The organism is Psychrobacillus sp. PGGUH221 (assembly GCF_042055255.1).
Lineage (GTDB): Bacteria > Bacillota > Bacilli > Bacillales_A > Planococcaceae > Psychrobacillus.
This window is the reverse complement of sequence record NZ_JAQMHQ010000011.1, coordinates 173,015-226,139: the sequence shown is the minus strand read 5'-3', so window position 1 is coordinate 226,139 and position 53,125 is coordinate 173,015. Positions and strand designations below refer to the sequence as shown.

54 protein-coding genes and 1 rRNA gene (1 of these 55 only partly in view) are annotated in these 53,125 nt (G+C 36.6%); 38 read left to right on the top strand and 17 right to left on the bottom strand.

What is annotated here, in order from left to right:
- Window positions 1-10: 10 nt before the first annotated feature.
- A 5S ribosomal RNA gene (rrf, locus tag PGC35_RS19055) occupies window positions 11-126 on the top strand.
- Between the two features lie 521 nt (window positions 127-647).
- Complete coding sequence (locus tag PGC35_RS19050; RefSeq protein ID WP_375220252.1) at window positions 648-1,652, top strand: nuclease-related domain-containing protein; 1,005 nt, start codon at window positions 648-650, stop codon at window positions 1,650-1,652.
- Window positions 1,653-1,747: 95 nt separating this feature from the next.
- Here the strand turns inward: PGC35_RS19050 and PGC35_RS19045 are convergent, their stop codons facing one another.
- Window positions 1,748-2,101 (bottom strand): VOC family protein, encoded by a 354-nt coding sequence (locus tag PGC35_RS19045; RefSeq protein WP_375220251.1) that lies wholly within the window; start codon window positions 2,099-2,101, stop codon window positions 1,748-1,750.
- A gap of 141 nt (window positions 2,102-2,242) precedes the next feature.
- Between PGC35_RS19045 and PGC35_RS19040 the strand changes: the two genes are divergently transcribed.
- The 6 genes from PGC35_RS19040 to PGC35_RS19015 all read left to right on the top strand — a co-directional run bounded on the left by PGC35_RS19040 (window position 2,243) and on the right by PGC35_RS19015 (window position 6,363).
- A complete protein-coding gene (locus PGC35_RS19040; protein WP_375220265.1) occupies window positions 2,243-3,109 on the top strand; it encodes a helix-turn-helix transcriptional regulator in 867 nt (288 codons plus the stop codon).
- A 112-nt stretch (window positions 3,110-3,221) separates the two neighbouring features.
- Complete coding sequence (locus PGC35_RS19035; RefSeq protein WP_275783792.1) at window positions 3,222-3,596, top strand: GntR family transcriptional regulator; 375 nt, start codon at window positions 3,222-3,224, stop codon at window positions 3,594-3,596.
- A complete protein-coding gene (locus tag PGC35_RS19030) occupies window positions 3,593-4,471 on the top strand; it encodes an ABC transporter ATP-binding protein (protein WP_375220250.1) in 879 nt (292 codons plus the stop codon). Before PGC35_RS19035 ends, PGC35_RS19030 begins: the two co-directional genes overlap by 4 nt.
- On the top strand, window positions 4,458-5,186 hold the full coding sequence (locus PGC35_RS19025) for a hypothetical protein (RefSeq protein WP_375220249.1): 729 nt from the start codon (window positions 4,458-4,460) through the stop codon (window positions 5,184-5,186). The genes PGC35_RS19030 and PGC35_RS19025 overlap by 14 nt, the downstream gene beginning before the upstream one ends.
- The gene (locus PGC35_RS19020) at window positions 5,183-5,878 is read left to right on the top strand and encodes a hypothetical protein (protein ID WP_375220248.1); all 696 of its coding nucleotides are present in this window, start codon (window positions 5,183-5,185) and stop codon (window positions 5,876-5,878) included. The genes PGC35_RS19025 and PGC35_RS19020 overlap by 4 nt, the downstream gene beginning before the upstream one ends.
- An 11-nt stretch (window positions 5,879-5,889) precedes the next feature.
- Complete coding sequence (locus PGC35_RS19015) at window positions 5,890-6,363, top strand: GNAT family N-acetyltransferase (protein WP_375220247.1); 474 nt, start codon at window positions 5,890-5,892, stop codon at window positions 6,361-6,363.
- Window position 6,364: 1 nt separating this feature from the next.
- Here the strand turns inward: PGC35_RS19015 and PGC35_RS19010 are convergent, their stop codons facing one another.
- Window positions 6,365-7,363, bottom strand: coding sequence for a PQQ-dependent sugar dehydrogenase (locus PGC35_RS19010; protein WP_375220246.1), 999 nt, complete (start codon window positions 7,361-7,363; stop codon window positions 6,365-6,367).
- Window positions 7,364-7,526: 163 nt separating this feature from the next.
- Here PGC35_RS19010 and PGC35_RS19005 point away from each other — a divergent pair, with 163 nt between their 5' ends.
- The gene (locus PGC35_RS19005) at window positions 7,527-8,261 is read left to right on the top strand and encodes a sulfite exporter TauE/SafE family protein (RefSeq protein WP_056830345.1); all 735 of its coding nucleotides are present in this window, start codon (window positions 7,527-7,529) and stop codon (window positions 8,259-8,261) included.
- Between the two features lie 13 nt (window positions 8,262-8,274).
- On the top strand, window positions 8,275-9,234 hold the full coding sequence (locus PGC35_RS19000) for a D-2-hydroxyacid dehydrogenase family protein (protein WP_056830346.1): 960 nt from the start codon (window positions 8,275-8,277) through the stop codon (window positions 9,232-9,234).
- 54 nt (window positions 9,235-9,288) lie between these two features.
- Here PGC35_RS19000 and PGC35_RS18995 read toward each other — a convergent pair whose 3' ends face one another.
- Entirely contained in the window at window positions 9,289-11,451 is a 2,163-nt protein-coding gene (locus tag PGC35_RS18995) for a M28 family peptidase (RefSeq protein ID WP_375220245.1), read from the bottom strand.
- A 117-nt stretch (window positions 11,452-11,568) separates the two neighbouring features.
- Here PGC35_RS18995 and PGC35_RS18990 point away from each other — a divergent pair, with 117 nt between their 5' ends.
- A complete protein-coding gene (locus PGC35_RS18990; protein ID WP_053591698.1) occupies window positions 11,569-12,183 on the top strand; it encodes a PH domain-containing protein in 615 nt (204 codons plus the stop codon).
- Window positions 12,184-12,275: 92 nt separating this feature from the next.
- Here the strand turns inward: PGC35_RS18990 and PGC35_RS18985 are convergent, their stop codons facing one another.
- Window positions 12,276-12,440 carry a hypothetical protein gene (locus tag PGC35_RS18985; RefSeq protein WP_375220244.1) on the bottom strand — a complete coding sequence of 55 codons (165 nt, stop codon included), beginning with the start codon at window positions 12,438-12,440 and terminating at the stop codon, window positions 12,276-12,278.
- 105 nt (window positions 12,441-12,545) lie between these two features.
- Between PGC35_RS18985 and PGC35_RS18980 the strand changes: the two genes are divergently transcribed.
- Together PGC35_RS18980 and PGC35_RS18975 are read left to right on the top strand one after the other, a co-directional pair.
- Window positions 12,546-13,388, top strand: a complete 843-nt coding sequence (locus PGC35_RS18980) for a MurR/RpiR family transcriptional regulator (protein WP_275783821.1) — start codon at window positions 12,546-12,548, stop codon at window positions 13,386-13,388.
- 20 nt (window positions 13,389-13,408) lie between these two features.
- Entirely contained in the window at window positions 13,409-14,521 is a 1,113-nt protein-coding gene (locus PGC35_RS18975; protein WP_275784222.1) for a M20 peptidase aminoacylase family protein, read from the top strand.
- A gap of 90 nt (window positions 14,522-14,611) precedes the next feature.
- Here the strand turns inward: PGC35_RS18975 and menC are convergent, their stop codons facing one another.
- From menC to PGC35_RS18945, 6 genes are all read right to left on the bottom strand, one after another.
- Window positions 14,612-15,742 carry an o-succinylbenzoate synthase gene (menC, locus tag PGC35_RS18970; protein WP_375220243.1) on the bottom strand — a complete coding sequence of 377 codons (1,131 nt, stop codon included), beginning with the start codon at window positions 15,740-15,742 and terminating at the stop codon, window positions 14,612-14,614.
- 19 nt (window positions 15,743-15,761) lie between these two features.
- The gene (locus PGC35_RS18965; RefSeq protein ID WP_375220242.1) at window positions 15,762-16,778 is read right to left on the bottom strand and encodes an ABC transporter ATP-binding protein; all 1,017 of its coding nucleotides are present in this window, start codon (window positions 16,776-16,778) and stop codon (window positions 15,762-15,764) included.
- Window positions 16,735-17,772 (bottom strand): ABC transporter ATP-binding protein, encoded by a 1,038-nt coding sequence (locus PGC35_RS18960; protein ID WP_275783830.1) that lies wholly within the window; start codon window positions 17,770-17,772, stop codon window positions 16,735-16,737. The genes PGC35_RS18965 and PGC35_RS18960 overlap by 44 nt, the downstream gene beginning before the upstream one ends.
- A 19-nt stretch (window positions 17,773-17,791) precedes the next feature.
- Window positions 17,792-18,643 (bottom strand): ABC transporter permease, encoded by an 852-nt coding sequence (locus PGC35_RS18955; RefSeq protein WP_053592295.1) that lies wholly within the window; start codon window positions 18,641-18,643, stop codon window positions 17,792-17,794.
- Between the two features lie 65 nt (window positions 18,644-18,708).
- Entirely contained in the window at window positions 18,709-19,659 is a 951-nt protein-coding gene (locus PGC35_RS18950) for an ABC transporter permease (protein ID WP_375220241.1), read from the bottom strand.
- Between the two features lie 45 nt (window positions 19,660-19,704).
- Window positions 19,705-21,267: an ABC transporter substrate-binding protein gene (locus PGC35_RS18945; protein ID WP_375220240.1), complete on the bottom strand. Its 1,563-nt coding sequence runs from the start codon at window positions 21,265-21,267 to the stop codon at window positions 19,705-19,707.
- 230 nt (window positions 21,268-21,497) lie between these two features.
- On the opposite strand from PGC35_RS18945, the gene PGC35_RS18940 reads away from it, so the two are divergent.
- A complete protein-coding gene (locus PGC35_RS18940) occupies window positions 21,498-22,652 on the top strand; it encodes a PstS family phosphate ABC transporter substrate-binding protein (RefSeq protein ID WP_375220264.1) in 1,155 nt (384 codons plus the stop codon).
- A 363-nt stretch (window positions 22,653-23,015) separates the two neighbouring features.
- On the opposite strand, the gene PGC35_RS18935 is transcribed toward PGC35_RS18940, so the two are convergent.
- The 4 genes from PGC35_RS18935 to PGC35_RS18920 are packed head-to-tail and all read right to left on the bottom strand — an operon-like array spanning window position 23,016 to window position 25,409.
- Window positions 23,016-23,426, bottom strand: coding sequence for a DUF3021 domain-containing protein (locus PGC35_RS18935; protein WP_375220239.1), 411 nt, complete (start codon window positions 23,424-23,426; stop codon window positions 23,016-23,018).
- Window positions 23,423-23,881 carry a LytTR family DNA-binding domain-containing protein gene (locus PGC35_RS18930; protein ID WP_375220263.1) on the bottom strand — a complete coding sequence of 153 codons (459 nt, stop codon included), beginning with the start codon at window positions 23,879-23,881 and terminating at the stop codon, window positions 23,423-23,425. The genes PGC35_RS18935 and PGC35_RS18930 overlap by 4 nt, the downstream gene beginning before the upstream one ends.
- Before the next feature lie 49 nt (window positions 23,882-23,930).
- Entirely contained in the window at window positions 23,931-24,677 is a 747-nt protein-coding gene (locus tag PGC35_RS18925) for an ABC transporter permease (RefSeq protein WP_375220238.1), read from the bottom strand.
- Between the two features lie 12 nt (window positions 24,678-24,689).
- On the bottom strand, window positions 24,690-25,409 hold the full coding sequence (locus tag PGC35_RS18920; RefSeq protein WP_375220237.1) for an ABC transporter ATP-binding protein: 720 nt from the start codon (window positions 25,407-25,409) through the stop codon (window positions 24,690-24,692).
- A gap of 219 nt (window positions 25,410-25,628) precedes the next feature.
- On the opposite strand from PGC35_RS18920, the gene PGC35_RS18915 reads away from it, so the two are divergent.
- Window positions 25,629-27,632: an ABC1 kinase family protein gene (locus tag PGC35_RS18915; RefSeq protein ID WP_375220236.1), complete on the top strand. Its 2,004-nt coding sequence runs from the start codon at window positions 25,629-25,631 to the stop codon at window positions 27,630-27,632.
- A 131-nt stretch (window positions 27,633-27,763) separates the two neighbouring features.
- Here PGC35_RS18915 and PGC35_RS18910 read toward each other — a convergent pair whose 3' ends face one another.
- Window positions 27,764-28,711, bottom strand: coding sequence for a nucleoside hydrolase (locus tag PGC35_RS18910; protein WP_375220235.1), 948 nt, complete (start codon window positions 28,709-28,711; stop codon window positions 27,764-27,766).
- Between the two features lie 107 nt (window positions 28,712-28,818).
- Here PGC35_RS18910 and PGC35_RS18905 point away from each other — a divergent pair, with 107 nt between their 5' ends.
- Window positions 28,819-28,995 (top strand): hypothetical protein, encoded by a 177-nt coding sequence (locus tag PGC35_RS18905; protein WP_156316834.1) that lies wholly within the window; start codon window positions 28,819-28,821, stop codon window positions 28,993-28,995.
- A 65-nt stretch (window positions 28,996-29,060) separates the two neighbouring features.
- On the opposite strand, the gene bioB is transcribed toward PGC35_RS18905, so the two are convergent.
- Together bioB and PGC35_RS18895 are read right to left on the bottom strand one after the other, a co-directional pair.
- Window positions 29,061-30,074 (bottom strand): biotin synthase BioB, encoded by a 1,014-nt coding sequence (gene bioB / locus PGC35_RS18900; RefSeq protein ID WP_375220234.1) that lies wholly within the window; start codon window positions 30,072-30,074, stop codon window positions 29,061-29,063.
- A complete protein-coding gene (locus PGC35_RS18895) occupies window positions 30,071-30,667 on the bottom strand; it encodes a biotin transporter BioY (protein ID WP_375220233.1) in 597 nt (198 codons plus the stop codon). The genes bioB and PGC35_RS18895 overlap by 4 nt, the downstream gene beginning before the upstream one ends.
- A 169-nt stretch (window positions 30,668-30,836) precedes the next feature.
- Here PGC35_RS18895 and PGC35_RS18890 point away from each other — a divergent pair, with 169 nt between their 5' ends.
- The 22 genes from PGC35_RS18890 to PGC35_RS18785 all read left to right on the top strand — a co-directional run.
- Window positions 30,837-31,766 (top strand): AEC family transporter, encoded by a 930-nt coding sequence (locus tag PGC35_RS18890; RefSeq protein WP_375220232.1) that lies wholly within the window; start codon window positions 30,837-30,839, stop codon window positions 31,764-31,766.
- 1 nt (window position 31,767) lies between these two features.
- Window positions 31,768-33,378 (top strand): ATP-binding protein, encoded by a 1,611-nt coding sequence (locus tag PGC35_RS18885; RefSeq protein ID WP_375220231.1) that lies wholly within the window; start codon window positions 31,768-31,770, stop codon window positions 33,376-33,378.
- Entirely contained in the window at window positions 33,362-34,048 is a 687-nt protein-coding gene (locus tag PGC35_RS18880; RefSeq protein WP_375220230.1) for a response regulator, read from the top strand. The genes PGC35_RS18885 and PGC35_RS18880 overlap by 17 nt, the downstream gene beginning before the upstream one ends.
- Window positions 34,049-34,195: 147 nt before the next feature.
- Window positions 34,196-35,212 (top strand): Bug family tripartite tricarboxylate transporter substrate binding protein, encoded by a 1,017-nt coding sequence (locus PGC35_RS18875; RefSeq protein ID WP_375220262.1) that lies wholly within the window; start codon window positions 34,196-34,198, stop codon window positions 35,210-35,212.
- Window positions 35,213-35,266: 54 nt separating this feature from the next.
- The gene (locus tag PGC35_RS18870; protein ID WP_053591716.1) at window positions 35,267-35,716 is read left to right on the top strand and encodes a tripartite tricarboxylate transporter TctB family protein; all 450 of its coding nucleotides are present in this window, start codon (window positions 35,267-35,269) and stop codon (window positions 35,714-35,716) included.
- An 18-nt stretch (window positions 35,717-35,734) separates the two neighbouring features.
- Entirely contained in the window at window positions 35,735-37,261 is a 1,527-nt protein-coding gene (locus tag PGC35_RS18865; RefSeq protein WP_053591717.1) for a tripartite tricarboxylate transporter permease, read from the top strand.
- A gap of 397 nt (window positions 37,262-37,658) precedes the next feature.
- A complete protein-coding gene (locus PGC35_RS18860) occupies window positions 37,659-38,744 on the top strand; it encodes a LacI family DNA-binding transcriptional regulator (protein ID WP_375220229.1) in 1,086 nt (361 codons plus the stop codon).
- A 103-nt stretch (window positions 38,745-38,847) separates the two neighbouring features.
- Window positions 38,848-39,999: a Gfo/Idh/MocA family protein gene (locus tag PGC35_RS18855; protein WP_053591719.1), complete on the top strand. Its 1,152-nt coding sequence runs from the start codon at window positions 38,848-38,850 to the stop codon at window positions 39,997-39,999.
- Between the two features lie 28 nt (window positions 40,000-40,027).
- A complete protein-coding gene (locus PGC35_RS18850; protein WP_375220228.1) occupies window positions 40,028-41,029 on the top strand; it encodes an ABC transporter permease in 1,002 nt (333 codons plus the stop codon).
- A gap of 12 nt (window positions 41,030-41,041) precedes the next feature.
- A complete protein-coding gene (locus PGC35_RS18845; protein WP_375220227.1) occupies window positions 41,042-41,920 on the top strand; it encodes a carbohydrate ABC transporter permease in 879 nt (292 codons plus the stop codon).
- Window positions 41,921-41,954: 34 nt separating this feature from the next.
- Window positions 41,955-43,571: an extracellular solute-binding protein gene (locus PGC35_RS18840; RefSeq protein WP_056830390.1), complete on the top strand. Its 1,617-nt coding sequence runs from the start codon at window positions 41,955-41,957 to the stop codon at window positions 43,569-43,571.
- A 66-nt stretch (window positions 43,572-43,637) separates the two neighbouring features.
- Complete coding sequence (locus PGC35_RS18835) at window positions 43,638-44,321, top strand: YesL family protein (protein ID WP_082460928.1); 684 nt, start codon at window positions 43,638-43,640, stop codon at window positions 44,319-44,321.
- On the top strand, window positions 44,318-45,508 hold the full coding sequence (nagA, locus tag PGC35_RS18830) for an N-acetylglucosamine-6-phosphate deacetylase (RefSeq protein ID WP_375220226.1): 1,191 nt from the start codon (window positions 44,318-44,320) through the stop codon (window positions 45,506-45,508). The genes PGC35_RS18835 and nagA overlap by 4 nt, the downstream gene beginning before the upstream one ends.
- Before the next feature lie 66 nt (window positions 45,509-45,574).
- On the top strand, window positions 45,575-46,306 hold the full coding sequence (locus tag PGC35_RS18825) for a GntR family transcriptional regulator (protein ID WP_056830394.1): 732 nt from the start codon (window positions 45,575-45,577) through the stop codon (window positions 46,304-46,306).
- Between the two features lie 74 nt (window positions 46,307-46,380).
- Entirely contained in the window at window positions 46,381-47,223 is an 843-nt protein-coding gene (locus tag PGC35_RS18820; RefSeq protein ID WP_375220225.1) for a class II fructose-bisphosphate aldolase, read from the top strand.
- Window positions 47,220-48,158, top strand: coding sequence for a 1-phosphofructokinase (gene pfkB / locus PGC35_RS18815; protein ID WP_056830399.1), 939 nt, complete (start codon window positions 47,220-47,222; stop codon window positions 48,156-48,158). Before PGC35_RS18820 ends, pfkB begins: the two co-directional genes overlap by 4 nt.
- Window positions 48,159-48,171: 13 nt before the next feature.
- Window positions 48,172-49,188: an SIS domain-containing protein gene (locus PGC35_RS18810; RefSeq protein ID WP_375220224.1), complete on the top strand. Its 1,017-nt coding sequence runs from the start codon at window positions 48,172-48,174 to the stop codon at window positions 49,186-49,188.
- A 17-nt stretch (window positions 49,189-49,205) separates the two neighbouring features.
- A complete protein-coding gene (locus PGC35_RS18805) occupies window positions 49,206-50,090 on the top strand; it encodes an ROK family protein (RefSeq protein WP_375220223.1) in 885 nt (294 codons plus the stop codon).
- 361 nt (window positions 50,091-50,451) lie between these two features.
- Window positions 50,452-51,198: an SDR family NAD(P)-dependent oxidoreductase gene (locus tag PGC35_RS18800; protein ID WP_375220222.1), complete on the top strand. Its 747-nt coding sequence runs from the start codon at window positions 50,452-50,454 to the stop codon at window positions 51,196-51,198.
- A 147-nt stretch (window positions 51,199-51,345) separates the two neighbouring features.
- A complete protein-coding gene (locus PGC35_RS18795; protein ID WP_375220221.1) occupies window positions 51,346-51,942 on the top strand; it encodes a TetR/AcrR family transcriptional regulator in 597 nt (198 codons plus the stop codon).
- Between the two features lie 86 nt (window positions 51,943-52,028).
- Complete coding sequence (locus tag PGC35_RS18790) at window positions 52,029-52,637, top strand: pyroglutamyl-peptidase I (protein WP_375220220.1); 609 nt, start codon at window positions 52,029-52,031, stop codon at window positions 52,635-52,637.
- Between the two features lie 68 nt (window positions 52,638-52,705).
- A protein-coding gene (locus PGC35_RS18785) for a hypothetical protein (RefSeq protein ID WP_375220219.1) crosses the window boundary here: on the top strand, window positions 52,706-53,125 show its 5' portion. 24 nt of this gene lie beyond the right edge of the window; 420 of the gene's 444 nt are visible here — the first part of the coding sequence; it begins with the start codon at window positions 52,706-52,708; the stop codon falls past the right edge of the window.

Here is a 53,125-nt window from a genome sequence, read left to right as displayed (position 1 = left end):
AGCCGAAGAGTCTAGTGATGATGGCGAAGAGGTCACACCCGTTCCCATACCGAACACGGAAGTTAAGCTCTTCAGCGCCGATGGTAGTTGGGGGTCTCCCCCTGTGAGAGTAGGACGTCGCTGGGCAATTGAAAAGTCGTCACCGAGTAATCGGTGGCGACTTTTTTCTTTTGTACTAAAAAAAGTCGTAGGCAACAATTGTAGATAAACCAGCGAGAAAGTAGAGGAACAAATCAAGGAAGCAAGGGAGAGAGGCTCGCAGCGTATGATATGGAACGACCGCTGCTGACGAAGAAATCTGCCGTTCATCTGTTAAGCTCGCGCGCCGATGGTAGTTGGGGGTCTCCCTCTGTGAGAGTAGGACGTCGCTGGGCATCAAGAAGTCGTCACCGAGTAATCGGTGGCGACTTTTTTTATCTTTATTGAAAAACAAGAAAAGTTTTTACATATAAAGTACGACATTTCCCGGGAAATAATGACAACTACCGACTCAAATAAATAATCAGAAAATAAATTTTTACATACAATATCCGCTTAAATTCTCATTTTAAATCATTTTTTATGCTCAAAACAAAATTATCGTCATTTTTATACAATTTACATTTTAAATATATATGTTATGGTGCAACAAAGGGGAGATAACTGAATTGATTATTAAGAAACGTTCAATTGAACACAAATATATGGGGTTGAAGATGCTCTACCACCGTCTACCAAAAGAGCATGCGATGAAACCATTGATAAATTCCAGGATGTTATCCGCAAAAGCTGGAATTATTGGAGAAACAATAGTAGAGGAGATATTTGAAAAATACCAATTTCCTTATGAATGTCGAATATTACATGATGTGAGCCTATCTTCAAATGGTAAATTCCAAATGGATACTGTTTTTATTACTCCATATGGAATAGTTATTTTAGAATGTAAAAATATTATTGGGGAGTTGAGTTTTCAAAATGATCCCGCTTGTTTATTCAGAAGGTTGGAGAATGGACAGGAGGATACTTTTGAAAGTCCAGAAGTGCAGCTAAATCGAAATATATATTTACTTAGAGAATGGTTAAAAGAGCGAGGAATTAGTTTACCCGTAAGTGGAGTGATTGTATTTAGTACAACTAAATCGAAAATCATTAAATCTCCGAAGCATATTGATGTAATTTATGCTTCTAGTATTCCTGTTTATCTCCGACAGTTACAAACGCAAAAGGAATATTTGTTTGCTGATCAGATGGACTATTTAGTTAAAAATATTATGGAGTCTCATCAGTTTTATCTTCCTTACCCAATGTGCAGAAATTGGCGGATTGATCCTATTGAATTGATTACTGGGGTTCAGTGTGGGAAATGTGAGAGTTTTGGTATGGAGAGAATTAAAAGAACTTGGTTATGCACAAATTGCAATTTTAAAGATGCCCATGCACATATAAAGGCGATAATTGAGTGGTTTGTGCTGATTGGTGAAAAAATATCAAATAAAGAATGCTGTAAATTTTTGCATATTCATCAACATCAGACAGCGACTAGAATTATTCAAAGTATGGGACTAATAAGAATGGGAGAAGGAAAATCGACTAAATATAAAATGAATGAAAAAATGCTATATGGTCAGAAAAATATTTATGTGGACAGAAAAAATTTTATCCGGTCATAAATTCTTTTATCCGGACACATTTAATTCTATCCGGTCAGAAATATCATTATACGGTCACAAACAAGATAAGCCCCTCAAAAGAGGGGCTTATCATTTTAAATTTCACTCATTAGTGCGTGGGTATTGCCTTCATTGTCTTTAAAGAAGGCCATCCATGTTTCTACTTCTCCTATTTTAGCAACCATATGGGGTTCATCAATAAAAGTGGCTCCTGCTTCTTTCATGCGTGTTACTTCTTCATTTAAATCTTTTACCTGAAAGTATAATACGGAGCTTGGGTGATTGAACTCCTCTGTTTCGGGGCGACTTAACAGCAGTCTTGTTCCTTCGCACTCAAAAAATGCTAGTCCATTCGTTTCAAATAATAATGGTAGTCCAATTACATTCTTATAAAACGCAACTGCGCGTTCTACATTTTCTACATTTACGGCAATTTGTCCAAGTTTCATATTATTATAAACCCTCCATCTCTCCTTAATAAATTCTATATTACAGCCAAAAATCCTTTTACTATCGCAAAAAATATCAAAATCCCTCATAATAAGTCTATTAAAATAAGTGTATGAGGAGGTGCATGGGCAGTGGATATTATGCAAAAGACAATTTGTTGGTTAGAAACGAAACTGGAGGAACCAGTGAATAATGAAGAGATTGTTCAGTTAACGGGCTATTCGTTCTTTCACTTTCATCGTTTATTCCAAAGTAGAGTTGGCATGACGCTAAGTGAGTATGTACGTCATAGAAGGTTGACGAACGCTGCAAATAAGCTAATATATACAGATACTCGAATACTAGATATTGCGTTTAATTACCAGTTTGAATCACAAGAGTCATTTACACGAGCCTTTCGAAAAGAATATGGCTTACCCCCAGGAAAGTATCGAGTGCTCATGCGAACTTTATTAGAAGAAAAAGATCAAAAGGAGGAAGAGATGATGGAAGGTTGGTTTTTAAGTGGTGCCCATAATAATAAGTATGAGATGAGTAGGGATTTTGAGAATGTCCATAAAGGAAGTGCTTCGGGATATTTAAGATCTGTAGCATCGGCCGTTCAAGGGGAATTTGGTACTGTCATGCAGCAATTTCTTGCAAACGAATGGTGCGGGAAGCGGATGAAGTTATCTTGTTTTATTCAAACGAAAGACGTGGAAGGTTTTGCTGGGTTATGGATGCGTGTAGACGGTAAAGATGGAGACACTTTGCAATTTGATAATATGCAAAATCGTCCTATTACTGGGACATCTGCATGGAATCATTATTCTGTCGTATTAGATGTACCAAATAATGCACATTCCATTTATTTTGGGGTTATGCTTCAGGGTGTAGGAGAAGTGTGGATGGATGAATTTGCTTTTATACAGGTGGATGATAAAACTCCTTCTACTAACATTATGGTACCAGAAGAAATGCCTAGTGAACCAGTGAACTTGAACTTTGAAAAGGAATTTGAAAATTAATCGCAATTCATTTAACCACATTCTATAAAAGAATGTGGTATTTTTTTGTAATTTAGTATATACTACATTACAACACTAATGTACTAACTCATATGAAAGTAGGTTGCTATAAGTGAATCTTGACGCAGATAGTTCGAAGCCCATTTATATTCAAATAGCGGAATGGATTGAGAATGAAATAATCGCTGATCGATTCCAAAGCGATGAAAAAGTACATTCTCAATATCAATTAGCGGACCTTTTTAATATTAATCCTGCAACTGCAGCAAAAGGTTTAACAATTCTCGTGGAAGATGAGATTTTATATAAAAAAAGAGGTCTTGGTATGTTCGTAGCTACCGAGGCAAAAGAAACAATTCTAAATAAGAGACGGGGGGAAACGCTGACACGGATGGCGATGGAACTTGTTTTAGAAGCTAGGAGACTTTCAGTGTCAGAAGAAGAACTCATTCAATTAATAAAAAGATGTGAGGAGGAGCAAAAATGAAGGTTATAGAATGCCAACATATAAAAAAGAGTTACAGGAAGATACATGCGCTTGAAGATATATCATTTCACATAGAAGACCATAAAATTACTGGATTAATTGGTCGTAATGGTGCTGGTAAAACAACATTACTTAAAATACTAGCAGGATTTATAAAAGAAGACGCTGGGCAGGTAAGAGTATTTTCTAATAAACCTTTTAATAATTTATGTGTGTCCGCGAACAGTATCTTAATAGACGATCAAATGAGCTTTCCCGATTCATTTACGTTGGCAGATATTTTGAAAACTGCCCCAAGTTTCTACTCCAAATGGGATGCAGAACTAGCAGAACGATTATTTAACTATTTCAATTTGAATCCCAAACAGCAGCATTCAAAATTATCCACAGGAACACGAGGAACATTTAATATAATTTTTGGTTTAGCGACACGTTGTGAGTTAACGATGCTTGATGAGCCGACGAATGGAATGGATGAAGCTGTACGAACTGATTTTTATAGAGCCTTGCTGAAAGAATACATAGCACATCCTCGCACAATCTTAATTTCTAGTCATCACCTAGCGGAGATTGAACATTTACTTGAAGATATTCTTTTGATTCATAAAGGCAAGGTAGTTTTTCATAAGTCTCTCGATGAAGTGAAGGAGTATGCAATTGGAATTCAAGGTCATACCGAAGAAGTGAAAAAATGGACATCTCAAAAAGAGATTCTACATACGAAACAACTTAATGATCAGCTTCTATATACTGTGGTGAAGAAGGATGGACCAATGCATCTAGAAGGAGTTAGTACAAAATCTATTTCAGCAAGTGATGTTTGTATGTATGTAACTAGTGATTCGAAAGGAGGGATTGATGATGTTTTTAACTAATAGTACTCTAGGAAAAGTAGTTATGACACAGGTTAAGTTCAAGATGAACGCTTACATGGGGGCAATATTATCGCTTATTTTCGTGCAGATAGTAGGACTTTTATTTTCTACGAATGGTTCGAGTACATTTGGAACTAGTTTTAACAATATCCATATCCAAGTAATTACAATTTCAAATGATTTAGTATTGATCTTTGTAGCAATTTGGGCACTTTTTGTTGGAAATCTTATTACGACCAAAGCATATCGTTATGACGATTTTTCTTTTGTTACTACTCGCCTAAGCAGTAATATTGCCAATATCCTTGTCCTTCTAATTATTAGTGTATTTGCTGGAGTGTCCACTTTTTTATCTAACTATGTTTTACGTGTATATCTTTCTTTATTTAGCAGTACAGAGTATACGAAAAGTCCAGGTGTTTTCGATGAACCCTTTAGTTCGATCGGTACGATAATTGCCATTACATTATTGATTTTGAGTTTTGCGTCGGGCGGTTATTTAGCTGGAATGCTTATACAAAATAGTAGACTATTTTTGTTTATAATCCCCATTATTGTATTATCTATACTGACGACAGAGATTGGGCAAACACTTATTCAGATTCTCTTAATGAATGAATCAATATGGTTATTAATCGTTAATCTAATTTTTGTGTCAATAGTTTTCTTTGGAACTGCAATAGTCAGCTCTAATCGACTGGAGGTTAGACCATGACAGTAATTATGGCGTTCATACCCATATTATTAATTTTACTTTTTTCTTGGTTTATTCGTATTGGGATGAAGAATTTATCGAAGCGTATAATTTTAACTAAACGTCTGGCAAAAGGAATTATTCTAAGCTATATAAGTGTTCTTTTTTTAGCGGTTGTCGTGTACGAATTAATGCCAGCTAATGCGGAAGAAGTAATTTCAATAAACGAATTAAAAGAGCTAGAAAACGAAAATCAAGTATTCGAAGAAGCGTTTAGAAAGAATGAAGTAAGCAAGCTTCATAAGGATTTTCTAGTGGAAGAGTGGACGCACGAGATAGAGGCAGATACATTCCATATAGTATCCTCTAATCCAGATTATCTACCGGCAAAAGTATTTGTGGAATGGACTGACTCCAAGGAGAAACGAATAGAAGGTAAAATGTATCGTACAAATTTATTTATAAACGGAATGAATATGAAGGATAGAATTCCATTTTCAAAAGTTAAATGGGAAGGTGATCAATTAATAATAGAAATGCCTACCGAGCAAGAGTTTAAGTATTATCGTTTTTCAAACAATCTAGCAATTTTAACGAATAATGATGTCTTTCTAAGCAATGAAACAGTAATAGTTCATGGGGAAACATATTTATATTTGACAGTTCCAAAACATATGAACGTAGTAGATGAGATGGGCTTACAATTGTATTAGGAGGAGAATTAATGATTACACTTGCCAAATATGAAATAATACATCGTGCAGCATTAGAGGATTATCCGCTTTCGGAGGAGCAGTTAGGATTCACAGGACATCCCCTTGAACTATTGGAACGTAGCGAGAGCAATACCACATATACGCCAATTGTTATAAAAGAAGATGATAGTGTGGCAGGTTTTTTTGTTTTGGATACGGGTGATGATAAATTCAACTATACCGATCACCAAAAAAGCATTTTACTAAGAGGTTATTCGATCCATCCAGCATATCAAGGAAGAGGAATTGCTAAAACAACCATGATTCTACTAACGAAATATGTAAAAGAACACTTTCCGTTAGTAGAACAGGTTGTACTTGGTGTAAATGAAGCAAATAAAGCTGCGCAATCTGTCTATTTAAAATCTGGATTTATAGATGAAGGCACACGATTTACAGGAAGGTCTGGTGTACAAATTGCGATGTGCCTACGAGTATCGTAGATTACTCAATCAATCGATAGAGCACATCGTCATCTTCTCTTGGTGACCCTCTTCCATCTGTATTATTCGTAACAAAATAAAGGGATTCTCCGTCTGAGTAAACATCTCGAATACGACCAAAACCGGTGATAGAGCGTTCCACTTCTCCAGTGGAGACATCAATTACTTTTATCGCTTCTCCTCGAAGGGTAGCTACATATAATTTTTCCTTATGAAAACTGATACCTGAAGGAGCCCATGTCTCATTGGCACCGGAAGTGACGATAGGTGTAACATAACCATTTCTCCTTTCCGTGCCTTCTATAATGGGATAGCCATAATTTTTTCCTTGCTCGATTAAATTGACTTCATCATTAGCTGATTGTCCATGTTCGGCTTCATAAAGCTTTCCTTCTTTATCCCATGCCAATCCTTGTGGATTCCGATGACCTGTAGTATAAATCTCAAAAGTGCCATCTTCTTTCATTCGGACTATTTTTCCATTAAGGGAAGATGGGTCTTGGGCATTCTGGGGATTTCCAGCATCTCCAATAGTGATATAAAGAAGTCCATCTGGTCCGATTTCTAATCGACCTCCGTGATGGATGTTGCCAGTCGGGATACCGTCTAAATGAATAGCAGTCTCTCTCCAAATGTCGTTTTCTAATTTAATGGTTACTACTCGATTGAAGGATTCCCCATTTTCATCATAAGTATAATAAGCATAGGCTTCTTGTGAATCTATAAAATCGTTTTTTAATACAAAACCAAGTAAACCCGCTTCGGATGCGTCAGACAAATTATCTGAAAGCACCACTTCTTCATGCGTAACATTGCCATCACTTGTCACTTTTGCAATCGTACCTACACGTTCAGAAATATAAAAAGTGTTTTCATGCTGGTTAATCGCCCATGGAATATCTAAGTTTGTTGCCACTTTCTCCGCAATAATTTCTCCATCTGAACTAGGTTCATTTGTACAACCAAATAAAATGAGTGATAAGAGTATTAGTCTCTTCAATGGATATCCCTCCTTCTATTACTTCTTCCCTTTTCCTTATCTAATCTCCTTTAAATCTTGATAAGTTTTTCCTATGTAAATCCATAATAACTATTGAATTTACTTATCAAGAATAGAGGCGTAAGCTAACCATATGATAGAGGTTTGGAAAGAAGGATATACAATGGAATTTTTCATATTTTTTTTGATCGGAATTGCAGGTAATGTGGTCGGTACATTGGTCGGTGGAGGGGGACTGATAAGCTTACCGACGATGTTACTTATGGGATTACCAGTGCATTCGGCAATCGGTGCAAACAAGGTTTCCAATACAGTCAGTTCTCTCTCAAGCTTTCTTGTTATCTTTAAGGAAAAAGAAGTTTCTGTGAAAGAAGCACTGTCGGTCCTTGTGTTTTGTTTAGGGGGAGGTATTTTAGGTGGACTAATTGCGTCTCTATTAAGCGGAAGTACACTGACCATCATTGCCATCATTTTATTAAGCTTTGCGTTTGTAACTTCCTTCATGGGAAAAGGGAATTTTGATGGGACGGAACAATTTAATGTTAATAAGAGAACAGGACCTGCACTGCTCGGTATAGGCATGTACGATGGAATGTTTGGTCCAGGGAGCAGCACACTTGCTATGTACTTATATGCAAGCCAAAAAATTGCATATATACGAGCAATCGGCTTAGCTAGAATTGGAGTTTTTGCGAGTTGCTTTGGATCAGCCATTACGTATATCTCAACTGGTAAAATCATTTGGCCACTTACATTAGCATTAATGCTGGGAGCAATTGTAGGTGCTCAGGTTGGAGTAAGACTAGCTCGCAAATTAAAAACCGAGCATGTGAAACCACTTCTTAGACTAGTAACAGTTCTTTTAATCGTGCAAATTATGGTCGATTATTTTAAATAGTGGGGGAGAATAAATGAAATTGCGTTGTGCTATTCTAGATGATTATCAAAATGTTGCCCTTAAGATGGCAGACTGGTCCAATATTTTGGATGAAGTAGAGGTAAAATCTTTTCAAAATCATTTTGAAAAGGAAGAGGAGCTCATTTATGCATTAAATGACTTTGAAATAGTAGTAATCATGCGTGAGCGTACACCATTTACTGCATCTTTGTTTAAAAAGCTACCAAAACTAAAATTACTCATCACATCAGGTATGAGAAATGCTTCTATTGACCTTCCGGCTGCAACAAAACATGGAGTAGCGGTATGTGGAACAGCAAGCATGTCTGAGCCGCCAACCGAACTGACTTGGGCTCTTATCTTAAATCTTGCTCGCCAAATTACAAAAGAAAATAATGAATTTCGAAATGATGGACCTTGGCAGAGCACGGTCGGGTCCGATTTATATGGAAAACGTCTTGGGATTCTTGGACTTGGAAAAATAGGGAGTAAGATGGCAATGATTGCGCAAGCATTCGGTATGGAAGTTATAGCGTGGAGTCAAAACTTAAAGAAAGAACAAACAGACAATCTTGGTGTACAACTTGCAACTTCAAAAGAGGAGTTACTTGAAACGAGTGACTTTGTTTCCATTCATCTTGTACTAAGTGATCGAACAAGAGGTGTGATTGGTGAGAAAGAATTGAAGCTGATGAAACCATCAGCTTATCTTGTTAATACTTCTCGCGCAGCTATCGTTGACCAAGATGCACTCATCCATGCTTTACGAGAAAACTGGATCGCAGGAGCAGGGATAGATGTATTTGACACCGAGCCACTTCCAATAAGTCATCCATTCCGCGCTCTGCCAAATGTGGTTGCAACTCCTCATCTTGGTTATGTAAGCGAAAGAAATTACAGCACTTATTTTAAAGAAACAGTAGAAGATATCCAAGCATTCTTGGAAGGAAAAGTAATTCGGCAGTTGAATTAAATAAGAAAAAAGCTGTCCATGGAGTTTATTACTCCTATGGACAGCTTTTTCGATTTATTTTAATTCGGCCAACATCTCACCAAGTTCTTTTATACTAGCAGTTTCATCGGAAACGGTTGTTTTTAATAGTTCCTTTTGTCTTTCTAATGTTTCATTCAAAGTTGAGATCTCTGCAGACACATCCGCATCAGCTAGATCTCTTTTTTCTTTCAGCGATTTAATTGTATCGAATAAATCTTCATGGCCAACAATTCTGCCTTCACCCCACATAAGTTTTTCCTTTGGAGCTTCAAGCACATAGTCCGTGAAATAATCGAATACTTCTTTTTCAAAATCATATGCGTACCAGTTGTTATCGATTGCCCATAGGTACTCGTCCAGTGGGGTAGCGATATCACCTTGGTTTAACGCATCAATAGATAATGTTAAATTATCTATATTACTTTGTGCGTGTTCGTGAGGGAATATTAGAACGTCTTCCCATGTTAAACGTGTGAAATTATCTTCCGCATATTTAAATGCAGCAAGTAAGCCACTGTTCAACTCACGGCTTTCATCGTAAAGCTTTTTAGCTGTTTCAGAGTCACCTTCTGTTAACGCTGCTAGATAATCTTCATTAATCTTTGCTACCTTCGCATTTACTTCTTCTGTAATTGCTAGAGTACGATCAATTTCTGCAACAAGCTCGTCCGAAGAAACAGAAGCTTTTTCAAATGTTTCTGCATTGATTTTTTCTTTCAATGCTTGTAATCGATTTGTGAAGTCTAGTGGTACGACTGCAGTTTGATCATATTTCATAGTGAGTAAACCGTATAAATTTAAGTGGAATTTAAAAGCATCTTCATTATACGTTTCTTCATTGTCAAATTGAGAGTGATAATGCGAACGCATGAATTCACTATCTTGGAAATCATTACGCAGTGCGGGAACCCCAGCAATGCCAAAAGAGAAGTCATCAGACCAAGTACGTAGTGGGGAAACGACGGAAATACCATCTTTATATACACCATCTACAGCTGGGACTGTCTCCGCAAATCTCGTTAAATAGTTATCTAACTCATATACAGAGCGGATTTCATCTTGGGTAGTATGTTCATAAGCGGGAAGCTCAAAGTTCATATTAGCAAATGCTTTTCCAACCCATTCCGGGTGGATATTGAAGATTTGATTGTATGCGCCTGTTGACCAGTCATAACGAGAGTTGGAAACGCCCCATTCTTCTGCAGCAAGTGCATTGAAAATAATCGTTTTTTCTGGTTTGTAGCCGCTATCAACTAAACCTTTCGCAACACCCATCATTAAACCGATTGCGGCATTGTCATCCTGGAATCCAGTAAAATAAGAATCATAATGTGCAGATAGAATAATATAAGACTCAGGATCTTTTCCGATGATTTTACCGTAATAGTTATATGATTTCCCATCCATCTTCACGGTTGATTTTGCATCGAATTTAACTTTTATGGAACCATTCTCACTGGCTTCTAAAGCTTTCTTTAAACTATTACCGTCTGTTTGGGACATAGAAAATGCAGGTGCATCATCCGGGCCACAGATATCTTGGGCATTCAAAGCATCGGGGTCCGCTTCACCGTAGCCAGCTTCTTGTACTGCAATTACTGCAGCAGCCCCTTTTAAATGCGCTTGATAGGCAGGGTAATTGATCCACCATTCCTCACGCTGGTTGATGTCTATTAAAACGAGTTTACCTTCAATATCAAGTCCAGCAAGTTCTTCTGCAGTACCTTTACCTGCATAGACGATATCTAATTCCTTCACGCCGTTAGTATCAAAGTTAACTTGGTAACCACCTAAAACAGCTAAATGCTCCTTGCCGTTTTCGTCTGTGAATGTTAAATCTGCTTTCTCAAATTCCCAAGTATCTAAAGTGAATTCATCCTTGGTTACTTCGGTTAAGCCAATTTTTTTCATTTCTTCTCCAATTTTTTCACCAGTTTTTAACTCTGCCTCGGAGCCAGCAGTGCGATATCCTAGTTTTTCATTGGTCTTAAATTCTTCTAAGCTTTTCGTGAATTCATATGCATAATCCACATCTACTGCAGATAGATAATTTTCATTTTTACCTTCCAAAGTAACATCCTTTCCTTCTTGGACAGTCTCTTCTTTCTTGTCAGAAGATTCCTCTTTAGGTGTACATGCTACGAGCGACATACCAACTAACATCGCCAAAGTAAGGCAGCTAACAAACTTTTTCAATTGATCACATTCCTTTACTAAAAATTTAAAAAATTCTTTATAGTTAAGAATTCCCTTTATTGCCCAAGCTAAACTATGATAATCTTAAATTAGTATAAAATCAAGGGGGTAAATCAAATGCTAAAAAAATTAGCATCAGACGCATTAGGCTTATCGGATATTGGAATAGTTGTACCGAAAACAGAATTTGATAAAACAGAATCAGACGATTTTGTGATGCACGAATCAGGTGAGGTTATTTATTTCCTTATCAAAACAAAAGCGGATGAATATTGCTTCACAAATAAAGCGCTTATTCATGTAGATGGTCAAAACGCAATGAGTAAGAAAAGAATGCTAAGAAGATACGATTATGCCTATCACCCAATTACAGACGTAGCACTTGAAACAGCTGGAACAATTGATCTAGATGTAGAAATCAAATTCACGATCGGCAATGTCCCTTTATCAATTGATATTCATAAAAAATTCTCAACGGAAATAAAAGACTTATATAAAGTAATTCACACTATTTCTGTTGAAATGAAAGAAAACGCTAAGAAATATGATATTGCCCAAAATAGCTTAGGATACGCAGCACAATCCATCGGCAAAATTGAAAGTAGAGAAGTGACTCCTGCTGGTTCATTTGAAGAGATTACTCGCTTCGCAACAGAATGGTTACTTGATCAAAAGGATAAATACGTTAAAAAAGATTTTGCAGACGTTTTTGAACTATATATTAATGAATAAAACAAGAAGAGCCTCCGATGAATGTCGGGGGCTTTTGTTGTGACCGGATGAATAAACTTTGGTTACTTGTAATAAAAAACGTACTTAATCAACTATCCTTCTTCGATTTTTTTACCAGTTTTTAACTCTGCCTCGGAGCCAGCAGTGCGATATCCTAGTTTTTCATTGGTCTTAAATTCTTCTAAGCCTTTCGTGAATTCATATGCATAATCCACATCTACTGCAGATAGATAATTTTCATTTTTGATTGAGAACATAATTGTTAAGTTGTGAATCTTCAGATAAAATGGTATGATAATAAAGGGAAACCTTATTTAATTTATAAAATAAAAGGAAATCCTTCAAAAAGGAGAACATCGAATATGTATGACTATGAAATTAGAGTAAAGGAACACTTCAATACTCTTTCGAACAGTTTGAAGAAAGTAGCTGAACTATTAAAAGAGCATCCCTTCGTTTTTGCATCTAACTCTGCTGAAAAGATTGGAAAAATAATAGGAGTAAGTGAAACGAGTGTAATAAGACTGGCATATTCTTTAGGTTATAAAAGCTTTTTAGAATTACAAAAGGAGGTTAGATCTTCAGTATTTGAACTGAAATCTACCATATTGGATTATGAAACAGATATGATAGATACACCTGAGGAGTCTACAATTTTTGAACAAGTAATGCTTAGGGATCAAGTAAATATTAAAAGAACCACTCAATCTATTCAAAAATCTGATTTTGATGAAGCTATTAATAAAATCTATAACGCAAAACAAATAGTGGTAGTTGGAAATGGGGCGTCTTATGGTTTAGCTCACTGGTTTTGCTTCACCTTAAATACAATAAGAGGTAATAGTAAATTAATTAACTTAAATATGGATGATTACTTTTCTTTACAGAAACTAGATGAAGAGTGTGTATTAATTGCGTTTTCATTTAGTAGATACATGGTCCAAACATTACATGTGGCGGAAGAGTTAAAAAGGAAAAATGTATTTGTAATTGGCATCACTGATTCTGAAATTTCCCCAATCTCAGAGCATACAAGTTTACTGTTCTCAACTAAACTTGCCTATATGTCCACATTAGATTCTGCTCCGGTTGTAACATCTTTTTTAAATGCACTCTTAGCAGGGGTAATCTTAAAGGATTCTGATAAATATAAAAAGCAAAGGGCCTCTTATGAACAAACATATAGTAAATTGTTTTTTAATTAATAAAAGGAGGATTTACATTGATTAGCACTATTGAGGTAGAGAATGATCTGAAAGAAATTTTCGCACATTTACATGAACATCCGGAAACTAGTTGGAATGAAGTTCAGACTACAAAGTATATTAAAGATTTACTTGAAAGGGAAGGTTGTCGAGTCACTAGCTTTAGTGATTGTACTGGACTATTTGCAGATATAGGGACAGGGAAGCCAGTAGTTGCAATTAGAGCAGATATGGACGCACTTTGGCAAGAAGTAGATGGTGTCTTTAGAGCAAATCATTCGTGTGGACATGATGCTCACATGACAATGGTAATTGGAGCAATTCGACTTCTTTTGGCATCTAAGTTCACCGGAACAGTGCGATTTATATTTCAGCCAGCAGAAGAAAAAGGAAACGGTGCATTGAAAATGGTAGAAAAGGGAGCAATACATGATGTAGATTATCTATTTGGTATTCATTTGAGACCTATTCAAGAGCTAAACACAGGATTTGCTACCCCTATAATTGTACATGGAGCTGGTTGTTTTATGCATGCAACTATTTCTGGAGATGACAGTCATGGTGCGAGACCTCATCTAACATCGAATGCGGTTGATATCATCACTTCTGTTAATCATTTATTTAAATTTATAAATGTGGATCCGCAAGTTCCCTCATCTATCAAAATAACATCTATACAAGCCGGAGGGGATAATAAAAATATTATACCTGGAAATGGAAGTTTTAGTGTTGATATGAGAGCACAAAATAATGAAACAATGAGTCTTTTGAAAGAAAAAGCACTCAAGATAATTGAAGACGTTCAACATTTATATAATACGAAAATTGATTATTATTTTGAGTCAGAATTACCTGCGGCTATAGTAAATGATGAAGCACAAGAAATAATGAGAAAAGCGATTATTAAGGTAATAGGAATAGAAAAATGCACTAAACCACTTATAACTTCTGGTGGGGATGATTTTCATTTTTATACAATTAAGAAACCAGAATTGAAAGCGACCATGATAGGACTAGGCTGTGATTTATCCCCAGGATTGCATCACCCTAAAATGTCATTTAACCATGATATGCTATTTACAGGTTCAGAGATTTTAAAGGAAGCAGTACTTATAACTTTAGAAAATAACTAAAAGGATCCTCTCATAATCGATTTAATCGGTTAAAAGAGGATTTTTTCTATAAAAAAAACCCGCCTAATAAATTAGGTAGGTTTTGTGTTATTAGTTAGACAGACTTAGTGATTCATCGGTAAACTCAATTTTTTCTATTGTATAATCATCTAAAGTATTTCTATCAATATCATAGCCTATACCTGGGGTAGTAGGTATTTTAATATGTCCTTTTTCATCCATAGTAACCTCAGGTTTAATGATGTCTTTCACCCAATAACGGGCAGAAGGGGCTGTATCTCCTGGGATGCTGAAATTCGCTAGTGAAGTAATAGCTATATTATGAGCTCTTCCTATACCAGATTCTAACATGCCTCCGCACCATACAGGTATATTATTTTCTTGGCAAAGGTCATGAATTTTAATGGCTTCTGAAATACCGCCAACACGACCTATTTTAATATTAATAATTTTACAGCTTCCAAGTTCAATTGCTTTTCGGGCATCTTCTACAGAATGTATACTTTCGTCTAAACATATTGGGGTTTGAATAGCTTTTTGTAAAATAGCATGATCGATAATATCATCATGCGCCAATGGCTGTTCAATCATCATTAAGTTCAAACTATCTATTTCCTTAAATAACTCAATATGATCTAAAGTGTAAGCAGAGTTAGCATCAGCCATAACGGGTATATCTCCAAACTTTTCACGAACACTACGGAGATATTCTATATCTTTTCCAGGCATAATTTTGATTTTAATCTTTTTAAATCCTTGTCGTAATGATTCTTCTACTCTATCTAATAAATCTTCTTTCGTTTCTTGAATTCCGATACTTACTCCAACGGCGATTTCTGACTTTTTTCCACCGACAACTTCTGCAAGAGGTTTGTCCTGTGTTTTTGCATAAAGGTCCCAAAGAGCACCTTCAATTGCAGATTTCGCCATATTGTTTCTGCGAATACGACTAAACAATTTATTTGCTTCATCAGGATGTTGAATATTTTTTCCAAGTATAAGTGGTAATAGAAATTCTTTTGTAATTGCAATAGCAGTGGAAACTGTTTCTTCACTGTAATACGGATTAGAACTAACAACACATTCGCCATATCCAATATGATTTCCACTGTATATCTCAGTAATTAGAAATAATCGCTCCTGTTGTGTACCGAAACTCGTTTGAAAAGGAAATTTTAAATCCATCTTCATTTTTCGAATTACCACTTTTTCAATTAACATTTAATTACCTCCAAGTATATTAGTAAAGATGGCAAGCTACTTTATGTCCGTTGTCTATCGTTTTTAATACTGGTTCTGCTTGTTTACATATATCCGTAGCAAACGGACATCTGGTATGAAATACGCAACCTTTTGGTGGATTTACAGGTGATGGAAGTTCACCGATAAGTTTAATTTTTTCACGTTTTACAAATGGATTGGCTACCGGAATTGCTGAGAGTAAAGCTTTTGTATAGGGATGTAATGGATTTGCATACAACTCATCAGTAGGAGATTCTTCTACTAATTTTCCGAGATACATTACACCAATACGATCTGAAATATGTCGCACAACACCAAGATCATGTGAAATAAATAAATAGGTTAAGTTAAAATCTTCTTGGATATCTTCTAATAGGTTTAGTACCTGTGATTGAATAGATACATCTAGTGCTGATACAGGTTCATCACATATAATGACACTAGGATTGATAATTAGAGCCCTTGCTAATCCGATTCGTTGTCGTTGGCCACCAGAGAATTCATGAGGAAAGCGATAATAGTGTTCTCTTTGAAAACCAACTTTGTTTAAGATATTCATAACTTTTTCTGTTCGTTCTTTTTTGTTTCCCAATTTATGAATTTTAAGTGTCTCTTCAAGTATTGCCCCAATGCGTTTCCTAGGATTAAGGGATGAATAAGGATCTTGAAAAACCATTTGTAATTCTCGTCGAATATTTCTTAAATTGTTTCCTTTTAATTTGTTGATATCTTTTCCTTGATATATTACTTCACCTTCTGTAGGCTCAAGTAATCTTAAAATTGTACGACCAGTTGTACTTTTTCCACAACCGGATTCACCAACCAATCCATATGTTTCTCCTCGAAATAGACAGAAAGAAACATCATTTACAGCTTGTACTTGTGAAATTTTATTATTTAAAGATCCAATAATAGGAAAGCATTTTTTTAGATTTTTAACTTCTAAAATGACATCTTTAGGTGCTTCTGTTTTAGAAGGAGACTGCGGTACTACTTGACTTATTTCTGAAACCATTCATCACACCACCTTTTTCTTGAATCTCTTTGAAATGCCAACAGCGTACCTTGCGGTCATTATCATAAGACTCTAATTGAGGCATCTTTTCTCTACATAGGTTGGTTGCAAATTCACAACGAGGTGCAAAACGACATCCCGGTGGAATTTGGGTTAAAGTCGGTACCTTTCCTTCTATGACATAAAGTTTTTCATCACGAGGACCTTCGATATGCGGAATAGATTTTAAAAGCCCTTGGGTATAAGGATGAAGAGGGGATGTGAAAATAAACTCCACAGAAGCTTCTTCAATTACTTGACCCAAGTACATAACAACAACTTTTGTACAAACTTCCGCAACCACACCTAAATCATGTGTAATCATTATGGTACCCATATTAAATTCGTCTTTTAGATCATTAATTAAATCTAAAATTTGTGACTGGGTTGTTACATCAAGCGCGGTAGTTGGTTCATCAGCAATTAACAATTTTGGTCTACATGACAGTGCCATTGCAATCATGACACGCTGTCTCATCCCTCCAGAAAGCTCATGAGGATATTCATTCACTCGTTTTTCAGGAAGTGGTATGCCTGTTAATCTAAGCATTTCAATTGCTTTTTCTTCCGCTTCTTTCTTCGATAAGTTTTGATGGAGCAATAATGCTTCAACTATCTGATTGCCTACTGTATAAACTGGATTTAAGGAACTCATTGGATCTTGGAAAATCATCGATATCTCATTTCCACGTAGTTTCTGTAAATCTCTATAACTAAAATTTAAAATATCTTTATTCACAAATAGAATATTACCTTCATAACTAGTATTCTTTTCATCAAGGAGGCGAAGTATAGACTCTGCAGTTACACTTTTACCACAACCGGATTCACCTACAACGCCTACAGTTTCACCTTGTTTGACAGAAAACGATACATCATCAACAGCTGTGACAGTTCCATTCTCCGTATTAAAATGAATCTTTAAATTTCTTACTTCTAACAGTATGTCTGACATCGAATCACCACGCAGTTTCTTATTTTTTTGCCTTATTATTATGTGGGTCTAATAAATCTCTAAGTCCATCTCCAAAAAGATTTAGCCCAAAGACTGTAAGCATAATAGCGATACCAGGGAAAAGTGTCATCCACCAAGCGTTAAATATTACAGTTTTTCCGTCAAATAACAGGTTTCCCCAACTAGGATCAGGAGAAGGAATACCAGCACCTAAAAAACTTAATGCTGCTTCAATGATTATCGAGTCAGCAAATATAAAAGTGGCTTGCACAATAAGTGGTGATAAAACGTTGGGAGCAATATTTAACCAAATTATTCTTGATGAACTTGCTCCTTGTGCTCTTAATGCCTCCACGTAGGTTTGCTCCTTTACAACTAATGCAGCAGAGCGTACAGTTCTTGCTACGGAAGGAGTAAAAACAATGGTTAGAGCAATTATGACGTTTTCTAATCTAGGTCCAAGGGAAGCCATTATTGCGATTGCTAAAAGAATTGCTGGGAAGGCCATCAGACCATCTGAAATTCTCATCAATATACCGTCTAATCTCTTGAAATAAGCAGAATACAGACCAATAATCATTCCTAGGATAGAGGTAATAATGGCTACCGCAAAGCCAATTATTAAGGAGACTCTTGCACCGTGAACAACCCTGCTAAATAGGTCTCTACCGTAGTTGTCAGTTCCCAAAAAATGTTCTCCACTTGGTGCTTTAAGCCTTTTCATAGCATCTAACTCATATGGAGTAAAAGAAGTAAAGAAAGGAGCTATAATCGCTAGCAAAATAATTACGATCATTATGATTGAACCAGATAGTGCAAGTTTATTTGAAAGAAATCGTTTTATCAAAAGGTCTCTATGTTTCTTTTTCATCTCACTTTTCAAAGCATTTAGTTGTTCATTAGTAATTACATTTTGCACTTCATGTCAACTCCTTTCTATTTTCTACCCAATCGAACACGTGGGTCGATAATGCCGTATAGTAAGTCGATGACTAAGTTAATCAGTACATAACTCACAGCTATTAACATAACGGAGCCTTGTATAACAGCGAAGTCCCGTCGCTCTACGGAGTTGATGATTAGTTGTCCAATACCTGGAATGTTAAAGACTGTTTCAACAACAGCGGCACCTGCAACAAGTGTTCCAAAAGTTTGTCCGATAATTGTAAGAATAGGGATAAAAGCATTTCTCAAAGTATGTTTAATTACAATTAGAGTCTCTTTTACTCCTTTTGAGCGTGCAGTTTTAATATAGTTTGCATTTAATACATCTAGCATCGAAGATCGAGTCATTCTAGCTATTAGGGCAGCTTGCATTGCGCCAAGTGCTATTGCTGGAAGAATTAAATATTTCACATGGTCAAATAGTCCTTCACTAATTGGCTTATATCCTGCTACAGGAAGCCATTTAAGTTCAACACCAACCAACAAAATTAAGAATAAGCCAAGTAGAAAACTTGGGACGGAAATACCCAGTAAGGAAATTCCCATAAAGCTTTGATCCAAAAATGATCCTCTAAACTTTGCAGCAAGAATACCAAGAGGAATTGCAACTACGATTGCAAGAAATTGTGCCAGTATTGCTAAGGATAGAGTAGGTCCCAAATGTTCAAAAAAAGCTTGTGAAACTGGTTGTTTCATAAAAATGGAAGTACCTAGATCACCTCGTAGTATATTACGAAACCAAGAGACAAACTGTTCAATTGGTGGCCGGTTTAATCCGAGCTCTTCTCTGAGCTCGGCAACCTCTTCAGGGGATGCTTCCGGTCCTAAAATTACAGCAGCTGGATCACCAGGAGTTATATGCATTAATAGGAACACAACCACGGCTACTACTAGTAGAACAGGTATTAAAGATAATAAACGTTTTAAAATATAGCCTTTCAAGTGATCATCTCCTCGATGATTTAGTTCATTCATATACTTTACAAGTTACTTCTTATCTACATTCCAAAGAATGATTCCTTGAAGGAAATCCATACCTTTTACATCAGAACGTAGGGTTGTGATGGTTGTTTTGTTACCGAATTTAATCATTGGTAAATATTCGTAAAATTGTTCTTGTAAAGCATCAAAATGTTGTTTTGCTTCTTCTTGAGAACTTGCAGTATTAATTTTATTTAATAAATCATCAATAATTGGATCGTTTGTCCAACCTGGCCATTCATTAGAAGAAGCTAAGAAGACGTACTTAGTTGGAATAGGCTCTGTAGGGAAACCTGTAACAAAAATGTCATATGCATTTTCATCTGCTCTTTTTTGCAATACAGTTGCCCAATCATAAATATCTAGTTTTACTTTCATTCCTATACTTTCAAGTTGCTGCTGAACTACTACTGCAGCATTATAATGATCTTCGTAGTCACGAGTTGAAAGAATTACGATTTCATCCCCATTATATCCAGCTTCTTTTAGCAATTCTTTTGCTTTTTCAGGGTCATTTTGATTGTATTTCTCTTTCCCAGCTTCGCTATACCACTCTTTTTGATCTTTAATCATTAAGCCGTGCTCTAATTCATAAAATTCTGGACTTGTAAAGGCGGCTGTTAAGATTGCTTCTTCGTTTAAGGCTGCATTAACAGCCTGCCGTGCAACAACATTTTCAAAGAAACCAGATTTCTTATTAAATACAACACCATTAAAGCCATTGTGATCTACTGAATTTTTCACATCACTATTGGTAGCAAGTTGCTCGGCATTATCAAAAGAAATTGCATTTGCAATGTCATATTCACCTGATTGGATACCTGCTAATCGTGTAGATGCGTCCGTAACAAATTGGAAGTAAATATCATCAATGAATGCTTCTTTTTTGCCTGCTAAACCACTTGCAGGTTGATCAACAGATTGATATTCTTCAAATTTTGTTAGATGAACATATTGATCGGCTTTCCATTCAATTAACTTATATGGACCAGTACCGATGAATTCTGTTAAACCTTCTGCAGTTGCAGATTCTATAGTGGATTTAGGGGCTATAACTGCTGCTTGTCCCGGATCAGCTAACATATGCAAAGCAGTAAATTGTGCTTCAGGCATTTCAAGTGTTACTGTTTCTTCATCTACCTTTGAAAAAGTAGAATCTATAAAGGAAGTTTTTCCTAAAGAGGTTGTTTCTACCCAACGTGTCATGGAAGCTACAACATCATCAGCTGTCATCACATCCCCATTATGAAACTTAATATCCTTCCGTAACTTGAAAGTAATTGTTTTTCCATCTTCACTTTGCTCATACGATTCTGCAAGTAGTGGTGTTATTTCAAAATTTTCATTTAGGGTTAACAATGTCTCATATACATTTCTCATTACATCTCTAGTAGCCACCGCTGTTGTGATAAGTGGATCAAGAGTAGGAGGTTGGGCATTATAAGCTACTTGTAATTCTTTCTTTGCATCAGAACTATTTTCCTCAGAGTCTCCCTCAGAAGAACATGCTGCTAAAGCTAAAACTAGTACTAGCATCAAAGCAACAAAACTAAATTTGTTTTTTTTCATAACTTTCCCCCATTTTGTATTATTAAAAAGTTTACACTTCAAAACTAATCTTTTTTGAAGGAAACACTTTAAATTAATTTAACACTCTATTCTAATAATTTCAATAGGTTTAAAAATTAAAAAAATTTAACGAAATAATACATATAATTGTAAAGCAGAAGGGTCAAGATAAGAGGATTTCACCTAGAGTTGTAGAATATCCAAATAGGGGGAGATTTCCATTGAAGAAAATGTCATTTTTTGAACAAGTTTTAAGTGCAGTTTTTATTCTCATAGGAATGTTTTTTTTAACTTTTGCAGTGCTTTTCTTTACTTTAATTATTGGGAAAATATCGTATGTAGCATTCATATTAACAAGTGGAGTTGTGGTATATATCTTTTTTGTTCTTCTTGTCTTTCATTTCTTCCAAACGAAAAAGCGGAAGGTGATTTTCATAAGCTTTGGAATAATTGCGATTTTAGTAAGTACTGTTCCAGCTATTAAGTATGAATATACTAAACGAATTGAGATGGTGGATGCAGAAGTGAATATTTATGTCTATAAACCTTTTTCAGATTCACGAGAAGTAGCAACATTAGAAGAGGCTTCAACTTTGCAGCTTAAAGACCAGCTACCGAGAATGGACGGAGCAACAGCTTTATATCCCTTATACTCAGCATTTGTTCAGGCTACATATCCGGAAAATGACTATTATCCATATGATAGTGCAGTGATGGTTAATACAACACCGGACGCCTACGACAACTTGATTTACGGAAAGGTAGACATGATTTTTGTCGCAGCTCCTTCTGAAGCACAGCTCACTAAAGCAAAGCAACAAGGAAAAGAGCTGGAACTAACGCCAATAGGAAGAGAGGCTTTTGTATTTTTCGTCAATCAAAAAAATAAAGTAAATGGATTAACGATGGAGCAGATAAAGGATATATACTCTGGCAAAGTGACAAATTGGAAAGGGGTCGGAGGGGCAGATGATTCTATTCGTGCCTTTCAGCGCCCGGCAGATAGCGGAAGCCAAACAGCACTCGAAAACTTAATGGGGGACACTTCTATTATGGAGGCACCTTCAGAAGATATAGCTACTGGAATGGGCGGAATTATAAATGAAGTATCGCAGTATAAAAATTTTAAAAATGCAATAGGTTATACTTTCCGTTTTTATTCGACTGAAATGGTAGGAAACGAGAAGATAAAATTATTAGAAATAGATGGTGTGGCACCTACGAAAGAAACGATTCGATCAGGTGCCTATCCAATCGCATCCGAGTTTTATATTGTAACAGCAGGTAGTGATAATCCGAACGTCGAGAAGATGATTGAATGGATACTTTCTGAGCAAGGGCAGAAGTTACTCGAGAAAGCTGGGTACGTTCCCATAGCAAAATGAACAGAGCTCCCGACATAGATGTTGGGAGCTCTTTTTTATGAATAAAACTTAATGTGAACCATCCGATAATAGAGCCAAACCATCCGATAATCTGGCCGAGCCAACCGATTATTGAAGCAAGCCATCCGATTCGACCGGATAAGCATTTTTTCTGTCCGGATAGAAAAAATTGTGACCGGATAAACAGAAATATGTCCGGATAAAAAAATATGTGACCGGATAAATTACTTTCTGTCCATTCAACATCTTTTCTACATTAATTAATGTTCTACTTGTAATAAAAAAAGTCTCGTTATCTATTATCTTGCTGAGCCATCCGAAATTTTGGCTGATGCATCCGAGTTGTGTCCAGATTAAACAAGTCTAGAGTAAATCCAATTCGTCATTTAATTTTTTCGCTTGGTTACGGAAATAAAGATAGAAGGCTGTCCAAAAAATTAAATAAAATCCAGCAAATAATACAATTGCTGAGAAGAAGCTAGACCATTCAAATGGCACCCAGCCAATTCCAAACGCTAAAATAAAATACAATACGACAACGGTTAGAAAATGTAGTCCTGTCTGTTGGGCTAAACGCAATTTTGGATTTTCAAAATAGAGAGGGCTCACCGTGAAAAACCATCCACAAAAAATAGAGCCTAGCGAATTCTTCAAAAATAGTTGCCCATCTATCAGATCTTGTTCTCCAAAAAGCACTATTAAATTAGTAAATAGGACGGCTAAGAAAGCCCCAAAGAAAATGCCAATCATGCTTCGAAAAAGAAAGGTCTTCATACACTTTTCCTCCTATTCATCTTTAATGCTTCTTTAATCGTGTTTACATAGGTTCGGGAAACATATTCCTTTGCACCTGATTTGAAATGCACACATAGGGTGCCATTGAATGATGCTTCAAATCGACTCAATTCATGCAGGTTTGCAATAACGGATTTCGATAGGCGGAGAAATTTATTAGAAGGAAGAATTTCCTCGAGTTCATAAAGTTTTTCTTTTAATTTATAGGAACCAGAAGTAGTAACGGCGATGACTGCTTCTTTTTCTGTATGGAAGTAGTGAATATCCGAAGGTTTTAAAATATGCTGCATTTCTCCCACTTTCCCTACAAGGAATTCTGTTTCTTGCCCTTTTATATAATCAAGTAACTCTTGAACGGAATCATCCAACTTAGGCGTTTCAATTGTAACTTTCGTCTCTTTAAAATCATCATCAATATTCAATGAAACTTTCAACACTTGACACCCCTCTCTCCCTAAGTGTAATGGTTTCATGAGTAGCAAGCTATATCATTTTTCGTCTGTTTTGTATTCTCAAAGTTATTATAGAAACAAGAATTAATGCAACGATATAACCGAGGGAAAGGAGGGTGCTGTGGCCAAAGTTAAGCTGCCCATTCCAAACTGCGATAAACAAATTGTTTATATGATACAAAGGATTAACGTCCGCAATAACTTGCACAAACTTTGGCATCATGTTGATAGGCATCGCAAATCCACCAGTAAGCATAACGATTTGGAAGAGGACGATCGAAAATACAAGGGCACTATTCATATTTTGAAAGAACGAATAAATAGCAGATGCCAAGATAAGAAGCGCAGCATTTATTAAAATGAAAAACCCATAGGAAGACAGAGCCTCCAGCAAATGAAACTGTAAATCATACATAAGCAAACCTATCGAATATATAAACACATATCCAAGGCTTGTAATAATAATGGAGCGGAGAATACTGGAAAGTAATAGCGTTTTTCTGGGAACAGGAGATAGACTGATTCTTTTCTCTATCCCTGTCGTCCGTTGCATTACTTGGTCAAAACCATAAGCGAAAAATACAACCGTAAAAGTAATGAGTAAGATAAAGGAGGGGGTGTAGGTTTGGGCATAGCTTAAGTTTGTGCCATATGTTTGATCCCCATATAATTGCCCCATAAATATATACGTAGCAGGTGGAACGACAACCGTGAAAACTAAATAAAAGATTTCTCTTGTGAACATTAATAAATCATATTTTAATTGTGTTGCTAACATTTAAACTCCCCCTCAAATGGAAACTTTCGCAAGATAAAACGCATGAATAGATTTATAGCCTGTAGCTAGAATATTTTGGGTAGTGTCAAAAGCCTCACTGATTCCATTGTTAATCAGCATCACTTTATCGCAGTACAATTCGATTTCATCCATATTGTGTGTGGTTAAAATGACGGTGCCTCCTGTACGTTTGTTGTAATCGGTAATATACGACCAAAGGAGATTTCGCATATGTGGATCAAGTCCTGTAGTTGGTTCGTCTAATATAAGAAGCCTTGGTTCAGACAAAAATGCTATTGCTAAACTAACTATTTGCTTCCAACCTCCAGAGAGCTTATCAAAGTATTTCTTTCGGTGTGGATCTAATTTGAAATCTGCAATAATTTGTTTAATATCAACGGGTGATTGATAGTACGCTTTGAATAATTTCAGTAATTCTTCTACTTTTAACGTTTTATAAAATTGTGTGGGCTGCAAAACGACAGATATTTGTTTTCGAATATACTCCAATTGGGTAATAGATAGAGACTGTATATCTTCATTTAATACGACTACATTACCAGCATCATATTGTTTAATCGTCATCAGAATCTCAAGAAAAGTTGATTTTCCTGCTCCATTCTTACCGATGACCCCTATAATATCACCTGCTTTTGCTTGAAAATTCACGTCTTGTAAAACATTGTTTTGTCCATAAGATTTTTTTAAATTACGAACGTCAATTATATTCATTGCAATTCCTCCAATAAATTTCTTTGTATACCAAGTTTATGGTGGAATAACTAAAAAGACAGTTTGTTTTAGGTGAGTGGTATTTAAAGGGGAGTGACTTGCAATAAAAAGAAGGTGACTTGCATGGCTTGCCACGATAGGAATGTGAACAGAACGAATTATCATACATATTGATAGGTCTTGTTATAGTAGAAACAATTTATAGGAGGATGTGGGACTATGATTTATGTAAAGCTATTTATACAAATGATTGTAGTAGCAATTTGTATTTATTTTGTTAGTGGACGGTTAATGGGCACCCAGATAAAGTTCACTAAGCGTATATTGTCGGTTGTTCTTAGCGTGTCCTTAACCTCTTTTGTGTATTGGTATTCTTATTTACGTTATACGGATTATTTGAATGAAAGCATGGTCACTGCAGTTACGAATGCAAGCACACTTATTTGGATTGCTAGTATGCTGTTGATCACGATGTTACTTTATCTGTTTTTTGAGTTATTTTCCCCACTTGAATTGGATGAAAGAAGAAATAGACATACCAATCAAAAGTTTTTTCTCAAACGCGTTCGAAACCAATGGCGTCAACAGAAAAGACTGCGCCAAGTCGTTCAAATTGGTCTTACAAATGGTTTTACAAGAGCATTAAAATACGCTCGACATCGAGAAAATGACCGGCAGTTAGCAATTGCTTTCCGAGAAATATTAGAGCAGTCAGGCGGCATCTTCATCAAGTTTGGTCAAGTGTTATCTACGAGAAAGGAACTCTTTTCGGAAGCATTCATCGAGGAGCTTGGCTCATTACAGCAAAATGTGAAGCCTTTGACGGAGGAACAGGTGAAGTCAATTCTGCAAAGAAGCCTGCCTTATAGTTTAGAAAGTGTATTTTCCTATTTTGATATGAAGCCAATTGCAGCTGCATCGATTGGACAAGTACATAAAGCGATTTTAAGAAGAAATAATGAGGAAGTCGTCGTCAAATTGTTACGTCCTGATGTGAAAGATATAATGCGTGACGATTTAAATATATTAGTTGATTTTGCAGATTGGGTTTGTAGTAAATCAACTTGGGCAGAAAGTTTAGGATTTCGAGAGCTTGCAATCGGGTTTGCTGATGGTTTACGAGAGGAAGTAAACTTCGATATAGAAGTACGCAACACGATACAAATTACAAATGCGCTTGTGGAAAGTCAGTATAAAGTGAAGATACCACGTGTTTACACAGAATTTAGTAACAAATGTATGATTGTTTCTGAATATGTTCATGGTGAAAGTGTAGCGGTTGGTGATACATTATTTTATGATCTAGAGATTGATAGAAGAGAATTTGCTCGAACAGTACTTTACTCTTTCATGGAGCAAATGCTTGTTTCAGGTATATTCCATGCGGATCCACATCCAGGGAATATTTTTATAGATAAAAAGGATGGCCTTCCAATATTACTAGATTTCGGTGCAGTCGGTCGACTGGCGGCTCCTCAGCAAGAAGGGATGAAACTACTCTTACTTGGGATTCGGCAAAATGATGCGAGCATACTTTACGATGGAGTGATGTTACTTATCGAAGATGCAGACGATGCAGAACGAGAAGATATTGAACAAGCGTTAGGTCAAATATTATTGAAGATTTCTTATGTGGACCGTGTTCCAACTGAACAACTGATTCAATCTCTATTTGAAGTTGTCCGTGATTTCGGATTGTCCTTTTATCCATCCGTGGGACTTGCACTTCGCTCTCTTATCACATTAGATGGTACATTACGCATTATTACACCCGATTTTGATATTTTCGTAGAAGGAAAAGAGTACTCCAAACAGTATATAGAGTCCATATTGAAAAAACCGTTCAAAGAACCTGGTGCTACAAAGGATTTTATTGAAGAAGAGCTCACGATGATTATCCCAACGCTTCGTAAAATTCCAAGTAGAATAGACCGTCTCGTTCAGCGTGTGGAAAGTGGAAAAATCATCTTGCATCATGATATTTTCTCGGATAGGAAAAATGCAGATTTTGTTACGCAACTGTTTTCCCGATTTGTCTTATTACTTGTCGGAATTACATTTGGGATTATATCCGTAGCACTTTTAGCCATCGCCCAATTTGTGTATGAAGCGTATGCGGTATATTTAAATACAGCAGCTTATGTTGGTTTATTTCTATGTGCGATACTACTTGTCAGACTATCCATACAAGCTATTCGAGATATGAAACGAAGTAATAATTAATATAAATGCAGACTCCCTGCTTGGGGTCTGCATTTTTTAAAAGAAAAGAAAGTATAAAAATTTTGAACAGTGTCTAGCTCCAGACGCCCAGCTCCTCGAGGGACTGGCTTAACAGGGCGATTGCGTTTTTCTTATTTGTTTAGAACGGATTTTTTTGCTAATTGTGTGATGTAATCAAAAAATACATCGTGGTCTACATCGTATACGAGATGAACAGGGCGACCGCTTTCATTTAGTTCAGTTTTACCTTGACTTGCACCACTTGCAATCGCAATACAGTTAACAGTCTTTTTCTCCACTAAATCTTCATGGCCAATAGTGGCAGTTGTTAACACATCCCACAAAAAGTAAGTTGAATTAGTTTGAAAATGAACTAGAGATGGTACGGCTGCATAGCATTGTCCTAAGAAATCAACACCTAGATTCTCACGTTGTCTTGCCCACATTTTACGAATGTCGTTTGTAAGAGGTACTTTATTCGTACTTTCTAGGGCTACTAAATCAATGTTGATATTCGAATTCCAAACTGTTGCAACAGCTTCCGGATCCCAGAATGCATTCCATTCAGCTGTTCCGTCATGTTCAGGCTCTTCAACATTTCCTTTTTCAAGGAATGTACCGCCCATCCAAACAAGCTTCTCGATTTTTTCTTCAATTTCTGGTGCAATTTCAAGCGCACGAGCTAAATCTGTTAATGGACCTACGAAAAGTAATGTGACTTTTTCAGTAGAGGCATTTAATTTATTTACTAAATGAATGTGGGCGGGTTCATCCACAACACCCGTTTTTAGATCGAATTCATTCAAGACTGGTAATGCATCTACATAAAACGCGTGCATACGCCAATCCTTAGGGAAGGGATTCACAGGACGAGAATTTGAAAGAGCAACCTCAACTTGTTTACCCTGTCCAAAACGGTCAATAATTTTTCGACTCGCATATTGTGCTGGTTCTAAATAACAATCAGCTGGAATAACACCAACACCGATTAATTCTACTTCTTCCATTTGTAATAATAAAAATAGTGAGATTAAATCATCTACCCCACCATCGTGATTTAAGTAAACAGGCTTTTTCAAACTAGACACTCCATTTCAATAATCTTCTATTCATATTTTTCCTCTCTAAGTATAAGTTAAAACAGTACTTTTCAACAAATAAAACCACCAGCAAGCTCTTATCAGCAATGGAAAACCCAGCAAAATATTTAGATGCACAAGATAAATATATTGCTGAAATGTTAAAATCGGCAGATGGTTTTGGTACTATAGCTACACGTGCAGATATTATTGAAAAAGTTATTCAACCTGAAATGCAGACTCCCTGCTTAGGAGTCTGCATTTTGTGTTTTCTGACCGGATAAATAAAAATGTGGCCAGATAAAAATATTTGTGACCGTTCAATCTCTTTAACGAGAAGCTGGATTAGTTAAAGTACACTCGTTTCGAAATGTTCAGCGCTTGTTGCGAACGCGTCCTTTTCAATTGTAAATCCTAAGTCTTCAATCATCTTTAAATCTTTCTCTGCTTCTTGACCAGAAGTTGTTAAGTAGTCTCCAAGAAAAATAGAATTTGCCGCATACATAGCCATTGGTTGTAGAGAACGTAAGTTAAGCTCTCGACCACCTGCAATGCGTATTTCTTTTGTAGGTAGCATGAACCTTGCAAATGCCACAATTCGTAAGCACCACATCGGTGTCATTGGTGTTTTATTTTCAAATGCTGTTCCTTCTATCGCATGTAGGAAATTAATCGGGACAGAATCTGCATCCATCGAGTGAAGAGAACGCATCATACTAATAATATTGTCCAAAGATTCACCCATTCCGATTATTACACCGGAACAAGGGGAGATGCCTGCCTGTTTTACTTTTTCAACGGTGCCAACTCGGTCGTCGAATGTATGAGTGGAAACGATATTGTCATGAAAATCTTCCGATGTATTAATATTATGATTGTAGCGATCTATCCCAGCTTCTTTAAGTTCCTCCGCTTGGTTCTCTGCAAGTATTCCAAGGCAGCCACATAACTTTAGTGGCAAGGTTTCTTTTATTTCCCTAGCTGCTTCTTTTACAGTTGCTAACTCATGTCTACTTGGACCACGACCACTTGCTACGATACAAAAAGTACCTGCCCCTAATTCAGCAGCTCGTTTTGCCCCTTCTACAATTTCGTCCTTCGTCATCATTCTATATTTTTCAATTGGGGCATTTGATTCGGATGATTGGGAACAGTAACGACAGTTTTCGGGACAAAGCCCTGACTTCGTATTAATGAGCATATTCAATTTAACATCATTGCCGTAAAAATGATGTCTAATTTTATATGCTGCATCCAGTTGAGCAAGTGTTTCTTTACTATCTGCCTGTAAAAAATCAAGACATTCCTGATTCGTCAGCTGATGGCCGTTTAACACATTTTCTGCTAGTACATTCCAGTTCATCCAATCACCTCATGTTTTAGATTTGTTTGTGTATGTGCTGGAAAAGCTCGAAGCACTTTATAAGAAATCATTGCGGAAAGTACCGATAATGCTAAGTCCTTTGGTAATGGCACTAGCATAAAAGTCCAAGCCATTTGGTAATCAAAACCTGTCGGAGCAGCAAACCAAAATTTATAGGCTATGTACATCCAGTTTGTTCCGATCAAATAGATAATGACTGTCCCCACAAAGGAAGAGATTAATAGCATTCGGAACGATTTACTTTTTTCTACCATTACACCAGTAACCCAAGCCACGAGTATAAATGCCAACAAAAATCCAAACGTTGGACTTAGAATCGCACTAATCCCTCCGCTAAATCGTGCAAACACTGGAATACCTGCTAAACCAATGAATAAATAAATAATCATAGACAATGGTCCATATTTTTTTCCAAGTAAAGCACCAGCAAGCAAACTAACGACTGGCTGAAAAGTAATGGGAACTCCGGCGATAATAAAAAAAGGAAGAATGGATGTTATATTCGCTCCAATTCCCATTAACGCTGCAAATAAGGATGCCAAAATCATCCCGTGTAAACGTGATTTAACCACTTCAACTCCACACCTCTCTTTTCTATTTCATTTTCAATTATATGTATTTCAAATAAATGTGTAAACCTATTTTTATTTTAGGTTAACACAAATGACGTCTAGTAGAACATTAAGAAAAGTGCGATAATATTCTAAAATAAGAAATGCTTGTTGAAATGGGGCAACTAGGATGGTTTATTTAGGGATGGTGTTTTTTCAAGTTGTTGCGCCTATTCTGATCATGTTGGGAATAGGAGCAGCTTTACAGATCAAGTTTCAATTTAATTTGAAGGCGTTATCGAATTTAATCACGTACTGCTTAATGCCTGCAGCAGTATTTGTTAATATTTATGAAACAAAAGTAAACGCTTCTGTAATGGCTGAGATTGTTTTGTACCTAGTGATTTTTAGTATTTGTTTAATGATTTTGGGGACAGTTGTTAGCAAACTACTAAAATTAAATAGAAATCAAGCGGCTATTTATAAAAATAGCATTGTGCTCATTAACTCTGGTAACTATGGGATTCCAGTCAGTCAGATGCTATTCGCAGCTAATCCTCTTGGTACTTCTATTCAAATTATTATCGTTATTTTCCAAAACATCATTACCTATACATATGGCTTATATAATTTAATATCTTCTACAAAGTCTGGGTTGGATATTTTACGTAGTTTATTACGCCTGCCACTCGTACATGCGTTAATCATTGGAGCAGTGATGAACATTTGGAATATAGGTATTCCCATTTCTTTGCGGATACCATTGGATTACTTGGCAAATGCATTTATTTCTATTGCACTTATTACATTGGGAGCCCAGCTAGCTCAGCTTGATATCAAAACAATTTTTAATAAAGTTATATTAACGAGTACGATCGGTCGATTAGTATTAGGCCCGATGCTTGCGTTTGGGTTAATCATATTGATGGATATTGATGGAGTGGTGGCACAATCCTTATTCATAGCAAGTGCATTCCCAACTTCTCGAAATAGCTCTACACTTGCACTGGAGTATGATATTGAGCCAAATTTAGCGGCACAAATTGTATTATTTTCAACGGTTGTTAGCTGCATTACCGTGACAATCGTTATTTATTTATCAAAAGTTTTGTGGGGGTAATATGAAAAAGAATACATTACAAGCACGTATCTTTAGATTTGGGGCTATATTTGTTTCGTTAGTGGCAATAGTCATAGGGATCTCCTTTTACTTTATCATTTCTCATGCAATTGAAAGACAAATAGGGGAGAGGGCCCTTAGTATAGCAATCACTACTGCAGAACGACAAGATATTATTGCTGGCTTTCAATCGGAGAATCCTACTGATGTTCTTCAGCCTATTGCAACATCTATCCAAGAGAGCACAGGGGCAGAGTATGTTGTTATTGGAAATAAAGAAGGAATTCGCTATGCCCATCCTGTAAAGGAAAGAATCGGGCAAAAGATGGTAGGCGATGATAATGAGCAAGCACTAATTTATGGGAAATCCTATATATCGGAAGCTACTGGTACATTGGGAACAGCTCTAAGAGGGAAAGCACCAGTTTTCGATGACAAAGGAGAAGTTATTGGAGTTATTTCAGTTGGATTTTTAAAGGACAATATTGCAATGATATTCATGCAGTATGTGGACAATATTGCATATATCGTTGTAATTGCTATTTTTATAGGAATTGTTGGATCTAGTATATTAGCACGCAATATTAAAAAAGAATTATTTAATTTGGAACCTTCTGAAATAGCGAGTTTATTTACAGAGCGTAATGCATTGATTGAATCTGTACGTGAAGGAATTATTATGGTCGATGCAAACGGTGTCATTACGATGGTCAATTTAGCAGCACACGAAATATTATCTTTACCAGAACAGACGGAGCTAGTTGGTCGTAATATTTGGGAAGTGATCCCAAATACGAATTTACCACAAGTTATGGAGTCTGGAGAAGATCAATTAGATCGTCCAATGGAGATTCGTGGAAAAAAAGCGATTGTAAATCGTATTCCGATTCGAGTAGGAGACAAAATAGTGGGAGCGGTTTCAAGTTTTCGTCTTCAGTCGGATATTGATCGGTTAGCTGAAGAGTTATCGCAAGTGAAGCGTTATACCGAAGCATTACGCGCACAGACACATGAATATAACAATTTTTTATATACGATATCCGGTCTTATTCAGCTAAATTCTTATGAGGAAGCACTTAGTTTAATCCATGTAGAGACAGCAGAACATCAATCATTAATTCAATTCATGACGAAGCATTTACAGGATCCATTCCTTGGGGGGATTGTTATTGGATTTTTAAATCGTGCAAAGGAATTGAAGGTACGATTTGTTTTGGATGAAGACAGTTACTTAGAGAAGCTGCCGAAACATTTACAGAAACACCTCTTTGTCTCGATTATTGGAAACTTAGTAACGAATGGATTTGAAGCAGTCGAGGGCTTACTAGAAGACGAACGGATTGTCCGAGTATTCATATTAGATAACGGAGAAGAAATTTTAATTGAAGTAGAAGATTCAGGAAATGGGATAAAAGAGGAAGTACTAAATGATATTTGGAAGGAAGGAGTTTCTACGAAGGAAGATGGAAATCGAGGATATGGTTTAGTGAAGGTACAGGAAAATGTGAATGATTTGGGTGGCTCGATTGCTATCGAAAGAGGCGATCTAGGAGGAGCTCTGTTTATCGTTTCGATTCCAAAAGGGGGGTATTTACATGACAAACCAAATTGAAATACTAATAGTGGAAGACGATAAAAGAATTTCTGATATTCATCGACGATTTATTGAAAAATTAGTAGGATTTGAGGTCATTGGTTCTGCATTTACAGGGGATGAAGCGAAGGATTGGATAATTTCCTATCAACCAGATTTAGTTTTACTAGATGTATACCTTCCTGATACGTTAGGAACTGACTTGTTAACAGTCATACAGGAGCATAGTCCAGACACAGATATTATTTTCATCACTGCTGCAGCTGAGGCGGATATTGTGAAAAAAGCATTTCGTGGTGGTGTGGCAGATTATATTTTGAAACCATTAACATTTGAAAAATTCAAGGAAAGTCTTCTGGCTTATAAAGAAAAAAGAGATATCCTCACAGGAGTAGGCAATGTCCAAGAGGAATTAATCAAGTCACTTTGGAACAATAAAGCGACACCTACACAGTATATGGAATCGATTCCTCCTAAAGGAATCGATCCAATTACGAAAGAAAAAATAGTAAATGAGATAAAAACAATAAAGGAAGGAATTACAGCGGAATCTCTTGGTCTACAAGTAGGGGTGAGTCGATCTACTGCAAGACGCTATTTAGAATATTTAGTTTCAGAAAAGGTTGTGTATGCAGAGCTCATATACGGAACGGTTGGTAGACCGGAGCGAAGATACTTTATCCAGTAGTCGTGAACAATATGAACAAAATGAACTTAATACCCTTTATCCAACTTATAACCAAAAGCATTGAGTTTACGTAATGTTTTGATAAATTATAAACAAGCGAATGAAAACGCTATCATAAAAAGGGGTTAAGGGGGATTTAATGTGAGTATGTGGAAAAAAATTACTTCAATAGCTTTTGTAACATCACTAGCAGTAGGTTTAGCAGCTTGTTCATCCGAAGAAGGGGGAGAAGGAAAAGCAGGAGCTTCTGAGTATCCAAAAAATAATATTACGCTTGTTGCTCCATCTGGTGCAGGGGGCGGATGGGATTTAACAGCACGATCTATCGCAAAAACAATGAATGATACGAAACTAATTGAAAAACCAATCACTGTGGAAAACAAGCCAGGTGGTGGTGGAGCAGTGTACATGGCGGAATTTGCAACGAAGGAAGCAAAGAATGATTATGCATTGATGGTTAAGTCTCCACCAATTCTTATTAATAACAACAAAGCAGAAGGAAATAGCCCATATGGCTACAAGGATACAACACCATTAGCACAGTTAACTCGTGACTACGGTGCAATAGTAGTTAAAAATGACTCTGATTTTAAAACGTTACAAGATGTATTAGATGCGATTAAAGCTGATTCAAAGGCTGTAACACTTGCAGGAGGATCTGCACCAGGGTCTATGGACCATTTAGTAGGAGTTCTACCAGCATTTGAATATGGAATTGATCCGAAAACAGTTAAGTATGTTTCGTATGATGGCGGTGGAGAAGCAGTGGCTGCTCTTCTTGGTGGAAACGCAGATGTAATTGCAACGGATGCATCTACAATTGCTACGTACGTAAAATCTGGCGATGTACGTGTACTTGCAGTTAGCTCGACAGAACGTTTAGAAGGTGATTTAGCAGATGTGCCAACATTCAAAGAGTCTGGTATCGATGCAGAATTTACAATTTGGCGAGGTATTTTCGGACCGAAAGAAATGTCAGAAGGCGCTAAAAACTACTGGTCTGAAAAATTAAGTGAAATGGTAGAAACGGAAGAATGGAAAGCTGAGCTTACGAAGAACGGTTGGGCTAGTGAATACCGTAACGCTGAAGACTTTACTAAGTATTTAGAAGACCAAGATAAAGTGATTGTTGAATTATTAACAGCACTTGGCATGCAGAAATAAAAAGTAATTGGCGGCCATTGTTGCCGCCTTTTCTATTAGAAAGGAGAGTGCACTGTGAATAAAAAATTTGATCGAATAGCCGGAATTGCTTTTTTATTAATTGGAATTCTGTTTTTTGTAGAGAGCCAAAGAATTTCAGATAGTGCTTATGGGTCTACTGTCGGTCCGAAGATTTTCCCGATGGGCCTTGGAATAATTTTAATATTATTAAGCATTCGACTATTATATGAAACATTTAAATATAAATCGGAAGACTCCCAAAAGGAGCAATTGCAATATAAGAAGTTCCTAATCATCTTTGGAGGCGCAGTATTATATGCATTTTTCTTAGAGATAGTTGGTTACGTCGTATCTACTTTTCTATTTTTATTCATAGCTTTTCAAACGATGGAGAGAGGGAAAACAGTTTCCTCTGTAGTTATAGCAGCAGTATTTTCATTTGGCATTTATTATTTATTTTCAGAGCTTCTTGGTGGGTCATTGCCAGGATTCCCGCTGTTTTAAGGAAGGAGAGATTAAGCTATGGACACATTGCAATTTTTAGCTGACGGATTTAGTGTCGCATTTCAATGGCATAATATATTGTTCGCCTTTGTTGGTGTGGTTATCGGAACAGCAGTTGGCGTATTGCCAGGTATCGGTCCGATGAGTGGTGTTGCTCTTCTCATTCCAGTAACAGCAACGATTACATCTGGAATGCCAACTGGAGCAGCTGCAGCAAGCTCGATTATTTTATTAGCAGGAGTATATTACGGAGCGATGTATGGTGGCTCTACAACTTCTATTCTATTGAATACACCAGGAGAATCGTCTTCTGTTGTAACAACTTTAGATGGTTACCAAATGGCGAAACAAGGTCGAGCAGGAGCAGCTTTGGCAATTTCGGCAATTGGGTCATTTTGTGCAGGGATAGTTTCGTTAATTGGACTTGTACTATTAGCCGAACCACTCTCGAATGTGGCTATAAAATTTGGACCAGCAGAATATTTTTCGTTAATGTTATTAGGTTTAGCAGCAGTGAGCGGACTTGCAGGAAAATCAATGACGAAAGCATTAATGATGACTGTTTTCGGACTTATGCTAGGAACAGTAGGAATAGATGCGGTTTCGGGAATTGCCCGCTTTACATATGACCTTCCCATTTTATATTCAGGATTCGAATTTTTAACGATTGCAGTTGGTTTATTTGCCCTGGGGGAAGTGTTTAAAACAATTTTAGAACGAGATGAAGAGTCAGGGGCAATTGCTAAGATCAATCGGATATTGCCAACAAAGCAGGATATGAAGGAAAGTGCCGTACCAATTGCCCGTGGTTCACTTCTAGGCTTTTTTATAGGTGTTTTACCAGGAGCAGGTGCAACACTAGCTTCATTCTTCTCCTATATGACGGAGAAAAAATTTAGTAAAACTCCAGAGAAATTTGGAACCGGACATATTGCTGGAGTGGCGGGTCCGGAGTCAGCAAACAACGCAGCATCTGGCGGAGCAATGATTCCACTTTTAACTTTAGGGATACCTGGATCAGGTACGACCGCTATACTAATGGGTGCACTCATCATGTACAATATTCAACCAGGCCCATTATTATTTGATGAACATCCAGAAGTTGCATGGGGCCTAATCGCAAGTATGTTCATCGGGAACTTAATGTTACTTGTGCTGAATATGCCACTAGTAAGAGTCTTTGCAAAAATCATTCAGACACCAAAGAAGTATTTGCTACCAATGATTGTTGCCATCTCATTCTTCGGTGTTTACGCAGTACAATATACAACATTTGATCTCTTCATATTGTTAGGCTGTGGAGTTTTAGGTTATCTATTATCGAAGAACGATTACCCAGTAGCTCCTTTAGTTTTAGCACTTGTACTTGGCCCAATGATTGAAAACAATATGCGTCGTGCTTTAACGATTTCGAATGGAGACTTTAGTATCTTCGTAACAAAACCGTTATCGCTAGTTTTCATCATTGCAGCTGCAGCATGGTTATTGATTCCTTTACTTTTAAAATTAAAGGGACGTCAAGTTATAGTGAACGAAGAAGAATAAGGTAAATGCAGACTCTACTTGAATGGAGAGTCTGCATTTTTTAGTTTCTGACCGGATAAATAGATTTGTGACTGGATAGAAAGTTTTCTGACCGGATATAAAAAAATGTGTCCGGATAAAATAATTTCTGACCGTTCAACCGATTTATATACTAGTAGTAACCATGTATATAATTTTTTTAGATATGGGGTGTTCAAGTAGGAACGGTTGTTTCTGATTAATAGCGGTATAATCTGTTAAAAAAATATATTGACACATGAGGTATCTAATTATATATTAATTTCAGTACCAATTTTCTGAATATAATATATTCATTGAATTTATTTTTTTTGCACTAACTTGTACCTACAACCTGTTGACCCTATTTATACTTAATTTAATATTGTACTAGATTGCTATGGATTATATAGTACAATTATATAAATTGAAAACGGTTGCAAAGGAAAGAGGTACAAAAAAATTGGTTAGATTAAAAGATATTGCTAAGCACGTTGGAGTGTCAATTACTACTGTTTCTCGCGTCATTAAAAATGATTCTTCACGGAATGTGAATCCTGAAACAAAGAAAAAAGTTTGGCAGGCTGTAAAAGAGCTGGGCTATGTACCAAACGAATACGCTCGGAATCTTGTCGCATCTTCCCTGCAAGAAAAGAAGAGCACTAGGAGAATCGCATGGCTTGCAAGTCCACGTCTTGCCGAGTCTAACCCATACTTTTCCAAAATATATTCCGGTATTAGTGAAACATTGAATAATGCAGGCTACTCGCTATTACTGTTAAGTAATGAGGATTTGGAAGACGAAGCTTTTTTTCATCAGATTATTAGGGAAAAGGAAGTAGATGGGGTTTTACTGATTGATAAGGTGGATGAAGAAATACTTCTTGAAATCAAGGATATGATTCCAGTCGTGGGCGTTGACTTTAACTATAGTGATCATGCAATTTCCACTGTAGATTATGACCGAGAAGAAGCAGCTTTTAAAGCAGTGGAACATCTAATATCAAAAGGACATCGTCATATCGGTTTCATCGGTGGTGGAATTGACATTACAATGACAAACGAAAAACGTTTCAAAGGATTTAAAAAAGCAATGAATGAATTTGGATTGCCTATTAGAGAAAGTTGGATCATTAATTCAAATTGGTGCTTGGAACAAAGCTATAAAGCTACAAAGGAATTATTAAATAATCCTCAAAATAATCGCCCAACTGCTATTTTTTGTGCTGGTGACTTACTAGCGATTGCTGCGATGCGGGCTGCACACGAACTTGATCTTAACATTCCAGGAGATATTGCATTTATCGGCATTGATAATAATGATATGGCTCAATATGTAGTTCCTTCATTGTCGACCATATCGATACCTCAATATGAAATGGGTGTTATCGCAGCCAAAACGCTGATGAATCAAATTGAAGATAATCCAAATATAGCTTTAAAAACCTTATTACCATTTGAATTACTAATTCGTCAATCTACATGAAATTTTGGAGATTACTTAATCAAGCATTACGGGAAAACGTTATCCGTAAATACGGGAAATTTTCCGAGATAGAAATGACAATAAATATTGATGGGGTGGAGAAATGAAGAAAGTAAGAATGGGCATTATCGGAGTTGGTCTTCGAGGAGGACTAGCACACTACTGGCATAAGCCCGAAGGTGAATCAGAAGTAGTTGCGGTCGCAGATATTTCTCAAGAGCGATTGTCGAAGTTTCAAGAGAAATTCGATTCTCCAATATTCATGACACAGGATTACAGAGAACTATTGAAACGTGAAGATGTGGATGCAGTTGCGGTGTTATCACCGGATTACTTGCATGAGGAACATGTTATAGCAGCACTTGAGGCAGGTAAACATGTCTATTCTGAAAAACCACTTGCTATTACGGTAGAAGGATGCGACCGGATTATTGACGTTTGGCAGAAATCAGGAAAACATTTAATGGTTGGTTTCAATATGCGTTATATGAGCATGTACCAGACGATGAAAGAATTAATTGACTCAGGTGCTATTGGGGAATTGAAGAGTATTTGGGTTCGTCATTTTGTCGGATTTGGTGGTTACTTCTATTACCACGATTGGCATGGAAAATCAGAAAATACAACTTCACTTCTGTTACAGAAAGGTTCACATGATCTTGACGTTATCCATTGGATTTCAGGTAAGTATGCGACGAAAGTTTCAGCATTTGGTGGGCTTGACTATTATGGTGGGAACAATCCAAACGACTTAACTTGTCCCGAGTGTGAATTAAAGAATACGTGTCCAGAGTATGTTGCCCATACATTTACGGAATGTGCATTCCGCGAAGAAATCGATGTGGAAGATAATAATATGCTCATTATGGAACTTGAAGGCGGTATTAAGGCATCTTATCTTCAATGTCATTTTACACCAGATTATTCACGGAACTATACGTTCATCGGGACAAAAGGTCGTATAGAGAATGATGATGTAAACGGAAAAATATACTTGAAAACTCGAAAAACAAACTCATGGAAAGATTTTAGTGATGTTACCTATGAGATGAAGCCTGAAGATGGTAGTCATGGTGGAGCAGATCCTAAAATTACGCAAGATTTTGTAGAGTTAGTGCTGTATGATAAACAACCTCTAACAACGCCATTTGCAGGGAGAATGAGTGTAGCAGTCGGATGTGCAGCAACAGAATCTATACGTGCTGGCGGTAAAGTAGTCAATATTTCACAAGAATCTAGCATAGTTCACAATTAAATAGGATAGCAGGAAAAGGGGTGTGATCATGACAAATTTGAGTGAAGGCGTAGGCTATGTAGAAGATACAGACAATAGAGGGAAAAAGAAGTCATTGAAAAATCGACAAAAGTTGAAGAAAAGTGCATGGGTTGAATGGAAAAAGTCTTTTAGAAAAAATTGGGAACTGTATTTATTGCTTACACCCGTAATTTTATACTTTCTGATTTTTCATTACTTTCCTCTCTATGGTTTGCAAATTGCATTTAAAGATTTCATTGCATCAAAAGGGATTATGGGGAGCCCATGGGTAGGATTTAAACACTTTGAGCGGTTCTTTGATAGTTACTATTTTTGGAGACTAATAAAAAATACATTAGGAATTGGTATTTTTACGCTAGCTGTTTCTTTTCCAATCCCTATTATACTAGCGCTCATGTTAAATGAAATAAAAAGTTTACGTTATAAAAAATTCGTACAGACAGTTATATATGCACCGCATTTCTTATCGACTGTAGTTGTTGTAGGAATGCTCCTGTTGTTTTTGAAAACAGATGGGTTAGTCAATCAGATTATCCAACTTTTCGGAGGTTCACCGATTGATTTTATCACGGAGCCGGCTTGGTTTAAAAGCTTGTACGTGTTCTCGGATGTATGGCAAACGATGGGGTGGAGCTCCATTATTTATATTGCTGCGCTTGCTGCAGTGGACCCGGCACAACATGAAGCTGCAATGATAGATGGAGCGTCAAAATTTCAACGAATTATCCATATCAACATCCCGGCAATCATGCCTACTATTGTTATTCTTTTCATTTTGAATGCTGGATCTGTTATGGCTGTAGGGTTTGAAAAAGTATATCTAATGCAAAATGATTTAAATATGTCGACGTCTGATGTAATTTCGACATTTGTTTACCGAAGTGGAATTTTGGAAGCTCAATATAGTTTCTCAGCTGCGGTAGGACTGTTCAACTCGCTCATTAACTTCATCATGCTCATTATGGTAAATCAGATTGCAAAAAAAGTGAATGAGACAAGTCTATGGTAAGGGGTGACTAGATTGAGAGAAACTAAAACTGATCGCGCGTTTAATGTATTCAACTATGTATTTCTTGCAATTGTCGCTTTTCTCGTAATCTATCCATTAATTTTTGTTTTTAGTGCTTCTCTTAGTAACCCTCAGAATGTCATATCAGGCGATATGTGGTTATGGCCAAAAGAGTTTACATTAGATGCATATGAAAAGGTATTTCAAAACGAGGATATTATAAATGGATTTATTAACACATTGAAGTATACAGTTTTTGGTACGATTCTGAATGTCGTTATGACTATTTTAGCGGCATATCCATTGTCTCGAAGGGATTTAAAAGGTCGCGGATTCCTCATGGCGTTTATCGTTTTTACAATATTTTTTAGTGGTGGGCTTATCCCGACGTACTTACTTATTCGCAATCTTGGGATGTTAAATACGTTTTGGGTTATGATCATCCCAAACGCAGTTGCAGTTTGGAACATTATTATTATGCGAACGTTTTTCCAATCGATTCCTCATGAGTTAGAGGAATCGGCGATGATAGACGGAGCAGGAAATTTTAGGATTTTATGGAGTGTCGTTTTGCCGTTGTCACTTCCAGTTATAGCAGTAATGGTTCTTTTCTACTCGGTCGGTCATTGGAATTCATACTTCCAAGCATTGATTTATTTACAGGATCAAGAGAAGTTTCCACTTCAACTGATTCTTCGTCAAATTCTTATTCAAGGTCAAACTGATGACATGATTAAAGCGACATCAGAAAGCTTTTTAGCTCAGCAACTAAGTGTTGAAGGGTTGAAATATGCTGTACTTATTGTTGCAAATTTGCCTATGCTTATGCTCTATCCATTTTTACAAAGGTATTTTGTGAAAGGTGTCATGATTGGATCACTCAAAGGGTAACAAGGTAAACAGGATAAATAAGGGGGAGAATGTTTTGAAGAAAAACTATATTACTTGTTTTACTGCAAGTCTATTACTAACGGCTAGTATTTTAGGAGCTTGTTCTAATGAGGAAGGAGCTACTGAAAAAAGTGAAAATGCCGGTAATGTAAAAGCAACGGGAATGCCAATTGTTGAAGAAAAGATTCAAGTGGATGGTTTTGCAGCAAAATTCTTTGCATCGCAAGATTGGAACAAACTTATGCTTTGGGATGAATATGAGAAAATGACGAATATCGAAGTGAACTGGGAAACAACGCAAATTGAGGGATTAGCAGAGAAACGAAATTTAATGCTTGCATCTGGAGATTATCCCGAATTATTTTTTGCTTCAGCATTTTCTAAAACAGATTTAGTAAAATATGGACAACAAGGTGTATTCTTACCGATAAATGACTATATCGATGAATATGCACCAAATTTTAAAAAGATTTTAGAGGAGTATCCATCAGTGAAACAAGGAGTAACGATGGCGGATGGAAATATTTATGGTTTCCCTACATTTTACGATCCGAAATTTGAATCACTTCGCGCAAATACACCGTGGATAAGGAAAGATTGGCTCGATAAATTGGGACTGGAGGAACCTGAAACTACAGATGAATTGTACGAAGTATTAAAAGCGTTTAAAGAACAAGATCCGAATGGTAATGGACAAGCCGATGAGCTTGGATGGGGCAGTGGCTATGGCATTAGTGAATTCATTGCTTATTTGCGCGGAACATATGGTTTAAACAAACAAGGATCTATGAATTTAAACCTCGACTTTAAAGAAGGTACGGAAGAATTTCGTTTTATTCCAACTACGGATGAATACAAGGAATTGCTTACATTCTTGAACAAACTATATACAGAAGGTTTAATCAACCAAGATGTTTTCACAACTGAACCGCATGTGTTTGCTGCAGAAGCATCTAAAGGGAATTTTGGTATGCTGAGCGAAGTAGACCCGGCAGAATTATACAAACTTGACGGTTACATTGGTGTACCGGTCTTAGAAGGGCCTACTGGAGAACGTGCTTATAATACAGTTTCGAATGGTCTTGGAAATCTGGGGATGTTCGTATTGACCGATAAGGCAAAAAACCCAGAAGCAATGGTTCGTTGGATGGATTATTTTTATGGAGAAGAAGGTTCTAAGATGTTCTTCATGGGGTTTGAAGGTGTAACATATGAAGAGGATGATGCTGGAAATTTCAAGTATTTAGATACGATTACAAACAATCCGAATGGTTTAAATATGGACCAAGCAATAAGTGAATATTTGACTTGGCCAGGAGGATATTATCCTGGAGTGGTTAGACAAAAGTTTTTCCAAGGTGCAGAAGGTAAAGAAAATTCAATCCTAAACGCTGAGAAGGCTCGTCCTTATCGTATAAAAGATGAAGATATTCTTCCAGGGTTGAACTATACAATGGATGAAACGGAAAAAGTTAGTGCAATTATGACAGATGTACAAACATATATTGATGAAATGACAGCTGCTTTTATTACTGGAAAACAAGACTTTAGTAAATGGGATGACTACAAGAAAACACTTGATAAAATGGGAATACAAGAGTATCTTGAGCTGGCACAAGGAGCTTACGATCGATCAACAAAAGAAAAGTAAAATAAATTATACTCATACAATGGTTTTCCTTTGTATGAGTTTTACCCTTTAAGGGAGGTAGTTTGATTGGACTTAAATGGATGGAAAGGAAAGCTCTATGAGTTCGTAGAGTTTGTGACTATGCTAGCAGTATTACAGCTGATGTGGATTGGGTTAACACTGCTTGGTCTTGTGTTCTTTGGAATATCACCAGCTACTGTAGGGCTATTCGTAGTAATGAGAAAAAGATTGCAAGGCCAGGATCACTTACGATCACTAATGAGACATTATTGGGCAACGTATAAAATAGAGTTCATCGCTTCAAATAAGATTGGAGTCATTTTGATAGGCATTGGCTATTTTCTCACAATTAATTTAAAAATTACTTTAACGATGAACGAGAACTATGGTTTCTTCATGTTGACGTTGATCGTCATGATTACGATTTTGTACATAGTGATGGTGATGAACATATTTCAAGTATTTGCACATTATGAACTTCCATTTGCTCGTTATTTTTCAACATCTCTCTTACTTAGTATTTCATTTCCACTCCAAATAATCGGATCTATTATAGGACTCTATATTCTATATCGGATTTTTTTATTCATACCGGGCCTTCTTCCATTTTTCGGAGTGAGTTTAACTGTTCTGTTTCTTACTTGGATGTCATCCCAAATCTTCCGACTTAAAGGTGAATCGGATGGAACATTACAGATAGAGGAAACTAAGAAAACAAAAAAGCTAATTATGGAGAGTACCTTACCATGAAGAGTATGTATTTAATTAACGCAACAATTGTTCTTGAACAATCGGTTTTACAAAATGGATTTGTGCATATTGAAGGAGAAAAAATAAAGTCTGTTGGGAAAATGGTAGATTGCCCACCTATTATTGGGGAAATAGTTATTGATTGTATTGACAATCAATACGTTATACCTGGAATGATTGATATACATGTGCATGGAGCTGGCGGATTTGACTTTATGGACTCCAAGCAAGAAGCTTTTGAAGGTATTGCAAAAGCACTTGCTAAAGAAGGGACGACCTCTTATCTTGCAACAACGATGACAAATCCAATCTCACAAATTAGTGATGTGCTTAAGAATCTCGCCAGCTACAAAGAAAATAATAGTGAAACTGGTGTAGCAGAAATGATAGGCATTCATTTGGAAGGGCCCTTTATAAACAAAGATCAAAAAGGAGCCCAACCGGAACATGATATCCTCCCTCCAAATGTTACTCTGTTCAAAGAATGGCAGAAGCTATCAAGAGACGCAATTAAAATTATTACATTTGCTCCTGAATTAGATGTAGATTTTGAGCTACTAAAGGAACTGAAAAAAATGGAAATTATTCCATCGATGGGACATACGAATGCATCTTACGATGAAGCTGTACAAGCTATTACTCATGGAATAACGCACTCGACACACTTATTTAATGGGATGAAAGGGTTGCATCATCGTGATCCAGGAGTCGTAGGTGGAGCTCTTCTACATGATGAGGTTTATGTTGAAGTAATTCCAGATGGTATTCATTTTCACCCTGATTTATTGAAACTTGTAGTTAGAATGAAGGGGCTAGAACGGATTTTGGTCATTACTGACGGAATACGGGCAAAAGGGATGGCAGATGGTATTTATGATTTAGGTGGACAGAAAGTGACAGTTAGTGATGAAAAATGTACGTTAACGTCTACCGGTTCGCTTGCAGGTAGTATTGTAACAATGAATAATGCAAGGATGAATCTGGCTAAATGGCTAGGACTGTCGATACAGGAACAATTACAGATAACATCAGTGAACCAAGCTAAACGTTTAGGCCTATTTAATAGAAAAGGATCCATTCAGGCTGGAAAAGATGCTGACATCGTAATTCTCGGTATGAATGGAGAAATCGTGTTTACGATTTGTAGAGGCGCTATTGCTTTCCAATGTAAAGATGCATTCAAATGATGTAAAAATTTCTGAATTGATGATATATTGAAATTGTGAAGACGTACGAAGAAGGATGAATATAATATGAAACCGTTAGATCAAGGAAGTATTATACCGCTATATCATCAATTGAAGCAACGCTTAGACGCCCGCATTCGAGCAGGTGAATGGAAGCCTGGTGATAAAATTGATTCGGAAAATCGTTTGATGGACTTGTTTCAAGTAAGTAGAAATACGGCGAAGAAAGCGATTGAAGAATTAGTTCAGGAAGGAACACTTTATCGAGTTCAAGGGAAAGGGACCTTCGTCTCCAAACCTAAATTTGAACAGTCTCTAGGAGGATTTTATAGTTTTAGTAGAGTGTTACAAGAAAAAGGTCTTCATCCTACGGACCAAGTGCTTGAAGTAAAGGAAGTTGAACCTTCTGCTACTGTAAGAGAAGGATTGCAGCTTCCAGTAGGTGAAAGTGTAGTTGAAATGAAGCGATTACGTTTGGCAGACGGGGAGCCTATCATTCTTGAATCATCGTTTATGCCAAAGTCAGTTGTTCAAGATATGTCGGTTTTGTATGAAGTAGGAACTTCATCACTCTATGATTTATTGGCTGAACGTTATAACGTGACTGTTGTTCGTGCGAAAGAAGCATTCGAGCCTGTTTTAATTAGAGAAGAGGAAAGTGTTCTTCTTAAGACGAAAGTAGGAAAGCCTGCGTTGTTATTGGAGCGAACAGCATATGACACGAACGACCAACCAGTCGAGTTTTGTATATCAATTGTAAGAGGAGATCGCTGCAGATTTTACACAGATCTATATTAAACTCATAGAAATTTCTATGAGTTTTAAAATAGATTAAGTTGTACCAACAACCCACTAACGAGAGGAGTGGTTTTATGCCACTAGTTACAACGAAAGAAATGTTAGAAGACGCTTATAACAATCACTATGCTATTGGAGCATTCGGTGCGCACAATTTAGAAATTATTAAAGCAGTAATCGCGGGTGCTGAAGCAATAGGTTCACCGGTTATCCTGCAAACCACATCCAGTACATACAAATACGTGGAGATGCCTTATATGATTGCGATGGCTAAGGTTGCTGCTGAACAAGCAAAAGTACCTGTAGCTTTGCATCTTGATCATGGAGAATCATTTAACGTAGTTATGGAATGTTTACGAGCGGGGTATACATCCATCATGATTGACGGCTCTAAGCTTTCATTAGAAGACAATATCGCACTTGTACGCAAAGTAACAGATGCAGCAAGTCCTATTGGAGTCCCTGTAGAAGCAGAACTAGGAACGATAGGTGGAGTGGAAGATGACTTTGTACTTGACGAGAGTCTAGCTCTTTTAACTGATCCACTAATGGCAGAACGATTTGTGCGTGAAACAGGGATTGATTCGTTTGCACCTGCATTTGGAACTGCGCATGGTAATTACAAAAAAGAACCTAAACTACAATTTGACTTACTAGAAAGAATTCAAGAATTGACTAATATTCCACTCGTTATGCACGGAGCATCAGGAGTTCCAGAAGAAAGTGTACGAAAATCATTGGATTATGGTATAGCAAAAGTGAATTTCTCTACGGAATTAAAAGATTTATTCGCAGAGGAAGTTCGAGCCTTTTTCAAAGAAAATCCACATGAAAATGACCCTCGTAAATATTTCATTCCTGCAAGAGAGGCATTAATAGAGTTAGTTAAAAGAAAGATTAAGATATTACAAAAATGATTACAACTATTACATTAAATGCTGCAATCGATCAAGTGTATGAAGTTGAAAAATTGGCAGTTGGAGGTACGAATCGCGTTTCTGCTATTACTCAGGAGGCTGGTGGTAAAGGGATTAATGTCGCAAAGGTTCTCCAATATTCAGGTGCAAAGGTAGATGCTGGTGGATTTGCAGGGGGCATTAATGGAGAGAGAATTCGACAGCTATTGGAAAAGCGGTCTATTTCAAGTGAACTTATTCCAGTTAGTGGTGAAAGCCGAATCTGTTTAACAGTGCTAGATTCAACGATTCGTGAAGTGACAGAACTTCTTGAAAGTGGACCAGAGATATCCAAAGTGGAATGGCAATCAATGCTTGATTGGGTACGACAGAAATCTAAACAAGTAAAGTGGTTTGCGCTGTCTGGTAGCTTACCGAAAGGATTACCATCAACTGCATATGCAGAACTTATTGAAATTATAAATGCTAACGGTGGGAAAGTGATACTCGATTCTAGCGGTGACGCTTTACGATTCGGAATTAAAGCAAAGCCTTTTGCAATAAAACCGAATGAACATGAAATTGCAGCAATTCTAAGCAAAAATACTTTAACTGAAGATGATTTGCTTGAAGCAGGAAATCGTTTTGTTAATGAAGGAATCGAACATGTTTGCTTCACATTAGGTGGAGAAGGAGCAATTTTCGTCAACCAAACTGGATATTTTAAAATAGATGCACCTTCGATTGATGTCGTCAATACTGTAGGCAGTGGAGATGCATTCGTTGGTGGTCTGCTATATGGATTAGCTCATAATGAAGAGATTAGTATTGCCTATAAACGAGCAATAGCGTGCGGATCAGTTAATGCGATGTATCAGTCAATTGGTTTTATAGATTTGGAGCAAGTGGAAGCATTAATGAAACAAATTACGATTAATAAAATTAAAGATAGATAGGGGTATGAAAACTATGCATACTTATAATGAAATCATCGGACAGGCGGACCAACTTCAAAAGACACTTGAACTAGTGGAGAATTTAAAAATCGAACATGAGAATGTAGACTATGTCCTATTCACAGGATGTGGAACATCATATTACTTAGCGGCTTCAGCTGCTAAATATTATCAAACAGTAACAGGACAATTTGCTTCTGCAGTTCCTGCTTCTGAATTATTCCTTCATACATCGACGACGATTGTGCCAGGAAAAAAATATCTTGTTGTTGGGATATCTAGATCAGGAACTACATCCGAAATTCTTATCGCACTCAATCATTTGAAAGACCAAGCAGATATCCGTACACTGGCAGTTACATGTAATGGAGATACACCTATGGCCACTGCAGCTGATCAAGTTCTTTCACTTGACCATATTAAAGAGAAAAGTGTTGTTATGACACAGTCATTTTCCAATATGCTGTTTGCTCTCCAAGTTTTCGCGGCAAAGCAAACAAGTTCTACTCAAAATTTGAATGAACTAAAACAAATTCCGAAGTTGGTAGAGACAGCTTTAACATTCGAAGTTTTAACAAAAGGTGTAGCAGAGGATTTATCGAAAAAACGCTTTATTTTCCTTGGATCAGGTTCTTATAACGGTTTAGCGAAAGAAGCAACGCTGAAATTAAAAGAAATGACACAAACAGAATGCGAAAGTTATTCAAGTTTGGAATTTAGACACGGTCCAATATCTATCGTAGATGATTCTACAGTAGTTGTTTTATTGACTCAACTTGAGACCGAAGACTATGACCAACAACTTGTTAAGGACATTCAAAAGCTTGGTGGATACGTACTTGCTATTGGACCGATACCTCAAGAGTTTGTAGCAGATCACATTATTGAATTGACGGATAAAATAAGTGATAGGAACCGACATGCTATTTATGTTCCATATCTTCAATTACTTGCACATCAACGCGCGGTGCATTTAGGATTTAATCCAGATAAGCCACGAAATCTTACACAAGTTGTTAAATTGTCATAATCGGAAGGTGAGTATAAATGGAGTACATTCTCGCTGCAGATATCGGAGGCACAAAACTTGCGACGGCTCTATTTATAAAGGATGGAACAGTTGCAAAAGTTAACGAAATACGAAGTGAAAAAAATGATGGTGAAATTCTGTTTCAGTCATTAGTTGATTCATTCAAGTCTATTTGTGTGAATGAACGGGTGAATTTAGATGATATTAAAGGAATAGCAGTCGGAATACCAGGAATTGTTGATACAGAAAAAGGAATAGCAGTCTTTCAGAATAATTTACCTTGGAGAGACTTCCCATTGGCAGAAAGACTCGCTAATGAGTTTCCTAAATCCAAGATTGTCATAGACAATGATGTATATATGGCAACATGGGGGGAATATACAAATCGTGGATTTTCTTCGGAAACCTTGGTATATGTAACACTGAGTACAGGTATTTCATGCTGTTCGATTCATCAAGGGGCGTTTTTACGAGGAGCTGGAATGGCAGGAGAAATTGGATTTAGCTTGACGGATACTTCAGAAACAACGCTTGAATCACTAGTTTCTGGTCCTGCACTGGAATTAAAAGGACGAAAAAAATTCGGTAATACCGAATTAACATTGAAAGAAATGATGGAGTATTATTATCAAGGCGATAGCCATATTCTATCAATCGTAAATGAAGCAGTTACTGCATTAGCAAAGGAAGTATATCATATTATCGTATTTTCAGATCCTCATTGTATCGTTCTTGGTGGTGGGATTTTCAATCATCACCCAGAACTTATCGAATTGGTTCGAAAAGAGGTTAGACAGTATCTTCGTCATCCTTTATTAAAAGGTAAAGAAGAACGTATTCAAGCAAGTGCATATAAGGGAGAAGCGGGATTACGTGGTGCAGCTTCAACCGTAATAAAATAGAGAATATGAATAAGAACGTACCCTCGTCTAAATAGTATTAGACGAGGGTACTTTTGTAGAGTCCGCATTTTATTACTTGTTGACCGTATAGAAAAATTTGTGTCCGGATAAAAAGAATTGTGACCGGATAGAAAATTTACTGACCAGATACACAAAAATGTGATCGGATAAAATAATTTCTGACCGTTCAATTAATTTTATAAAAAACCTACATAATGATTAAATGTGTTGGTTATTGATACATATTACTTAATACTATTGATTGTTTAGCTTTTTGTGGTTGATATAATGGAATTAAAGAGAAATGTAAGCGCTTATTTTTCCTTTACTAATAAGAATATAGAGTGGAGGATGAATTAGGATGGGAAGATTAGATGGTAAAGTAGCAATTATTACTGGTGCAGCAAGAGGTATGGGAGAATCACACTCTCGTGTCTTTATTGAAGAAGGAGCAAAAGTGATTTTAACAGATTTAAATGAAGAAGCTGGATCAGCTCTTGCCAAAGAATTAGGTTCAAATGCATTATTTGTTAAACATGATGCGACAAGTGCAGAGTCTTGGGAAAAAGTAATTGAAGAAGCGAAAGCCGCATTTGGTAATATAACTATATTGGTAAATAACGCTGGAGTTCTTGGACCAATTGCCAAAACTGCGGAATTAGATGAACAAGAATATTTAAAAGTATGTTCTATTAACCAACATAGTATTTTCCTAGGCATGAAAACAGTAATTCCATCTATGCTGGAAGCGGGAATTGGATCAATCGTGAACATTTCATCCATTGCTGGAATTGTAGCAAATTATGGTTTCCCAAGCATTGCTTACGTTGCAAGTAAAGCAGCAGTAAGAGGTATGACAAAAGGGACTGCAATCGAATATGGTCCAAATAATATCCGTGTTAATTCTGTTCACCCTGGATTTATCAACACTCCAATGATGGTTGAGGCAACTGATGAGTCGGGTGGAAACGCATTAAAAGATATTCCATTAGGACGTCTAGCGGAGGCAAAAGAAGTTTCCAATTTAGTATTATTCTTAGCTTCTGATGAATCCTCTTATATTACAGGTGCTGAACATTTAGTAGATGCTGGTATGCTGGCACATTAATAAATTTAATACAAATTATTAAAATAAAGTCTATTTAAGGTGAAAAAAATCCTTGAATAGGCTTTATTTATTCACTATCATTTTCTTGCTGTATGTCATCGAATTAATTATAGTTTTTATTAAGAGACAAAAAGGAGGAGGATTAAATTGATCACTGATATTGAAAAGGATAAAAGAGTGAGAAGAAGTAGAAGACTCTTAAAAGAAGCATTTATATCTTTAGTTACTGAAAAAGGATATAAGAGTGTAACCGTAAAGGATATCATCAATAAGGCAGATTATAATAGAACTACCTTCTATGCTCATTTTAGTAGTAAAGAAGAATTAACAGAAGTATTAGTTACTGAAATGATTGAAGGTCTGGAAGAAGCCCTACTCGAACCATATCAAGAGAAAAATTTATTGCAGTTTGGATCTCTTAAACCCTCCTCCTTGAAGCTATTTGAGTATATTGAGGGAAATTCTCGCTTCTTTAATTTGTTATTAAAGGATGACACCATTCCCAATCTCCAAGATAAAGTGATCTACATGATTTTTAACCTATTTAAAGATGAAATTACTTTTTTAAGTGATTTAAATACAGAAGCTAATACGGAAAATTTCGCGACCTATAGAACCTATGGTATTTTTGGCATTATATTAATGTGGATAAAGTCTGGTTACATCCAATCACCTGAGGAACTATCCAGACAACTGATTGTTATCCTCAATTCCTATACACATGGTGTCCGTAAGAATAAATAGAAAATATTCTGATAGTTTTATAGATTTTCATTGACATCAAGCATGAAGAAACACAAACTATGGATAAAGAACAAGGGGGCAATGAAATGAAGAAACTTCTATTAACAGGTTTTGAACCTTTTTTATCCTTTACGGTGAATCCAACGATGCGTATTGTAGAGGAACTAAATGGGCAGCATATTGGTGAATATGAAATATATGGCAGAGTACTGACTGTAGATTTCGCCTCTTCAGGAAAAGAGCTGCTTGCACATATAGAAGAAATCGATCCAGATGCAGTCATCTCATTAGGACTAGCAGGAGGAAGATACAAAATCACCCCAGAGCGTATTGCTATAAACGTAAAAGATGGAGCAGCAGACAACGAAGGGCATACACCAATAGATGAATCTATTCAAATGGAAGGAGAGCCAGGGTACTTTTCCACTTTGCCTATTCGCCAAATGGTAAACAAACTACTGGAAGAAGGACTACCAGTATCCATCTCCAACACAGCAGGTACCTATCTTTGCAACAATGTTATGTATGAAGGCTTGCACTACGCAAAAACAAATAAACCTGACATGCCAGCAGGCTTCATCCATATTCCTGCATCGCACGAGCTCGCTATTCAGCATGGAAAGATTCCAAGTTGGTCTCATGCAGATTTGAAAAAGAGTATAGAGCTATGTATTGAAGTACTTGGGGAAAACTAAACTGAAAGAGCACTACATGATGGAGAGTTACTCAGTTAAAAAACTATTAAATCGAAAGGAAAATACACATGCTTTCCGTGTACGCCTATTCTCAAGAATATATAAATGAATGTCGTTTAAAAGTGGATATACAGTTAAAAACCTACGAGAACTTAATAACAACGGCAAAAAAACAAGCCGGAAATAGTAATGTTGAGCTGAAATCTGCAATTGAATCTTTTGAACCGAATTTCTTTAATAATATGGTGTTAGTTGTAGATAACTATTTTAACAATAGAAGTAGAAACCTTGAGAAGAAAGACGGTAATCCATTAAATGAGGTAAGGATGCTCTGTGATTCTATAAAGGAAAATAATTGTATTTTGATTCCAAATAAAACGATTATATACGATCATTCTAAGTCCGTTTTAAAGTATCAAATTGGGGACGAAATTAAATTAAGAAAAGAAGATTTTGTACTTTTATCTAAAGAATTTTTTGCTGAAATT

What these genes read in the sequence shown, in the direction of transcription:
- PGC35_RS19045 (WP_375220251.1), bottom strand. Translation starts at nt 2,101, where the DNA reads ATGAAACTTGGACAAATTGCCGTAAATGTAGAAAATGTAGAACGCGCA.
- PGC35_RS19040 (WP_375220265.1), top strand. Translation starts at nt 2,243, where the DNA reads ATGCAAAAGACAATTTGTTGGTTAGAAACGAAACTGGAGGAACCAGTG.
- PGC35_RS19030 (WP_375220250.1), top strand. Translation starts at nt 3,593, where the DNA reads ATGAAGGTTATAGAATGCCAACATATAAAAAAGAGTTACAGGAAGATA.
- PGC35_RS19025 (WP_375220249.1), top strand. Translation starts at nt 4,458, where the DNA reads ATGTTTTTAACTAATAGTACTCTAGGAAAAGTAGTTATGACACAGGTT.
- PGC35_RS19020 (WP_375220248.1), top strand. Translation starts at nt 5,183, where the DNA reads ATGACAGTAATTATGGCGTTCATACCCATATTATTAATTTTACTTTTT.
- PGC35_RS19015 (WP_375220247.1), top strand. Translation starts at nt 5,890, where the DNA reads ATGATTACACTTGCCAAATATGAAATAATACATCGTGCAGCATTAGAG.
- PGC35_RS19005 (WP_056830345.1), top strand. Translation starts at nt 7,527, where the DNA reads ATGGAATTTTTCATATTTTTTTTGATCGGAATTGCAGGTAATGTGGTC.
- PGC35_RS19000 (WP_056830346.1), top strand. Translation starts at nt 8,275, where the DNA reads ATGAAATTGCGTTGTGCTATTCTAGATGATTATCAAAATGTTGCCCTT.
- PGC35_RS18990 (WP_053591698.1), top strand. Translation starts at nt 11,569, where the DNA reads ATGCTAAAAAAATTAGCATCAGACGCATTAGGCTTATCGGATATTGGA.
- PGC35_RS18985 (WP_375220244.1), bottom strand. Translation starts at nt 12,440, where the DNA reads ATGTTCTCAATCAAAAATGAAAATTATCTATCTGCAGTAGATGTGGAT.
- PGC35_RS18980 (WP_275783821.1), top strand. Translation starts at nt 12,546, where the DNA reads ATGTATGACTATGAAATTAGAGTAAAGGAACACTTCAATACTCTTTCG.
- menC (WP_375220243.1), bottom strand. Translation starts at nt 15,742, where the DNA reads ATGTTAATTGAAAAAGTGGTAATTCGAAAAATGAAGATGGATTTAAAA.
- PGC35_RS18965 (WP_375220242.1), bottom strand. Translation starts at nt 16,778, where the DNA reads ATGGTTTCAGAAATAAGTCAAGTAGTACCGCAGTCTCCTTCTAAAACA.
- PGC35_RS18960 (WP_275783830.1), bottom strand. Translation starts at nt 17,772, where the DNA reads ATGTCAGACATACTGTTAGAAGTAAGAAATTTAAAGATTCATTTTAAT.
- PGC35_RS18955 (WP_053592295.1), bottom strand. Translation starts at nt 18,643, where the DNA reads ATGAAAAAGAAACATAGAGACCTTTTGATAAAACGATTTCTTTCAAAT.
- PGC35_RS18945 (WP_375220240.1), bottom strand. Translation starts at nt 21,267, where the DNA reads ATGAAAAAAAACAAATTTAGTTTTGTTGCTTTGATGCTAGTACTAGTT.
- PGC35_RS18940 (WP_375220264.1), top strand. Translation starts at nt 21,498, where the DNA reads ATGTCATTTTTTGAACAAGTTTTAAGTGCAGTTTTTATTCTCATAGGA.
- PGC35_RS18935 (WP_375220239.1), bottom strand. Translation starts at nt 23,426, where the DNA reads ATGAAGACCTTTCTTTTTCGAAGCATGATTGGCATTTTCTTTGGGGCT.
- PGC35_RS18925 (WP_375220238.1), bottom strand. Translation starts at nt 24,677, where the DNA reads ATGTTAGCAACACAATTAAAATATGATTTATTAATGTTCACAAGAGAA.
- PGC35_RS18920 (WP_375220237.1), bottom strand. Translation starts at nt 25,409, where the DNA reads ATGAATATAATTGACGTTCGTAATTTAAAAAAATCTTATGGACAAAAC.
- PGC35_RS18915 (WP_375220236.1), top strand. Translation starts at nt 25,629, where the DNA reads ATGATTTATGTAAAGCTATTTATACAAATGATTGTAGTAGCAATTTGT.
- PGC35_RS18905 (WP_156316834.1), top strand. Translation starts at nt 28,819, where the DNA reads ATGGAAAACCCAGCAAAATATTTAGATGCACAAGATAAATATATTGCT.
- bioB (WP_375220234.1), bottom strand. Translation starts at nt 30,074, where the DNA reads ATGAACTGGAATGTACTAGCAGAAAATGTGTTAAACGGCCATCAGCTG.
- PGC35_RS18890 (WP_375220232.1), top strand. Translation starts at nt 30,837, where the DNA reads ATGGTTTATTTAGGGATGGTGTTTTTTCAAGTTGTTGCGCCTATTCTG.
- PGC35_RS18885 (WP_375220231.1), top strand. Translation starts at nt 31,768, where the DNA reads ATGAAAAAGAATACATTACAAGCACGTATCTTTAGATTTGGGGCTATA.
- PGC35_RS18880 (WP_375220230.1), top strand. Translation starts at nt 33,362, where the DNA reads ATGACAAACCAAATTGAAATACTAATAGTGGAAGACGATAAAAGAATT.
- PGC35_RS18875 (WP_375220262.1), top strand. Translation starts at nt 34,196, where the DNA reads ATGTGGAAAAAAATTACTTCAATAGCTTTTGTAACATCACTAGCAGTA.
- PGC35_RS18865 (WP_053591717.1), top strand. Translation starts at nt 35,735, where the DNA reads ATGGACACATTGCAATTTTTAGCTGACGGATTTAGTGTCGCATTTCAA.
- PGC35_RS18860 (WP_375220229.1), top strand. Translation starts at nt 37,659, where the DNA reads ATGGATTATATAGTACAATTATATAAATTGAAAACGGTTGCAAAGGAA.
- PGC35_RS18855 (WP_053591719.1), top strand. Translation starts at nt 38,848, where the DNA reads ATGAAGAAAGTAAGAATGGGCATTATCGGAGTTGGTCTTCGAGGAGGA.
- PGC35_RS18850 (WP_375220228.1), top strand. Translation starts at nt 40,028, where the DNA reads ATGACAAATTTGAGTGAAGGCGTAGGCTATGTAGAAGATACAGACAAT.
- nagA (WP_375220226.1), top strand. Translation starts at nt 44,318, where the DNA reads ATGAAGAGTATGTATTTAATTAACGCAACAATTGTTCTTGAACAATCG.
- PGC35_RS18825 (WP_056830394.1), top strand. Translation starts at nt 45,575, where the DNA reads ATGAAACCGTTAGATCAAGGAAGTATTATACCGCTATATCATCAATTG.
- PGC35_RS18820 (WP_375220225.1), top strand. Translation starts at nt 46,381, where the DNA reads ATGCCACTAGTTACAACGAAAGAAATGTTAGAAGACGCTTATAACAAT.
- pfkB (WP_056830399.1), top strand. Translation starts at nt 47,220, where the DNA reads ATGATTACAACTATTACATTAAATGCTGCAATCGATCAAGTGTATGAA.
- PGC35_RS18810 (WP_375220224.1), top strand. Translation starts at nt 48,172, where the DNA reads ATGCATACTTATAATGAAATCATCGGACAGGCGGACCAACTTCAAAAG.
- PGC35_RS18805 (WP_375220223.1), top strand. Translation starts at nt 49,206, where the DNA reads ATGGAGTACATTCTCGCTGCAGATATCGGAGGCACAAAACTTGCGACG.
- PGC35_RS18800 (WP_375220222.1), top strand. Translation starts at nt 50,452, where the DNA reads ATGGGAAGATTAGATGGTAAAGTAGCAATTATTACTGGTGCAGCAAGA.
- PGC35_RS18790 (WP_375220220.1), top strand. Translation starts at nt 52,029, where the DNA reads ATGAAGAAACTTCTATTAACAGGTTTTGAACCTTTTTTATCCTTTACG.